57 protein-coding genes and 1 other RNA gene (2 of these 58 only partly in view) are annotated in these 57671 nt (G+C 41.8%); 17 read left to right on the forward strand and 41 right to left on the reverse strand.

What is annotated here, in order from left to right; translation table 11 throughout:
• The 3 genes in view from ACFOWS_RS05865 to ACFOWS_RS05875 are tightly spaced (each overlapping or abutting the next) and all read right to left on the reverse strand, a layout consistent with a single transcriptional unit that may run on beyond the window.
• On the reverse strand, positions 1–178 hold the 5' portion of the coding sequence (locus ACFOWS_RS05865) for a carboxymuconolactone decarboxylase family protein (protein ID WP_067033472.1). The gene continues 176 nt to the left of window position 1, outside the view; 178 of the gene's 354 nt are visible here — the first part of the coding sequence; it begins with the start codon at positions 176–178; its stop codon lies beyond the left edge, outside the window.
• A complete protein-coding gene (gene tatC / locus ACFOWS_RS05870; protein ID WP_379763019.1) occupies positions 165–1007 on the reverse strand; it encodes a twin-arginine translocase subunit TatC in 843 nt (280 codons plus the stop codon). Before tatC ends, ACFOWS_RS05865 begins: the two co-directional genes overlap by 14 nt.
• Positions 1007–1972: a KpsF/GutQ family sugar-phosphate isomerase gene (locus tag ACFOWS_RS05875; RefSeq protein WP_379763020.1), complete on the reverse strand. Its 966-nt coding sequence runs from the start codon at positions 1970–1972 to the stop codon at positions 1007–1009. The genes tatC and ACFOWS_RS05875 overlap by 1 nt, the downstream gene beginning before the upstream one ends.
• Before the next feature lie 186 nt (positions 1973–2158).
• Here ACFOWS_RS05875 and ACFOWS_RS05880 point away from each other — a divergent pair, with 186 nt between their 5' ends.
• Entirely contained in the window at positions 2159–4360 is a 2202-nt protein-coding gene (locus ACFOWS_RS05880; protein WP_379763021.1) for a RecQ family ATP-dependent DNA helicase, read from the forward strand.
• On the opposite strand, the gene ACFOWS_RS05885 is transcribed toward ACFOWS_RS05880, so the two are convergent.
• From ACFOWS_RS05885 to ACFOWS_RS05900, 4 genes are all read right to left on the reverse strand, one after another.
• Positions 4357–4752 (reverse strand): DUF2752 domain-containing protein, encoded by a 396-nt coding sequence (locus ACFOWS_RS05885; RefSeq protein WP_379763022.1) that lies wholly within the window; start codon positions 4750–4752, stop codon positions 4357–4359. The two genes, ACFOWS_RS05880 and ACFOWS_RS05885, sit on opposite strands and share 4 nt — an antisense overlap.
• Entirely contained in the window at positions 4739–5023 is a 285-nt protein-coding gene (locus tag ACFOWS_RS05890) for a CD225/dispanin family protein (protein ID WP_366587851.1), read from the reverse strand. The genes ACFOWS_RS05885 and ACFOWS_RS05890 overlap by 14 nt, the downstream gene beginning before the upstream one ends.
• A 66-nt stretch (positions 5024–5089) precedes the next feature.
• Positions 5090–5422 (reverse strand): CCC motif membrane protein, encoded by a 333-nt coding sequence (locus tag ACFOWS_RS05895; RefSeq protein WP_379763023.1) that lies wholly within the window; start codon positions 5420–5422, stop codon positions 5090–5092.
• Between the two features lie 15 nt (positions 5423–5437).
• The gene (locus ACFOWS_RS05900) at positions 5438–5755 is read right to left on the reverse strand and encodes a DUF2752 domain-containing protein (protein ID WP_379763024.1); all 318 of its coding nucleotides are present in this window, start codon (positions 5753–5755) and stop codon (positions 5438–5440) included.
• Positions 5756–5831: 76 nt separating this feature from the next.
• Here ACFOWS_RS05900 and ACFOWS_RS05905 point away from each other — a divergent pair, with 76 nt between their 5' ends.
• Positions 5832–6374, forward strand: coding sequence for a Smr/MutS family protein (locus ACFOWS_RS05905; protein ID WP_379763025.1), 543 nt, complete (start codon positions 5832–5834; stop codon positions 6372–6374).
• 2 nt (positions 6375–6376) lie between these two features.
• Here the strand turns inward: ACFOWS_RS05905 and ACFOWS_RS05910 are convergent, their stop codons facing one another.
• A complete protein-coding gene (locus ACFOWS_RS05910) occupies positions 6377–6904 on the reverse strand; it encodes a hypothetical protein (protein WP_379763026.1) in 528 nt (175 codons plus the stop codon).
• A gap of 110 nt (positions 6905–7014) precedes the next feature.
• Between ACFOWS_RS05910 and ACFOWS_RS05915 the strand changes: the two genes are divergently transcribed.
• Positions 7015–8163 carry a cysteine desulfurase family protein gene (locus ACFOWS_RS05915; protein WP_379763027.1) on the forward strand — a complete coding sequence of 383 codons (1149 nt, stop codon included), beginning with the start codon at positions 7015–7017 and terminating at the stop codon, positions 8161–8163.
• A gap of 1 nt (position 8164) precedes the next feature.
• Here the strand turns inward: ACFOWS_RS05915 and ACFOWS_RS05920 are convergent, their stop codons facing one another.
• From ACFOWS_RS05920 to ACFOWS_RS05930, 3 genes are read right to left on the reverse strand one after another with little or no spacing between them, the layout of a single operon-like run.
• Complete coding sequence (locus ACFOWS_RS05920) at positions 8165–8818, reverse strand: hypothetical protein (RefSeq protein ID WP_379763028.1); 654 nt, start codon at positions 8816–8818, stop codon at positions 8165–8167.
• Positions 8819–8827: 9 nt separating this feature from the next.
• Positions 8828–11293: a TonB-dependent receptor gene (locus tag ACFOWS_RS05925; protein ID WP_379764486.1), complete on the reverse strand. Its 2466-nt coding sequence runs from the start codon at positions 11291–11293 to the stop codon at positions 8828–8830.
• Between the two features lie 7 nt (positions 11294–11300).
• Positions 11301–12992 carry a M23 family metallopeptidase gene (locus ACFOWS_RS05930; RefSeq protein WP_379763029.1) on the reverse strand — a complete coding sequence of 564 codons (1692 nt, stop codon included), beginning with the start codon at positions 12990–12992 and terminating at the stop codon, positions 11301–11303.
• Positions 12993–13160: 168 nt separating this feature from the next.
• Here ACFOWS_RS05930 and ACFOWS_RS05935 point away from each other — a divergent pair, with 168 nt between their 5' ends.
• From ACFOWS_RS05935 to rny, 4 genes are all read left to right on the forward strand, one after another.
• The gene (locus ACFOWS_RS05935) at positions 13161–13451 is read left to right on the forward strand and encodes a hypothetical protein (RefSeq protein ID WP_366587873.1); all 291 of its coding nucleotides are present in this window, start codon (positions 13161–13163) and stop codon (positions 13449–13451) included.
• A 13-nt stretch (positions 13452–13464) separates the two neighbouring features.
• The gene (locus ACFOWS_RS05940) at positions 13465–13758 is read left to right on the forward strand and encodes a cell division protein ZapA (protein WP_366587875.1); all 294 of its coding nucleotides are present in this window, start codon (positions 13465–13467) and stop codon (positions 13756–13758) included.
• A gap of 55 nt (positions 13759–13813) precedes the next feature.
• Positions 13814–13923, forward strand: a non-coding RNA gene (gene ssrS, locus ACFOWS_RS05945) — 6S RNA.
• A 52-nt stretch (positions 13924–13975) separates the two neighbouring features.
• Positions 13976–15547 carry a ribonuclease Y gene (gene rny, locus ACFOWS_RS05950; RefSeq protein ID WP_379763030.1) on the forward strand — a complete coding sequence of 524 codons (1572 nt, stop codon included), beginning with the start codon at positions 13976–13978 and terminating at the stop codon, positions 15545–15547.
• A gap of 3 nt (positions 15548–15550) precedes the next feature.
• Here rny and ACFOWS_RS05955 read toward each other — a convergent pair whose 3' ends face one another.
• From ACFOWS_RS05955 to ACFOWS_RS06025, 15 genes are all read right to left on the reverse strand, one after another.
• On the reverse strand, positions 15551–16375 hold the full coding sequence (locus tag ACFOWS_RS05955; RefSeq protein WP_379763031.1) for a class I SAM-dependent methyltransferase: 825 nt from the start codon (positions 16373–16375) through the stop codon (positions 15551–15553).
• Between the two features lie 43 nt (positions 16376–16418).
• The gene (locus ACFOWS_RS05960; protein ID WP_379763032.1) at positions 16419–17048 is read right to left on the reverse strand and encodes a cation transporter; all 630 of its coding nucleotides are present in this window, start codon (positions 17046–17048) and stop codon (positions 16419–16421) included.
• Positions 17049–17121: 73 nt separating this feature from the next.
• A complete protein-coding gene (locus ACFOWS_RS05965; RefSeq protein ID WP_379763033.1) occupies positions 17122–19176 on the reverse strand; it encodes a DUF349 domain-containing protein in 2055 nt (684 codons plus the stop codon).
• A gap of 141 nt (positions 19177–19317) precedes the next feature.
• Positions 19318–20070, reverse strand: coding sequence for a shikimate dehydrogenase family protein (locus tag ACFOWS_RS05970; protein WP_379763034.1), 753 nt, complete (start codon positions 20068–20070; stop codon positions 19318–19320).
• Positions 20024–21061: a DUF368 domain-containing protein gene (locus ACFOWS_RS05975; RefSeq protein WP_379763035.1), complete on the reverse strand. Its 1038-nt coding sequence runs from the start codon at positions 21059–21061 to the stop codon at positions 20024–20026. Before ACFOWS_RS05975 ends, ACFOWS_RS05970 begins: the two co-directional genes overlap by 47 nt.
• A 17-nt stretch (positions 21062–21078) precedes the next feature.
• Complete coding sequence (locus ACFOWS_RS05980; protein WP_379763036.1) at positions 21079–21996, reverse strand: DUF368 domain-containing protein; 918 nt, start codon at positions 21994–21996, stop codon at positions 21079–21081.
• 28 nt (positions 21997–22024) lie between these two features.
• On the reverse strand, positions 22025–23425 hold the full coding sequence (locus tag ACFOWS_RS05985; protein WP_379763037.1) for a tetratricopeptide repeat protein: 1401 nt from the start codon (positions 23423–23425) through the stop codon (positions 22025–22027).
• Between the two features lie 86 nt (positions 23426–23511).
• Positions 23512–24708 (reverse strand): aspartate aminotransferase family protein, encoded by a 1197-nt coding sequence (locus ACFOWS_RS05990; RefSeq protein ID WP_379763038.1) that lies wholly within the window; start codon positions 24706–24708, stop codon positions 23512–23514.
• Entirely contained in the window at positions 24709–26403 is a 1695-nt protein-coding gene (locus ACFOWS_RS05995) for an OstA-like protein (protein WP_379763039.1), read from the reverse strand.
• Between the two features lie 150 nt (positions 26404–26553).
• Positions 26554–28668 carry a glycoside hydrolase family 97 protein gene (locus ACFOWS_RS06000; protein ID WP_379763040.1) on the reverse strand — a complete coding sequence of 705 codons (2115 nt, stop codon included), beginning with the start codon at positions 28666–28668 and terminating at the stop codon, positions 26554–26556.
• A 107-nt stretch (positions 28669–28775) separates the two neighbouring features.
• Positions 28776–30044, reverse strand: coding sequence for an adenylosuccinate synthase (locus ACFOWS_RS06005; RefSeq protein WP_379763041.1), 1269 nt, complete (start codon positions 30042–30044; stop codon positions 28776–28778).
• A gap of 12 nt (positions 30045–30056) precedes the next feature.
• On the reverse strand, positions 30057–30512 hold the full coding sequence (locus ACFOWS_RS06010; RefSeq protein ID WP_366587911.1) for a Fur family transcriptional regulator: 456 nt from the start codon (positions 30510–30512) through the stop codon (positions 30057–30059).
• A gap of 40 nt (positions 30513–30552) precedes the next feature.
• The gene (locus tag ACFOWS_RS06015) at positions 30553–32757 is read right to left on the reverse strand and encodes a RelA/SpoT family protein (RefSeq protein ID WP_366587913.1); all 2205 of its coding nucleotides are present in this window, start codon (positions 32755–32757) and stop codon (positions 30553–30555) included.
• 44 nt (positions 32758–32801) lie between these two features.
• A complete protein-coding gene (locus ACFOWS_RS06020; RefSeq protein WP_379763043.1) occupies positions 32802–34034 on the reverse strand; it encodes a M48 family metallopeptidase in 1233 nt (410 codons plus the stop codon).
• Between the two features lie 3 nt (positions 34035–34037).
• Positions 34038–34838, reverse strand: coding sequence for a TrmH family RNA methyltransferase (locus ACFOWS_RS06025; RefSeq protein WP_379763044.1), 801 nt, complete (start codon positions 34836–34838; stop codon positions 34038–34040).
• Between the two features lie 68 nt (positions 34839–34906).
• Here ACFOWS_RS06025 and ACFOWS_RS06030 point away from each other — a divergent pair, with 68 nt between their 5' ends.
• A complete protein-coding gene (locus tag ACFOWS_RS06030) occupies positions 34907–35710 on the forward strand; it encodes a DUF6503 family protein (protein WP_379763045.1) in 804 nt (267 codons plus the stop codon).
• Between the two features lie 53 nt (positions 35711–35763).
• On the opposite strand, the gene ACFOWS_RS06035 is transcribed toward ACFOWS_RS06030, so the two are convergent.
• The 6 genes from ACFOWS_RS06035 to ACFOWS_RS06060 form a co-directional block, all read right to left on the reverse strand.
• Entirely contained in the window at positions 35764–37062 is a 1299-nt protein-coding gene (locus tag ACFOWS_RS06035; protein ID WP_379763046.1) for an amidohydrolase family protein, read from the reverse strand.
• A gap of 10 nt (positions 37063–37072) precedes the next feature.
• Entirely contained in the window at positions 37073–40012 is a 2940-nt protein-coding gene (locus ACFOWS_RS06040; RefSeq protein ID WP_379763047.1) for an amidohydrolase family protein, read from the reverse strand.
• A gap of 63 nt (positions 40013–40075) precedes the next feature.
• A complete protein-coding gene (locus ACFOWS_RS06045; protein ID WP_379763048.1) occupies positions 40076–41140 on the reverse strand; it encodes a DUF3810 domain-containing protein in 1065 nt (354 codons plus the stop codon).
• A gap of 69 nt (positions 41141–41209) precedes the next feature.
• Positions 41210–42316, reverse strand: a complete 1107-nt coding sequence (locus tag ACFOWS_RS06050) for a peptidylprolyl isomerase (RefSeq protein WP_379763049.1) — start codon at positions 42314–42316, stop codon at positions 41210–41212.
• A gap of 11 nt (positions 42317–42327) precedes the next feature.
• On the reverse strand, positions 42328–42876 hold the full coding sequence (gldI, locus tag ACFOWS_RS06055; protein ID WP_379763051.1) for a gliding motility-associated peptidyl-prolyl isomerase GldI: 549 nt from the start codon (positions 42874–42876) through the stop codon (positions 42328–42330).
• Complete coding sequence (locus ACFOWS_RS06060; RefSeq protein WP_379763052.1) at positions 42873–43889, reverse strand: DHH family phosphoesterase; 1017 nt, start codon at positions 43887–43889, stop codon at positions 42873–42875. The genes gldI and ACFOWS_RS06060 overlap by 4 nt, the downstream gene beginning before the upstream one ends.
• A gap of 76 nt (positions 43890–43965) precedes the next feature.
• On the opposite strand from ACFOWS_RS06060, the gene ACFOWS_RS06065 reads away from it, so the two are divergent.
• Both ACFOWS_RS06065 and ACFOWS_RS06070 read left to right on the forward strand, forming a co-directional pair.
• Complete coding sequence (locus ACFOWS_RS06065; protein WP_379763053.1) at positions 43966–44979, forward strand: alkaline phosphatase D family protein; 1014 nt, start codon at positions 43966–43968, stop codon at positions 44977–44979.
• A 50-nt stretch (positions 44980–45029) separates the two neighbouring features.
• Positions 45030–45449 carry a nucleoside-diphosphate kinase gene (locus ACFOWS_RS06070; protein ID WP_207097112.1) on the forward strand — a complete coding sequence of 140 codons (420 nt, stop codon included), beginning with the start codon at positions 45030–45032 and terminating at the stop codon, positions 45447–45449.
• 29 nt (positions 45450–45478) lie between these two features.
• Here the strand turns inward: ACFOWS_RS06070 and ACFOWS_RS06075 are convergent, their stop codons facing one another.
• The 4 genes from ACFOWS_RS06075 to recF are packed head-to-tail and all read right to left on the reverse strand — an operon-like array spanning position 45479 to position 47823.
• Positions 45479–46003: a GNAT family N-acetyltransferase gene (locus ACFOWS_RS06075; RefSeq protein ID WP_379763054.1), complete on the reverse strand. Its 525-nt coding sequence runs from the start codon at positions 46001–46003 to the stop codon at positions 45479–45481.
• Between the two features lie 20 nt (positions 46004–46023).
• The gene (locus tag ACFOWS_RS06080; RefSeq protein ID WP_379763055.1) at positions 46024–46320 is read right to left on the reverse strand and encodes a DUF721 domain-containing protein; all 297 of its coding nucleotides are present in this window, start codon (positions 46318–46320) and stop codon (positions 46024–46026) included.
• Positions 46320–46742, reverse strand: a complete 423-nt coding sequence (locus ACFOWS_RS06085) for a hypothetical protein (RefSeq protein ID WP_379763056.1) — start codon at positions 46740–46742, stop codon at positions 46320–46322. Before ACFOWS_RS06085 ends, ACFOWS_RS06080 begins: the two co-directional genes overlap by 1 nt.
• Position 46743: 1 nt before the next feature.
• Positions 46744–47823: a DNA replication/repair protein RecF gene (gene recF, locus ACFOWS_RS06090; RefSeq protein WP_379763057.1), complete on the reverse strand. Its 1080-nt coding sequence runs from the start codon at positions 47821–47823 to the stop codon at positions 46744–46746.
• Positions 47824–47949: 126 nt separating this feature from the next.
• On the opposite strand from recF, the gene ACFOWS_RS06095 reads away from it, so the two are divergent.
• The 7 genes from ACFOWS_RS06095 (at position 47950) to ACFOWS_RS06125 (ending at position 54179) form a co-directional block, all read left to right on the forward strand.
• A complete protein-coding gene (locus ACFOWS_RS06095) occupies positions 47950–48711 on the forward strand; it encodes a tetratricopeptide repeat protein (protein WP_366587947.1) in 762 nt (253 codons plus the stop codon).
• Positions 48712–48714: 3 nt separating this feature from the next.
• Positions 48715–49197, forward strand: coding sequence for a 6,7-dimethyl-8-ribityllumazine synthase (gene ribH, locus ACFOWS_RS06100; protein ID WP_379763058.1), 483 nt, complete (start codon positions 48715–48717; stop codon positions 49195–49197).
• 195 nt (positions 49198–49392) lie between these two features.
• Positions 49393–49677, forward strand: a complete 285-nt coding sequence (locus ACFOWS_RS06105; protein ID WP_366587952.1) for a riboflavin synthase subunit beta — start codon at positions 49393–49395, stop codon at positions 49675–49677.
• On the forward strand, positions 49677–51527 hold the full coding sequence (gene mutL, locus ACFOWS_RS06110; RefSeq protein WP_379763059.1) for a DNA mismatch repair endonuclease MutL: 1851 nt from the start codon (positions 49677–49679) through the stop codon (positions 51525–51527). Before ACFOWS_RS06105 ends, mutL begins: the two co-directional genes overlap by 1 nt.
• Positions 51528–52262 (forward strand): rhomboid family intramembrane serine protease, encoded by a 735-nt coding sequence (locus ACFOWS_RS06115; protein WP_379763060.1) that lies wholly within the window; start codon positions 51528–51530, stop codon positions 52260–52262.
• 3 nt (positions 52263–52265) lie between these two features.
• The gene (locus ACFOWS_RS06120) at positions 52266–53129 is read left to right on the forward strand and encodes a rhomboid family intramembrane serine protease (protein WP_379763061.1); all 864 of its coding nucleotides are present in this window, start codon (positions 52266–52268) and stop codon (positions 53127–53129) included.
• Positions 53130–53354: 225 nt separating this feature from the next.
• Positions 53355–54179: an endonuclease/exonuclease/phosphatase family protein gene (locus tag ACFOWS_RS06125; protein WP_379763062.1), complete on the forward strand. Its 825-nt coding sequence runs from the start codon at positions 53355–53357 to the stop codon at positions 54177–54179.
• Here the strand turns inward: ACFOWS_RS06125 and ACFOWS_RS06130 are convergent.
• The 5 genes in view from ACFOWS_RS06130 to ACFOWS_RS06150 are tightly spaced (at most 48 nt apart) and all read right to left on the reverse strand, a layout consistent with a single transcriptional unit that may run on beyond the window.
• Positions 54168–54476: a DUF6122 family protein gene (locus ACFOWS_RS06130; protein WP_379763063.1), complete on the reverse strand. Its 309-nt coding sequence runs from the start codon at positions 54474–54476 to the stop codon at positions 54168–54170. The two genes, ACFOWS_RS06125 and ACFOWS_RS06130, sit on opposite strands and share 12 nt — an antisense overlap.
• On the reverse strand, positions 54469–55119 hold the full coding sequence (locus tag ACFOWS_RS06135) for a WbqC family protein (RefSeq protein WP_379764488.1): 651 nt from the start codon (positions 55117–55119) through the stop codon (positions 54469–54471). Before ACFOWS_RS06135 ends, ACFOWS_RS06130 begins: the two co-directional genes overlap by 8 nt.
• A gap of 8 nt (positions 55120–55127) precedes the next feature.
• The gene (gene lepB, locus ACFOWS_RS06140) at positions 55128–56873 is read right to left on the reverse strand and encodes a signal peptidase I (protein WP_379763064.1); all 1746 of its coding nucleotides are present in this window, start codon (positions 56871–56873) and stop codon (positions 55128–55130) included.
• Between the two features lie 48 nt (positions 56874–56921).
• The gene (gene dapB, locus ACFOWS_RS06145; RefSeq protein ID WP_379763065.1) at positions 56922–57623 is read right to left on the reverse strand and encodes a 4-hydroxy-tetrahydrodipicolinate reductase; all 702 of its coding nucleotides are present in this window, start codon (positions 57621–57623) and stop codon (positions 56922–56924) included.
• Between the two features lie 3 nt (positions 57624–57626).
• Positions 57627–57671 carry the 3' end of a DUF5683 domain-containing protein gene (locus ACFOWS_RS06150; RefSeq protein WP_379763066.1) on the reverse strand. Its footprint extends 612 nt past the window's final position, so the window shows 45 of its 657 coding nt (coding positions 613–657); its start codon lies beyond the right edge, outside the window; it ends in the stop codon at positions 57627–57629.

A 57671-nucleotide genomic window follows, 5' to 3' on the forward strand; every position in this document is an offset into this window, starting at 1 on the left:
GTACTGCTGAGGCTACCAATCCTAAAAGTTCCTTGGTTTTTACGTCCAAGGCTCCTGCCATATAGGCGTTGGTGTCCAAATTGAAAATGCGTTTAATGAGCTTATTGTTGTCAGCTAACAGCTTCTCGTTCATTTTAGAACGATACGCATTGAATTCGTCTACTTTATGGTTTGGCATTTTTTCTCTCTTTTTCTTTTTTAGCCTCTCGTTTTACCACTATTTTGGAAATGTAGATGCTTATTTGGTACAGAATCAGTACTGGAATGGCCACCACAATCTGACTGGTAATATCTGGTGGGGTAATGATTGCAGAGAGAATCAAAACAATTACCAATGCAATCTTCCGATACTTTCTAAGAATTTCTGGGGTGACCAATCCCACTTTGGTCAGGAAGAAAATGACAATGGGCAATTCAAACATAATTCCGCAGGCAATAACCGCCGCACGCACAGTGCCAATATAAGAAGCTAGGTCAATCTCATTGTTTACTACATCACTGACTTGGTAGGTGCCCAAAAAGTTGATGGATAGAGGGGCAACCACATAGTATCCGAAGAGCACTCCAAGGAAAAACAAAATCGAAGCAGTGAAAATAAATCCTCTGGAATATTTTCGTTCCTTTTCGTAAAGACCTGGACTTATAAATCGCCATATTTCCCACAAAATGTAAGGAAAACCAATGATTACACCTGCCCAGATTGAGGTCCAGATATGGGCCGAAAACTGACCGGCCATCAACCTACTCTGTATGGTAAACGGAAGCTCATCGCCGCAAAACTCGGAATCAATTCCAAAAGAAGTTGCAATGTTGCAAAAGAAGCGATAGGTGGGGAAATCCATGCTCTTTGGGCCAAAAATAATCCCAAAGACAAAGTCTTTCATTACAAATGCAACGCAGGCAATTATGACTATTGCCAAAGTAGACCGAATTAAATGCCACCGTAATTCTTCCAAATGGTCCAAAAAGGACATTTCATCTGGATTTTTCTTATTCTTTTTTGCCATTATAGGATTCCCTCATTTATAAGGTTATGGATGTGGACCACACCGGCATAGTTCCCATTCTCAAATGCCAACAGCTGTGAAATCCCACTTTCCTGAAGTTTTTTTAATGCTTTTACGGCCAAGGTATCCACGTCAACTGTTTTTGGATTGGAGGTCATAATATCCTGCGCGGTCAGTCCACTAATATTGTCATATTTACTGAGCATTCTACGGATATCCCCATCGGTGACCACACCTACCACTTTTCCTTCTTTCATCACGGCGGTTACCCCCAGCATTTTTTCAGAAATTTCTACAATAACCTCCTTAACACTTGTATTGACATCGACCTGCGGTTTTTGGTTGTTCACCACAATGTCCGCCACCCGTAAATATAGTTTTTTGCCCAATGCCCCGCCGGGGTGGTATTTGGCAAAATCAGCACTGCTGAAACCTCTCAATTCCAACAGGCATATGGCAAGGGCATCACCCATGGCCATCTGTGCCGAAGTACTGGTAGTTGGTGCAAGATCATTGGGGCATGCCTCCTTTTCCACAAAGGTGCTCAGGACAAAATCGGCCTGTTTGGCCAAAATGGAGTCCATGTTTCCGGTAATCCCGATTAATTTGTTTTTGGCAATTTTTATCAGCGGAAGCAATGCCTTTATCTCTGCGGTATTGCCACTTTTGGAAAGGCACACCACCACATCGTTTTCCTGAATGGTTCCCAAATCACCGTGAATTGCATCCGCAGCATGCATAAAAGAGGCGGGTGTTCCAGTGGAGTTTAGGGTAGCTACAATTTTTGAGGCCACAATGGCACTTTTCCCAACACCCGAAACCACAACTCTTCCCTTGCATTCCAATATATATTGTACAGCATGGGCAAATTGGTCGTCAAGCTGGTCAATCAAGTTGAAGATGGCCTTGCTTTCAATCTCAAGGGTTCTTTTGGCGATGGATAAAATAGACTTGGCGTCGTTCAAGGTAATAAACAGATTATCTAATTGTATTCCTAAAAGAATGTCTTATATTTAAGATTACAAAACTAATCAAACTATCTTTTATGTACTATTATGGAAGATAGAATACTTCCTACTTTTGATTGATGTAAAAAATATGAGCTTCAACTACCTTTGGAGGTGGCTTACAATAAATTGAAAAATGCGGAAATGAGTTTGACGGATACCGATTTACATGCTTCCCTGAAAAAATATTTTGGTTTCTCAAAGTTTAAAGGGCTACAGGAAAAAGTAATTCAGAATATACTTGACAATAAAGATACATTTGTAATAATGCCCACCGGAGGTGGAAAATCCCTTTGTTACCAGCTCCCGGCCATTATGAAAGATGGTACGGCCATTGTGGTCTCTCCTTTGATTGCCTTAATGAAGAATCAGGTGGATGCCATTCGGGGCATCTCCGAACAGACAGGTATAGCCCATGTGTTGAATTCTTCCCTCACCAAGACCGAGGTAAGGCAAGTGAAGGAAGACGTGGCCAACGGTGTTACTAAACTTTTGTATGTGGCCCCTGAATCCCTCACCAAAGAGGAGAATGTGGAGTTTTTACGAAATGTGACCCTTTCTTTTGTGGCGGTGGATGAAGCACACTGTATCTCGGAATGGGGACATGATTTTAGGCCGGAATACCGAAACCTTAAAGGCATCATTAACAGGTTGGGAGATGATATTCCCATTATTGGACTCACCGCAACGGCTACGCCAAAAGTTCAGGAGGACATCATTAAAAATTTGGGCATGACGGACGCCAAGGTGTTTAAGGCATCCTTTAATCGACCTAATTTGTTCTACGAGGTAAGACCCAAGACCCAGAATGTGGATGCCGATATTATTCGTTTTGTAAAACAGAATCAAGGGAAATCAGGCATTATTTATTGCTTAAGCCGAAAACGGGTGGAGGAATTGGCCCAAGTACTTCAAGTCAATGGGATTAGTGCCGTGCCTTACCACGCTGGTTTTGATGCGAAAACCCGATCAAAGTATCAGGATATGTTCTTGATGGAAGAAGTGGACGTTGTTGTGGCTACCATTGCTTTTGGTATGGGTATTGATAAACCAGATGTTCGTTTTGTTATCCATCATGATATTCCCAAGAGCATTGAAAGTTATTATCAAGAAACAGGTAGAGCCGGAAGAGATGGGGGCGAGGGACATTGTTTGGCCTTCTATGCCTATAAAGATGTGGAAAAACTGGAAAAGTTCATGTCCGGTAAACCTGTGGCCGAGCAAGAAATTGGTAACGCATTATTGCAGGAAATTGTGGCCTATGCCGAGACTTCCATTTCCCGTAGAAAGTTCATTCTCCATTATTTTGGAGAAGACTTTGACGCAGTCAATGGTGAAGGTGCCGATATGGATGATAATTCTCGAAATCCAAAGCCTAAAGAAGAGGCCAAGGATGAGGTAGTGAAACTATTGAGTGTTGTGCGTGATACCAATGAGAAATTCAAGACCAAGGAAATTGTCCGCATTTTGGTAGGTAAGACCAACGCCATGATATCTTCCCATAAAACCGATGAAAAGGAATTTTTTGGTAGTGGTGCCGGGAAGGATAAAATGTATTGGATGGCCTTGACCAGGCAGGTTTTGGTGGCTGGACTGCTGAAAAAAGAGATTGAGCGTTATGGCATCCTTCATCTGACCAAAGCGGGAGAGGACTTTCTCAAAAATCCAGAATCCTTCCAGATGACGAAGGACCACGAGTATACTCAAGAAGGCACAGATGCTGTGGTAACTGCTGGTAAGTCTGGTGGGGCTGTTGCAGACGAAAACCTGCTCAAATTACTCAAAGACCTTCGCAAAAGGGAAGCTAAAAAATTGGGGATGCCACCATTTGTAGTATTTCAGGACCCTTCTTTGGAGGATATGTCACTCAAGTATCCCATCACCATGGATGAACTCCTCAATATTCAAGGTGTTGGGGAAGGAAAGGCCAAAAAATATGGGAAACCCTTCATTGGTCTAATTGCGCAATATGTGGATGAGAATGACATCGTCCGCCCTGATGACCTTGTGGTAAAGAGCACGGGGGCCAATTCGGCTTTAAAACTCTATGTGATCCAAAGCGTGGACAGAAAACTGCCGTTGGACGATATTGCTTCGGCAAAGGGATTGGAGCTGCCCGAACTTATCAAAGAAATGGAGCAGATTGTATTCAGTGGCACAAAACTCAATATTGGGTATTGGATTGATGAGATTTTGGATGAGGATCAGCAAGAGGAAATCCACGACTATTTTTTGGAAGCAGACACCGATTCCATTTCAGATGCCGTTGAAGAGTTTGAGGGCGATTATGAAGATGAAGAACTAAGACTATACCGTCTAAAATTCATTAGCGAAGTGGCCAATTAAGGGGCCAAATATTCAAACGGATACATTTTTAAGTTCCGAAGGAACATAAAGAGCAGCACTATGATCAATACGATAATGGGTGCGTATCTATAATTCAAGAAACTTTTGGTTTTGAGTACCTTGGCCTTTACAAGCCCATGTTGTACAATCACAAAAAGCGCAGGTATCAAAAGTAAATTGTGACTAATGGCTTCCCCAAAACGAAAATGGAGCAAGTCATGGATGGCCCTTTGACTTCCACATCCAGAGCAATAAATCCCTAAATATTGATAGGAAGGACACTTCGGAAAGAACAGCCCTTTTTCGGGATTAAAGGAAAAATAAAGGAGTATTGCCAAAACTGACAATACTCCCAATCCTATGAGCAATACCGATTTTTTAATAGTTGGCATTTGCTAGACCGCCCAAGAGTGCAAAGCCAAAGATGGCAAAATAGACAATCCATATCAACGCGGCAGCACCTAACCCGATTAGGGCCCACATCTTCGCGTTTTTTGATGCGCTTTCTGCTTCTGCATATTCACCCCTTGCATAATGTTCATTTACTTTGGAAGCGTAAATGATACTGGCTATTCCCGTAGCGATACAGCAGAAAATGGTGCTTAAAATGGCCAACACCATATAGTTGTTTGGCTTTGGCGGCATGTTTTGGTTGTTTTCCATTGGTTGTATATGTTATTGATGTTATGTGATGAAAATATTCAATTTTCCAAAATTCAGTAAAGCAATTTATTGTCCAAATAAGTCTTCCAGTGCCTCACGCAGTGCTTCAGGATCTTGCATGGTATCCCATCCAAATGTGGTATAGATCCAAGCAATGTATGCAATAAACAGGAGATTAAGGACTATTCCAATAATGGCCAAAATTCTACCGGTCTTTACATTTTGTACACCGTCATACATTTCTGGGTTGGCGGCATGTAGTTTTAAAGCGCTATTGGCCAAAACCATTGCGATGATGCCAAAAATCAACCCAAGAATACCATAACAACAACAGGTTACAATGGAAACAATACCAAAGATTAGTATGAGCGTTGCATTAGGGAGTTTTTGTCGTTCCATAATTTATTTTTTTGGTTAAAAAAGTATGTTCATTTTTATTAAGTAGCTTACGATTATGGCTCCAGCCGTGGTAAGCATGAGAATCAATTTTATTTGGTCGGCAAATTTGAATTTGACAAAAATGTTCAAAATCAAAAAAAACAATAATGATACTATGGGGTATATGGCAGGGTACATTTTCAACGCCTCCAAAAATTCACCTTGCAATAACAGATGCGCTGAACGCTGTATTCCACAACCCGGACATTCTACCCCAAAAAATTTTTTGTTGAGACAGGGCAGCATATAGTCGTTTGCACTGAGAAAAAAAATGGTTGGTTGTAAGTACATCATCACTATAACAGTCAAGAAAAATACTATTATTTTTGTTTATGGGATTAACTTTTCAAGATTTTTTTAGTAGAGATGTATGAGCGGGATTGCAGTAGGGGATAAGGTTGAAGTACTGGACGAGGCCATTTCTGGCCGGGTGGAATCCATAGATGGCATCATAGTCACTTTGGTCACTCCTGAAGGTTTCCCCATGAAATATCCCATTAAAGAGTTGGTGAAGGTGGAAAAAGGGATCAAAGTCTCCAATTATGAAGTGATTCAGGTGAAAAAAGAAAAGGAACAACCCAAGAAAAGGAAAGCGCCGACCATAAAGCCAAAAGAACGTAATGCTCCCAAAATGGAGGTGGACCTGCACATTCACCAATTGGTGAAATCAAGCAAGGGCCTCAGTAATTTTGATATGCTCAATATTCAACTTGAAACGGCCAAGCGGCAATTGGACTTCGCCATTGAAAAACGCATCCAAAAAGTTGTTTTTATTCATGGTGTGGGAGAAGGAATCCTAAAAGAAGAGCTCTATTACCTTTTTAAAAAGTATGACAACCTGAAGTTTTATGATGCCGAGTACCAAAAATATGGATTGGGTGCTACGGAGGTCTATATTTTTCAGAATGGGTAGTTCTATTCCGCTGGTGCGGGTATGGCGGTGCTTACCTCGCCAAACTCACTGATGGTAAGGTCAGTAATCCGTTCATCCGTATCCGTCACAAAGGAAATCCCGCTCAACTGAATGGTATGCACAAACTCGGTATTGTCTTCGTTGGCAACAGTTTGAATGATTACAGTGCCATCCTCGGCTTCAATTTCATCCACCACCGTAGGTTCGGTAGTAGGGATGGCATCACAGAAGTAATTTTTGGTGACACCATCAGAAAAAATTCGGTACGTAACTTGCGATTGACTGGGAACTGAACTTTCAGTGATGATCGTCTCCCCAACGACACCCTTGTTCAATACACCACTTTGAAGCTCTAAAATTAAGGCCTCGTCATCATTTATTTTGAACATGATATTTTTCACGCTCGTTTGTGGTGCCGTGCAAAACTGAATGGCAACGCTATCAAAATCAATAGTCTCAATTTGTAGGTCGCCATCACTGCAAGAAAACAGTATCCCTGCCAAGAGGGACAAAAAGAAATATTTTCCCATGCGCCAAATTTAAAGCAATTCCAATTTAATAGCCCAATCCAGATGAATACTTTAAAAGAAATTAACTTTATTTCCCGTATTTTTGAACCCTCAAAAAACAACTGCAGCCCATGCAAAAAGTGTATCTGGACAATGCGGCAACCACACAGGTAAGGGATGAAGTCATTGCAAAAATGCAAGAGGCCCTGGCTTTGTACTACGGAAATCCATCCTCTACCCATAGTTTTGGAAGGTCAGCAAAGACCGCAGTGGAAAAAGCAAGAAAAACCATTGCCAAAACCTTGAATGCACAACCATCAGAAATTATTTTCACCTCCGGTGGAACCGAGGCGGACAACATGATTTTACGTTGTGCGGTTCGTGATTTGGGTGTGAAAACCTTGATTACTTCCAAAATTGAACACCATGCCGTGCTGCATACGGCAGAAGAATTGGAAAAGGAATATGGCATTTCGCTCAAGTTTGTGGGGCTGGATGCAGATGGAAACCCTGACTTGAATCATTTGCAAACCTTGTTGACCAAAGATGATTCTAAAAAACTGGTCAGTTTAATGCATGTGAACAATGAGATAGGGAATATCATCGATATTAAATCCATTGGAAAGCTATGTCATGAACATGGAGCACTTTTTCACTCAGATACAGTGCAATCCATTGGACATTACCCTTGGGATGTACAAACCGTACCGGTAGATTTTATGACGGCGGCTGCACACAAATTCCATGGTCCAAAAGGTATTGGGTTTGCTTTTATCCGTAAAAACTCTGGTTTGAAACCCTTGATTTTTGGAGGCTCTCAAGAGCGTGGTTTTAGGGCCGGTACGGAACCTTTCCATAATATTGTTGGATTGGAGGAAGCTTTTGTGCAAGCTTATGAACATCTAGATGAAGAGATTAAAACTATTAAGGAATTGAAGCACTATTTCATCGAAAAGGTAAAGCAAGAAATTCCAGGTGCGGTTTTCAATGGACTTTCTGCGGATTTAGAGAAAAGCACCTATACGTTGGTCAATGTGCGCTTACCTTTTGATAAGCAAAAAGGATTGATGCTCTTGTTTCATTTGGATATGAAGGGCATTGCCTGTTCCAAAGGAAGTGCATGTCAATCCGGAAGCAATTTGGGATCTCATGTGCTTACGGAAATACTGCCAGAAGAGGAGTTGGAAAAACCTTCTTTGCGCTTTTCATTCTCCATGTTCAATACCAAGGAAGAACTGGACTATACCGTTCAGGTGCTCAAGGAATTTGCCGAAAGCTAAATTATCCGTCCTTGTTCTTTCGTTTTTTCTCCTTGTCGTAGGGAAATTTACGGGAAGCCGTTTTCATCATTTTATCGATGAGTTCGTTGGTGTTTTTGCCGGTTTTTTTGGAGATTTCGTTTTCGTATTTCCACAGCAATTTTCCCGTTTCACCATCACTGATTTTCACACCAATTCGCCCGTAGTTGGCATCCCCACTAAAATAATCGAGCAGGTTGAAATCCGTGGGAACACCTTCAGAAAGTAGAATGTTCAGGTTGAGGTTCCCACTAATGATTCCGTCAACATCAAGAATCTTGCACAACTCTTGGGTGGTGTGGATATCGATATTATCGTAGGTGATATTGTTTTGGGCCAGAATGGCATTGGTGTTTACAATGTTCTGGAAGTCCACATTGAACTTTTTGCGCTTCTTCCGCTTTGAAAAATAAGTTTCCAATGCGTTCTGAACGGCGTATCCTTCGCGTTCGGCCAACACGCGCAACTCATCACGGTCAACCACCTCTTTCAGTTCCAAATGGGCAATAAAGGGCATAATGGCCAACACTTCATGCTCATCGGTAAGCTCATCAAACTTTCTGTTCTCATAAATGTTTTTCTGGGCCGATACCAAGGCAACGGTCAAAAACACAATCATGGAAACGACTTTCTTCATGGATTTTATTTAAAAACGCACTCCAAACTTTACATTGAGAATACGCCCTGTTAAAAAGTTGGGCACGGCAAACTGGGTTTGGGTATCTACATCCCGCACCCATGTATTGGTAATGGAATTCTGGTTGTTGAACATATTAAAAATTTCAAAACCAACACTGAATTCCTTGAACCTGTGGAGCCAATGTCCCTTGGGGTGTTTATTTTTTTCGTCTGCAAAAATATAGGAAATTCCCATATCGGCCCTTCTATAATCTCTTAATCTATTCTGAAAATTATAGGGGTCTGCGTAATTGGGACTTCCGCCTGGTACCCCTGTGTTGTATACTAGGTTTAGGTAAAGCCTAACGTTGGGTATGCTGGGCACATAATCCTGAAAAAGTACGGCAAACTTAAAGCGTTGGTCGGTTGGTCTTGAAATATTTCCGCGATTGTCCCAGTTTTCCTCTGTTTTAAGGTAGCCCAAGCTAACCCATGACTGTGTGCCGGGCACAAAAGCCCCGGTTAATCTAAAATCAAAGCCAAGCGCATAGGCCGTGGCGTTGTTTTGGGCGGCATACCGAATACGGACATCTTCAACGGTATAGGGATTCACGTTGGTCATATCTTTGTAATACGCTTCGCTGATAAGCGTAAACGGCCTGTCCCAAAGCGTAAAACTATATTCGCTTCCCAATACATAATGGGTTGATTTTTGCGCCTCTACATTCGGGTTGATGTTGCCATTGCTGTCACGAAGCTCCCTATAAAATGGAGGTTGTTGGTAACTTCCAATGGCCAAACGGAACAGCATATCATTTTTCCAGTTGGGTTTAATGGAAAATTGTCCCCTTGGACTAAATAGGGTTTGGGCATTTTTCTCAAACCCATCTCCTTTTAACACCCAATGGTGCGCCCTCATTCCCAAATTAAAATAGATATCGTGTTCGCCCCATTTGGTGTGCTTGGCATATTGCAAAAAACCGGATAATCTATTGGTTTGGGCATCGTTGATGGCTTGAACACTTTCATAGGGTAAAATATCCCCGGTAAAGGGTTCTTCCGGCTGATTGTTTACCAATTCTGAATTTGGTGGACGGATGATATAACCGGCCGAGTCGATGAATTCAGATTCGCGAAAGCGATCATTGATATCCTCATGGGTGAATTTTGCCCCCCATTCCAATACCTTTCCCTTTTTGGCAACTTTGCCCCTATGGGAAACATTGAAAATTAAAGCGTCCAATTGGTTTCTTGCGCGGTTGAATTGTGAACCGATACCCCGTGGGTTAACCACTTCGCCCAAGGTTTCACTGCCAAGATTGGTATCTACTTCTCCCAGCTCATAAGAGGCAATTACATCAGAATATTCTTGTTCTTGGGTATGGTAGGTTGATGCAATGAACTCAAGCTTTGTATGGTCGTTGGGAAATAAATCGGCCTTTAATGCACCCAATGTGTTGGTGTATTTGTTTCGTTCCCGTCCTTGATAGAAGACCAAAAGTGCCCTAGGATCATTCAAGGTGCCAAAATTAGTTTGACGCGTCAAGGGCTCATTGGTGTAATCGTTAATTGAGAATGTCCGAAGAAAGTTAAGATGGAACTTTTCTGAAAACCGGTAGGTGAGATGACTTTGAATGTCCAAAAATCTGGGGTTGAAATTGCCCTGGGTCTGCAAACTGTTTAAGAAAAGGCCATTATTTCGGTATCGTGCGCCGGAAATACTGGTGAATTTTTTGTTCTTGGAAATGGTTTCCAGGCTTCCACTGGCACCTAACAAACTTCCATCTGCCCGCAACTCAAATGAGGTAGGGGTCTTGTAGGTAATGTCCAAAACCGAGGATAGTTTGTCACCATATTTGGCTTGAAACCCTCCTGCTGAGAATTGTAAGTCAGAAATCAAGTCGCTGTTCACAAAACTCAACCCTTCCTGCTGGGCAGACCGAATCAGAAACGAGCGATAGACTTCAATACCATTGACATACACCAAGTTTTCATCAAAATTGCCACCACGGACATTGTATTGGGTACTCAACTCATTGTTGAAGGAAACCCCCGGCAACAACTTTAAAATGTTTTCCACTCCTGCATTGGCCCCTGGGATTTTTCGGGCTATTTCTGGAGGGATCGTAGTAATCCCGTCAACGCTTTTTCTTCCAGTTGCCGAAACATCCACCCCCGCAATTTGAATGGCATCCGTTTTCATCACCGGGTTGAACTCAAAGGTTTCGTTTGAGGTCAATATCAAGTTTTGTAAGACCACATCGGCATGGCCAATATGGGAAAAGCTGATGGTGTTGGGAACATCGGCCACAAGTTCCAGGACATAATTGCCATTTTCATCCGAAACCGTTCCCAAATTCTCTGAAGAAATATTGACGTTGGCGATGGGTTCGTTGTTTTCATCTAGAATGGTCCCCAGAACAGTCGCGGTCTGACCCTGAAGAACGGTAGCCCATAGCAGTAAAATGAAAAGGTTTATGGGCTTTGACTGGATCAATAGGTTATTTTCTAAAAAAGGTACTGGTAAAAGTACTACTGTTGCCTACATTGTCTGTAACGATGACTTCAAGCTCGCATTGTGCTTCATCTACGATATTATCATCAAAATTATAAGTGATGGTATTGGTCTTGGGCTCGTACTCCATTAGAATCCATTTTCCGTTCAATGTGGCTCTATAGGTGTCAATTCCACTTAAATCGTCTGATATCTCCAAGCTCAAATAGCTGTAATTGCTCAGCCATTGCTTCTCTTTGAAGTTTTTAGGGGTTATGGTAGGGGCAACACTGTCCCTTGCCAAGGTATAGACCCCAAGGTTCCGGGTTCGGGTGGTAAAGGCCCCATCCCTTTTATAGGTGGTGGCATAGGAGGGCCTAAGGCGGTCGTCCAGCCTAGCGATGAACAATTGTTTTCTTTCTTCCAAGGGATATTGCGAGGGGTCAAAACTGATTGTAAAGTTTCGGTGCGCTGGCACGCTATTGTCATGGATGGTAACCGTGTCCTTGCCTTTCTTTAGGTTGATATAAAAATCTTCATAAAACGTATTGGCAGGAAAATACACTTTGGCAGCCCCTAAATCAAAATTATTGGGTTTGCTGGCGATGATAAAATTTTCTGTTGTTGCTTCTTCTTTTTTGATTTTTGGAATTTCCCGCTTACCCTCCACGGGAATGACCAATTTGGTTTCGTTTCCTGCGATGTCCGAGATAAGAATCTCAACGGAGTAGGACATACCCTCTTCCACATCTATTTTACCATTATTATAGAGTTCTTTATAGATGCCCAAGAAATTGTAAGGCTCCTTAAAACATTTTTGGATACGCTCCCTATATTTTCCAAAATAACCATAATCAATCAGGGTATTGATGTAGCGGGTCTCCCCAAATGAGAATGTTTCAAAATCAAATTCGGTGTATACCCTGCCATTCACCGTTTGCTTCACCGAATACACCCCATTTTTATTGGCGGCCATGTCCAAACGGTCAAAACTATTGATTCCGAATCCGATGGTCCCTACCGCATTGACCTTATCAGCCAAAAACGAACCATCGGGTTGACGGGTGAAGTTGAGCTGTATCATTTTAGCGCTTTGGTTCACCACTGCATCTTCGGACAACGGATATCCATATAACCCGAGTAGGGTTGGATTGGTGGCATCCCTAACATCATAGCCATAGAGCAGGGGGTTGGTAGGTTTTTCGGTCACACTGCTTCTGATTTCAAAATGGAGATGGGGGCCTGCTGAGCTGCCAGAATTTCCAGTGTATGCAATGATACTGCCCTTTGCCACTTTTAATTCTCCATAATCGGGAAAAGCCTCCACTTCATAAGACTGTTTGGTGTATTGTATTTTTTTGATGTACTCCTCTATTTCGGGACCAAACTTTCTAAGGTGGGCATACACCGAAGTGTAGCCATTGGGGTGCGCTACGTACAACGCCTTACCATAGCCCCAGTGAGAAATTTTTATCCGGGTAACGGTCCCGTCTGCAATGGCGTAAACGGGCAACCCTTCCCTTTGCTGGGTTTTTATGTCCATTCCAGCATGAAAATGATTAGAACGCAGTTCACCAAAAGTACCGGCCAGTACCAGTGGAATATCCAATGGGGGTTGAAACACGCCTTGGGGATATTTTTCTTGGGCAGAAAGCTTAAAAACCATTAAAAAAATAACTCCAAAAATAGTACGGCGCATAGTCAATTCTGTTATGGTTTACGAAAATAACCAATGTTTTTATTTGTAAAAAGAGATTTAAGATACGTTACAGAACTTAAACCAAGACTTTAAGAATATATACGAAAACTATTGCGAGGTTACCCAAGGATGGTTAACTTTGTATCATACGCATTGATGTTTGCAATTATGGGCGAACTAGTTGAGATTGTTGATTCTCTGGAGAACAAGGTTAGCAAACTGCTGCACAAAATGGAATTGATGCATCAGGCCAATGCCAAGTTAAAGGAAGAATTGAACCTCGCCAAAGAGGAGAACAAAGTTCAGCAGAACGCCGTGTTGGAATGGGAAGAAAAGTACAATTCCTTAAAAATGGCAAGCTCAATGCTGGGTGGTAATACTAGCAAAACAGAAGCTAAGCTCAAAATAAATACACTAATTCGTGAATTGGATATTTGTATAGCCAAATTAGCGGATTAGACTGACCGAAATTATGGATGAGAAGCTCAAAATAAAGCTTTCCATTGCTGACAGGGTGTATCCGTTGACGATAGACCCAAAGCAGGAAGAAGGATTGCGTAAAGCGGCCAAGAACATTGAAAATCTGGCCAAAAAATTTGAGCAAAACTATGCGGTTAGGGACAAACAGGATGTTCTGGCCATGTGTGCCCTTCAGTTTGCCTCTAAAATTGAGCAAGGCGGTATAGACCGCACGGAAGGTGCCAAAGCTGCTTTCGATCGCCTAAAGGCGTTGGACGATTTGGTACATTCCAAACTCGGGGAATAAGTTCTTTTAAATAAAATTATTGTTACTGCCCACATTGGTAATTATTTTTTGACAAACTCAACACTATAACAATTAGAAAGGGTGAGTTTAAGTTGTAAAAGCAGGCCCTACATGTATAGGGATCCTTGAGCAGCTTGTTAGCCCTAAACCTGTAATTAGGAGTTTGTACAAAACTTCAATCAATGTGGGCTTTTTTTATAACCAAATATAATTCAACATGGATACTATCATAGTAATTGTCGTAGCAGCTGTTGTAGGATTAGCGATAGGATTTGCAATAGCCAAGATGATGGAGAAGGGAAAGGCTACAAAGACCATTGCAAATGCCAAAAAAGAAGCAGCGAGCATTATAAATGAAGCAAAGAAGGAAGGGGAGAGCATTAAGAAAGACAAGATATTTCAAGCCAAGGAAAAATTCTTGGAGCTGAAGGCGGAACATGAAAAGGTTATCATCAATAAGGATAAAAAGATAGGCGAGGCCGAAAAACGCACTAGAGATAAAGAGTCCCAAGTGAGCAGCGAACTGGCCAAAAACAAAAAGCTTAACGATCAGTTGGAGCAGCAAATCAAGGAGGTCAATTACAAAAGTGAAATCCTTGACAAGAAACAATCCGAAGTTGAAAAACTACATAAAAGTCAAGTACAACAATTGGAGGTTATATCTGGACTGTCCGCCGAAGATGCCAAGAGTCAGTTGCTTGAATCTTTGAAAGAAACGGCAAAAACAGATGCAATGGCCTACATGCAGAGCACGCTGGAGGAAGCAAAGCTTACCGCTCAACAGGAGGCACGCAAGATTGTGATCAATACCATTCAGCGCATCGGAACCGAAGAAGCCGTTGAAAATTGCGTTTCTGTGTTCAATTTGGAATCTGACGACGTAAAAGGACGTATCATTGGTCGCGAAGGACGAAACATTCGCGCCCTTGAATCTGCCACTGGTGTTGAGATTATTGTAGATGATACCCCAGAAGCCATTATTCTTTCTTGTTTTGATTCAGTTCGAAGAGAAGTGGCCCGACTTTCCTTGCACCGCTTGGTGACCGATGGGCGAATCCATCCTGCGCGAATTGAAGAAATTGTAAAAAAGACCGAAAAACAAATCAATGAGGAGATTGCCGAAATCGGAAAACGTACCGTCATCGATTTGGGCATCCATGGATTGCATCCAGAATTGATCAAAGCTGTGGGACGAATGAAATATCGCTCCTCTTATGGACAAAACTTATTGCAACACTCTCGCGAAGTGGCCAAACTCTGTGGTGTGATGGCCGCCGAATTAGGGCTGAATCCAAAATTGGCCAAGCGCGCCGGATTGCTGCACGACATTGGAAAAGTACCCATGGCCGAGGTTGAGGTTGAAACCCCCCACGCCATTTTAGGAATGCAATGGGCACAAAAATATGGTGAAAAGGCCGAGGTCTGCAATGCCATTGGAGCCCACCATGATGAAATAGAAATGACCACCTTGATTTCACCCATTGTTCAAGTATGTGATGCTATCAGTGGTGCACGTCCCGGAGCAAGAAGACAAGTCTTGGATTCCTACATTCAAAGACTGAAGGATTTGGAAGATATTGCCTTTGGGTTCAACGGGGTTCAAAAAGCGTATGCTATTCAGGCAGGTAGAGAGCTTCGTGTGATTGTGGAAAGTGAAAAGGTGAGTGACGACAAAGCTGCGGAGCTTTCTTTTGAGATTTCACAAAAAATACAAACTGATATGACCTACCCCGGTCAAGTAAAAGTTACTGTAATTCGTGAGACCCGTTCCGTGAACGTGGCCAAGTAGGATTTACTTTTGGTAAACTCCACTCTCCAGCATCAATAGTCCTTTTTCTAAATGGGCCAATAAATTGGTGAGTTTTGGAATCGTGGAGTCGCCCATCAGCACATTCAACCCTAATTTGGGTGGTCCGGATGCTTTGACTTTGGCCAATAATAATTTAAAAAAATCAATCCCTGCTGTAGTCTGATCTTGTTTAGAGATGGATTTCAACCCTAAGCCTTCAACAATTTGGGCCATCTCATTATTTTTTATGAGAAAACTCATGGGTTCTTGTGAGGCCCATGGCATGGGGTACAAAACATTTCCATCATTTTTTCGAAAGATGTCATAATACAAAAAATGACCTCCGGGTTTTAAAACCCTGTGAGCTTCACTATAAAAGGCATTCTTGTCAGGAATGTTCATTTGAACATGTTGTGTCCAGACTACATCAAAGGAATTGCCCTCAAAAGGAAGGTCCATGGCACTTCCCTGCACAAAAAAGGTTTTGTCTTCTAATCCCACCAGTTTGGAAAGTGCATTGGCCGTACGAACAAATTCTGGGCTTAAATCAATTCCAGTGGCCGTACAGTTGTATTCGTCAGCGAGCATTCGGCATGGCCCTCCAATACCACTGCCCATGTCAAGTATCGTTTTACCTTCAATGGGAATGGTTTTCGCCAGTTCTTTGGAAACTGTAGCGCCTCGCACATGAAATTCATCAACACCTGCTATATCTTCGCGCTTTATTTGGGTTATATCCAGATTTTGTTTTTCAAGACGGGTCAAAATTTCTTCAAACAAGCCGTCTTTGTGATAATGTTCTGCTATTTTTTGGTCAACATGGTTCATTGTACTCTACTATTTGGTATTGGTAGTGAAATTCTTCTTGCTCTTACTCACAGCCGCAATATTTCTCGCTATTGGCTTTTTCAAAACACTCTTTTCCCTCATGAAAGGCAAAATAGGAAAGGGCTAGGGTGCCAATACTATCAATATAGCCAATGCCCCAAAGTTCATAGATGCCGCTGCTTACCAATAGAATTATGGACATATATACACAGACCAGTGTACAATTGGCATCGGCAAGAATAGGGGCGGAGTCCAGTTCTTTACCTATCTTTCTTTTTCCCATGACTAAAGCCCACATCACCAAAATGGAAATTATGGAAATGACCACGCCCCAAAATGTGGCCAGTGGCTTGTGTCCTGTCCATATATTGTAAAGGCTTGTAGCTACCAAGGCAACTACCAAAGCGTAAAATGCAAAGCCGGTGATTCTTAAAGCGGTTTGCTCAAAGTTATCTCGATTGCTATCGGGTCGTCTTTGGATGCGTACAATCATATGGGCAATCCCGAGGCCAGAAATGACCTCAATAAAACTATCCGCACCGAACCCGAACAGGGCCAAACTTTCGTCTTCAAATCCAAGGTAGGTGGAAATCAATCCTTCCAGAATGTTGTATATAATGGTGAAAACAGCTAGTCCGAAGGCGATTCGATAATATTTTCCGGTAGCTGTCATTTTGGAATCCATTTACATTTGAATGCTCAAGAGAAACAGAAAACGGAAATCCGCAAGTGGTAAGGAAGTTGGTTTATTCTTCTTCAGAGCTGCCATCCTCCTCAGCTTCTCTATTTAGTTTGTTTTCGAGGATATTCAGTTTCTTGAGTTTTTCCTTCCATGTTTGAAGGGCCTCTTTCTGTTTATTGATGTTATTGATCACCTCCTTGACCAATGGATTGTCCTCAGAGTCATCCGAGAAGAACTGCAAATTGTTTTCCAATTGACGTATCTCCGACTTACTGTCGTTGATTTTCCTTCGAATAAAGACCCTTTCGTTCCCAATGGCGCGGTTGTCTTCTGTTTTGGCAAGTTCTTGAACCTTGTTGCCGTATTTGAGCAATTCGGATTCTTGCTTGCTTACACCAACTTTTTTGAACAGGGCATCAATGATTTTGTTGAACTTGCCATTAATGTGTTTTTTGTTGTACGGAATCCGTCCGTATTGCTTCCACTCATCCAAAAATTCTTTGATGGCTGCTAAATCTTTCTTTTTATCGCCGCTTAATTGAAAGGCTTTTAAGCGTTCCAGACAACTGTTCTTTTTTTCAAAATTCTCGTACTCTTCTTTATGGGCGTCGTTCTTTTCAGCGTGCAAACGGTCAAAATAGTGGTTACATGCATTCTTGAACTCATGCCAAATTTTATCAGAGTACTTTCGGGGCACATGGCCTATTTTCTTCCAATCGCTTTGGATACGTTTCATCTGCGGCGTAACGGTAGCCCAATCATCACTATCTTTCAAGGACACGGCCAACTCCAGTAATTCTCTTTTCTTTTCAAGATTGTTGTGCTGTTCCTTTTTTTGGTTTTTATAGAAGGCATTCTTATTCCGATTAAATTTTCGGACAACTTCTTTAAAGGAACCCCATGTTTCTTCATTTACTTTTTGAGGAACCTTGCCTGCCTTAAAAAAGGAATCGCGTAGAGCCTCTACCTCCTTGATTTGCTGTTGAATTCCTCTATGGTTATCGGCAACACTCCCTGCAATTTTGGCAATATCGGCAATGATTTCCTGTTTTTTCTCCAGATTCTTTTCGTAGACTTTTTCCAGTTCTTGAAAATGTTCTTGTCTACGTTGGTGCATGGCCTTGGTAGCATTGCTGAAACGCTCCCAAATTTCTTCCCGCTGTTCTTTGGCCACGGGGCCTATATCTTCCTTCCAGATTTTATGAAGGGTCTGGAGTTCTCGGAATGCTTTGCCTAAATCGGGCTCATCGGCCAAGGCTTCGGCACGCTCCACCAATTTTTGTTTCTCTTCAAGATTATGTTTAAAGTCCAGATCGCGCAGCTCGCGGTTCAAGTGCAAAAAATCATAAAAGATTTCCATGTGGTGGTGGTAGGTCCGCCAAACATCATTATAGCTGCTCCTCGGAACGGGACCCGCATTTTTCCAGTTTTCTTGAAGCTCCTTAAAATTCTTGTATGTAGTATTGATATCCTCTTCAACATCGATGAGCCCTTTCAATTGCTCAATGATATGAAGTCGATTCTGAAGGTTACTTTTTAGGTTTTGTTCCAGTTGCTTGTAGTAATGATCCCGTTTTTCACGATAATCACTGTACACTTCATTGAACTGTCTTTTGGCAACCGAATTATACCTGAAATCTATTTCGTTTCCGCCTTTGGATACAAACTCTTCTTTTTTGTGCTCCAAAAACTCCTGAAACTTTTGGTCGAACTCGTATTTAATGGAGCTTACATGCTTATGGATGGCCTGTACTTTTTCATTTTTGACCAACCGTTGTAGTTCGCCCACAAGATTCTCTATGGACATAGCATGGTAGTCCAGCATGGGGATGTAATGCCGCTTTTCATTATCGGCATCCTCTGCATCCTCTGCGTTGGATTCATCTATTTCATCAATGGCTTCGTTGGACTCGTCTTTGGTGGAAGCTTTATCCGCTTCATCCTTGGATTCGGGCGGGGCGCTGTTTTCTGTTTTGGTTTCTTCCGTATTTTCGGCTACAGCGGCATCGGACTCGTTTGGTTCAGAAATGGGGCTTTCTTCCAATGGAGTCTTGGTGTTGTCCGATATTTGCTCAGTACCACCTTCAGCTTGCTGAAGTTTATGATCATTTTCCTGCATTAGTAGTCTCCTTTCCTTTGGATTGATGATAATTATAGCCAATTTAACAACTAAATTACCTAATAACAAAAGTATTGAATCTTCTTTTGTGCTGGATTTTTAATGTACAGACAGGTGAAAATGATATATTGGTCGCCGTTTTTAAGGGGTGTTCCAAATTTCCCAAGCCTTTTCAGCTTGCCCCAACAGCATTTCCAATCCATTTGAAATGGTGGCGCCATTGGCTTCGCCAAGAGCCAGAAATGTAGTTTTTTCAGGATTATAGATCAAATCGAAGAGAAGGTGCTTACTTCCAATATGTTGATAAGGTACATCTGGTTTATTGTCAGTATTAGGGTGGGTGCCAAGCGGCGTACAATTGATGATTACGGTGTATTCTTCCATAATCTCTTTAGTGAGATCTCCGTAGGTAAATTGATTCTTCTGTGGAGTTCGGGAGACGTAGGCACGGTCAATGCCCAATTCGTCCAGCACAAAACAAATGGCTTTTGAGGCTCCCCCAGTCCCCAAAACCAATGCTTTTTTATGATGGGGTTTCAGAAATTTCTGGAGAGCTTCCTTAAATCCATAGGCATCTGTATTGAAGCCTTTGAGACCATTGTCAACGAATTTTATGGTATTCACTGCACCAATTTTGGACGCCTTTGCATCCAGTTCATCCAAGAAGGGGATGACATCCTGCTTATAGGGAATGGTAACGTTGAGACCTTTGAGATTGGCCTCTGCCAACACCGATTTAAATTCAGAAATATCCGGTATATCAAAGTTTTCATAACTGTGGTCGTTCAATCCCAGTTGTTCAAATTTTTTGGTAAAATATCCTTGAGAGAAGGAATATGAAATGTTTTTACCGAGCAGCCCGTATCTGTTTTCTTTCTTTTCTGTTTTTCCCATACCAATCCAGTAGCAATAATACCAAAATTCCCAAAATCACAAAAAGAACAGCCCACCAAGTTTCGGCATGTCCAAAATCGGGAAAGTAACGCTCATAGTTGCGAACAATTTTATCTCCATTTGAATCCAAAATAGGGTTGCCCATTTCGTCCATTTTGTACATGGTCCGTTTCCAAGGCCATAATACGCCCAATGAGCCTGTAATAAACCCTAAAATGACCGCTGTGGCCGTGGCCTTATAGTGTTTGAGGACATAGCTCAGTAGATGTGAGAAAGTTACAAGTCCCGTGGCGGAGCCCAACGTGAAAATACCCAGGATTTTTAGAGTTTGTACGCGTTCAGTATTTTCAACAAAGCTAAAATCACCCGAAAAGATTTCGGAAAAGGTGTCATACAGAGCGTTGACGGAATCAACCAAAAGCAGCACATAATTCCCTAACAAAATCAGAATAAACGAACCTGAAAGCCCCGGAAGTGTCATTCCAGAAACACTGATGATACCACAGAAAAAAATAAAGAACAAATTGTCATTTTCTCTGGCAGGACTCAAAAAACTGATGGATACACCAATAATCAATCCCAAAATCCCAAAGGGAATGGTCCGCTTGTTCCACGAATCATAATCTTTGCCAATGTAGTAGATTGAGCCCAAAATCATTCCAAAGAAAGTGGCCCAAACAAATAGCTCATTGCGGTCCAAAAAATAATCGAGGATTCGGGAAACGCTGAAATAACTCACCAACATGCCAAAGATGAGCAATATTAAAAATTGAGCATTGGTATATTGGTAAAAACTCTTGAATCGTCCATTGAAGAGCAGTTTTATTGCTTTGGAATTGAGTTTTTGTAGGGAGTAGATGAATTCTTCATAAAAACCACCCACAAAGGCAACAATACCACCCGAAACACCGGGAACTTTATTGGCCGCACCCATACAAAGGCCCTTTATCACCAAAAAGAAATTATCCAGAAATGATCTTGGTTGATGCATGTGGCCAATAGAGTTTCTTATTTTTTGGAAGCAATTTTTTCCAGGATAAAAATAAGCGAAAAACCTATCATGGCTAGGATTATGGCAAGGATTAACTGATTGTCCCCCTCAAAGGCAGTTGGCCATACATTCATATCATCCACTACTATGGTTTTTTCCCCAAATGTTTTGGTTTCCAAGACTTTTTTCCAAGGCCATATTTTGTTCAAGGAACCGAGGATGAATCCGGTAAGCAAGGCCAACGTTATGTTTTTGTAGTGATTGAACATCCATTTGAGCAATCGGGCGAAGCTCAAAAGGCCAAAAATAGCTCCGGCCGCTACGATGAGCACAATCTTGATGTCTCGCTCGTGGACAGCATCCAAAATGGTTTTATAAGACCCTAAAAGTACTAAGATAAAAGCACCGGATATGCCGGGAAGTATCATGGCGCAAACAGCTAAAGCTCCTGACAGAAAAAGATAGGGAAGACTGCCTACATTTTCGTTGGGTGGTAACTCCGTGATGAAAAATGCCACTGCGGCACCTAGAATAAAGACAACTACGGTGCCAATGGTCCACTTGGTAATCTCCTTTCCAACGAAAAAAATACTGGCCAAGACCAGTCCAAAGAAAAAGGACCAGAGGAGTACGGGTTTATTTTCGAGCAGCCAGCTCAGGAATTTAGCCAAGGATAACACACTTATGAATATTCCGAGGAATAGTGCCACTAAGAAATTGCCATTGACCTTTTCCCAAGCAACTTTGAGTCCTTCTTTTTTTAGGATTTTAAAAAGTGACAGGTTAATGTTGTTGATGGAAGTGATAAGTTCTTCGTAGATACCCGAAATAAAAGCAATGGTGCCTCCTGATACACCGGGAACCACATCAGCAGCTCCCATGGCCATTCCTTTTAGGGTAATAAAAATATAGTCAATTAATCGACGTGCTTTCATGGATTCGGGTACGTATGGAAATGCAAAGTTACGTAGAAGTCCGTTTAATATGGGAAACCAATGTCTGTAACCATTTTACTTCGCTGAACTCAGGGAATTCCTCATCGAACAGTTGTAATTTTTCAATATCCAATTTCATGGCCTCCGTTAATTTTTCCTTGGCCCGCTTGGTGTCCCTGTTTTTAAGGTAAACTCCAGCCAACTTATAGGTGAGTGCCGCATTGTCTGGGTAGAACTCCAATCCTTGGATCAAGACTTGGATGGTGGATTCAAAATCTCCTATTCTCTTCAAGACCTCGGCCCAATTTCGCCAAGTGTCCAGCTCATAGTTTCCCAAATCTACCGCTTGTTTAAAGGCAAAATCCGCTTCATCCAAATTATCCATGGCCAAATAGATTTTGGCCGCCTTTTTCCAATACAGGGGATTTTCCCCATCAATATTTATGGCTTTGTTGATGTAGTAAAGTGCTTTTACGTAGTCCTTTAATTTGTAATGGAAATTGGTAATGGCCAACCAGCCTTTGTCCAAAAGTGGATCTTCATGAACGGTGTTGTAATAATAATATTTGGCCAAGTCATAGTTACCTAATTTCTCATGACATTTTCCTATGCGAAGGAAGGCATGCGACGTGGGATCTTCTATGGAAATAGTGGTTTCATAATTTTCGATGGCCTCGTTGTATCGGCCTAACTTCTCCAGCACCTTTCCTTTTTCAAAGTAGGCGCCAATAAAGGAATCATCTGAGATTATGGCAAAATCAAAAGCAGTAAGCGCTTCCGGAAATAAATCCATGGCGTAGTACATTTTCCCCAATTGATGCCATGCTACCTCACAGTATGGATTCCGTTCCAAGTAATTATTTAAGTAAAGAATGGCGCCATCAAAATCCTCCAAAAACTCGAAGCAGTACACCACATTGTAAAGGGACGAATAGTCGCTGTCATCAAACTCAACACAGCGCATAAAGCTACGCTTTGCCCTTTCGTAATCATCCATAAAAAGGTACTCCATACCCAAAAGAGAATGGATGTCAAAGCTATCCTCGCTGATGTGCAAGGCCTCCAAAAGAAGATTTACGGCCTCTTGGTGATTGTCTTTTTTGGACTGGATATTGGCCCTTTGGATATAGATTTCCTCATTGTGGGCGTCTATGTTCTGAATTTCATCCAATAATCGCTCTGCAGCTTCATATTTGTCCTCAAAAGTCAATACCTCTACCTGTAAAAGCTTTAATTCCAGAGAATTGGGGTGTTGTTCCAAACCAATCTGAATGGCCTTTTTGCCCAAGGATATTTTGCCGTTGTTCAGGTAATGGTGTATGATTTCCTCAAAGTCCTCTGCATCAAAGAAGTAGACGTCATCCGTCTTCAGCATGGACTCAAATTTACTTATGGATTTGTCAGGATACTCGTTAGAATCTAACGCCATAGGAACGTGTTTGGTTTAACTATGGACTTAAAATTAACCCTTTGCTTAGGTGTTTAAGTCCCGTTTTGGGGTATGTTATCAACAAATTAGTTAACAGTAGCAGGTTTATACCGATTTAAAATAGCAATGATTTGGTCGCAACCTTGTTCAATTTCTTTCACGGAAAGCGTTAATGGTGGTGATATTCGTACGGCCTTTGGCTCAAAAAGCAACCAGAAAAGTATGAGGCCTTCCTTGGCCGCTGTAAGTATGAGATGGTCCGCAATTTCTTTGTTTTTCATTAATAAGGCCAACATTAATCCTTTTCCTCGTACTTCATCAATCAAAGGATGTACCAAAAGCTTACGGAACAGTTTTTCCTTTTCCAAAGTCTCTGTAATTAGCTGTGATTCAGTGATTTCCTGTAAAGTTGCCAGACTGGCAGCCGCTATCACTGGATTTCCGCCAAATGTGGTGATATGGCCCAGTTTTGGACTGTTTTGAAGCGTGGCCATCATTTCTTTGGAAGCTACAAATGCTCCAACGGGCAATCCGGAAGCCATGCCTTTTCCAATCACCAAAATATCAGGCACACAATTGAAATGTTCAAAAGCAAAAAGTTTCCCAGTACGGCCAAATCCGGGTTGAATTTCATCCAAAATAAGTAGTGCTCCAACCTCATCACAACGTTTTCGGACTTTTTCCAGATATCCATTCTCTGGAAGGATAAAACCGGCACCACCTTGAATGGTTTCCAGGACAACCGCAGCAGTTTTTGTCGTAATCCTTTGCAAATCCGCTTCCCTATTGAAGGATATAAACCGAATATCGGGAATCAAAGGTCTGAAAATACTTTTCCGCTCTTCAAATCCCATTAGGCTAAGGCTGCCCATAGTATTTCCATGATAGGCCTTTTTGGCGGAAATAATTTCAGAACGACCTGTATAACGCCTCGCTAATTTTAGGGCCCCTTCCATAGCTTCTGTACCCGAATTGACCAGATAGGTGGTCTCCAAATTTATGGGAAGGTGTGCAGCCAAAAGCTTGGTGAATTTCACCGCAGGCTGCTGCACGTATTCACCATAGACCATAACGTGCATGTACTTGTCCACCTGCTCTTTAATGGCATTGACCACTCGTGGATGACTATGCCCCAGTCCGCATGCAGAAACACCAGCCACAAAATCTAAATGGGCCTTCCCCTCGGTATCGTATATATAACTTCCATTGGCATGGGATATCTCCAAGCCTAAGGGATGTGGGGTGGTCTGGGCTTGATATGTGAAAAAGTCGTCTCTGTTCATTTAGGGACTCTGTGCTTTCTTTACTTGGGTCTTTTTGGGCTGTACAGCCTTGGTGTTTGGTGTGTTAACGGGGTCATTTTCATTATTTTGACGCTCATTCTCTTCTGCATCAATGTCGATGGGGTTGTCAATTCCCCGAATCGTTACTAGTTCAACATTGTTATCGTCCTCGTCAAAAATTTCGTCTTTGCTCATGATACGCTCCTCTCCGCGCCAAACAAAACCCTTCAATTTTCTGCTATCCACTGGCAGCTCGGTTTCCGGGAAAATATCCCCATCGGGATTTACAAAAAAGGTGATGTCCTCAATGTCATTATTGGCCATGAGCAGCCTAATCTTGCTACAAATGGTCTTATCTATACCCACCAATTCATTATCATCGTTGTATACGTAGTATATGACCTCCGTATTTTGAATCAGGTCTATGATTTTCAGTTCATTTTCAATGAATTTTCCGAGCAGGTTCTTCCCTTTGGCCTGATTGTATCCTTCGTTACTTATGGTGTCCAACGAAATGATGAAGGCATTCTCTATCACTTTAAGGGAATCCAATTTTTCAGTCTCCATGTCCGAAATTAGGTGGATGCTATCCCCGGTAATTTGGTTGTCGACATTCCAGAGAATGGGGTCCGATATCAATTGGGTAATCCCTGTTTTTTCACTAAAGTGGATGGAATCGCACTTTCCGCTCAAATCGGTCTTGTAAAATTTGGCATTTCGGAACGCCCTTAAAATTCTACTCTCTTCTTTACCAGTGACCATAAGGGTGTCGCCATGCATGTAGAGAGAATCCTGCTCCACCAAACTGATGGAAACTGCTCGTTTTGTGGCAAAAACGGAATCTTTGGCCTTAAAAACCTCGGCATAATGCGCCTTGATGACACCATTGTTGATGGTATCGGTAATTTTTATATTGTTGGTTGCCGATGCAAATTCCGTAAGCTTGTCAAAATAAAGGCTGTCACCCTTTATGATTTTGTTGTCGTAGTCAATGCGGGTATTCTTGATGCCGTACCCCTGTTCAATTTTTGTGTCGTAAAAGCCACGCTCACAATAAATCTTGTACTCTTCCCCAATTATGGTGGAAGGACCGTACATATACGCATTTTTGGATGTTGTGTAATAATCTAGCTGTTCAGAATCTATTGTGTACTCAGGATTATCGATATGGACATTACGCTGAAACTGATACTTTTTTGGGGTCATAAAGTAGGTGCCTACCTTGCTGGTGAGTACATTGGCCGAATCCACCACTTTTCCGCCTGAATTGTAATAGGATTCCTGTTTTTCACGATCAAAATAGAGAGTGTCCGTTGTTAAACTCATCTGACCGTTAGTCAAGTATACCTTTTCCCAAGCCTTTGCCAGTTTTGTGTTTCCATCGTAATCCATCTTGCCACTGTTCATCTCAATGGAGTCTCCTTGTTGCAAGCGTATATTGCCTATGGCCTTGAGTCGATTCTCTTTGGTATAAAAAATAGCGATATCGCACCAAAGGTCAGCTCCTTGATGTTCAAATTGCACCTGCCGCTCATCATCTTTCTGAAAAATGGATGCCCCGGGAAATTGCGCCTCATCTTTGGTGAAGTTGGCCCCATAGACAATATTGATTTGTCTGCCTTGGGTTTCTTCTTGGGCAGTGGCCATAAAAAAAGTGATGAACAGAAGGAAAAAAGAAATCCTTTTCAAATCCATGGAATTTTGCCCAAAAGTAGGGTTTTTAACCAAAGTGACATACTCCCTTTAGAAAGGTTTGGGAATTGGGTGGTTGCCCGTATTCTTTTACGCACTTTTCCCAAAGGGAGCCAAATTCTGTTGCAAGTTCTCAGTGGTAGATGATATACCTTACTTTTTCTGAATTAAACTGATGGCAAATCCGCCGCCCTCCGCCAAGGATAGAGAAAGCGATGTTTCCCTGTTTATTTCCATGTTTTCAATGGAAATTGCTGTTGGATTTGTACTGTAATGGGCATCTTCAGCATCTTTATAGACAACGGCTTCATAGGTAACACCTTCATCCAAGAAGTTAAAATCAATACTGATTTCTCTTTTATTTTCATCGGTGATGCCTCCAACAAACCAATCCCCTGTTTCCCGTTCTTTTCGAGCGATTGTGACAAAGTCACCAACTTCACCATTCAAGACCACCGTTTGGTCCCAATCCACGCCCACATCCCGGATAAATTGAAACGCGGGTTGACCTTCATAATTTTCGGGGAGGTCACAGGCCATTTGAACAGGACTGTAAACAACTACGTACAGGGCCAATTGCTGTGCGAGGGTTGTACTGATATGGTTGTCTTCCATAGTGGGAAGACCAATCTCGAAAACCCCAGGGGTAAAGTCTATGGGGCCGGCCAACATACGGGTGAATGCAACAATGGGTAAATGTTCTGGAGGATTTCCGCCATCAGCGGACCAAGCATTGAATTCCTGTCCCCGAAGACCTTCCCGAGCTATGGCATTAGGGTAGGTTCGTCGTATTCCAGTGTCCTTAATGGGCTCATGGGCATTGATCGCCACTTGATACTTGGCCCCAGTCTCCAAAACTTTCCGATAATGGTTCACCATCCATTGACCATGGTGGTATTCGCCCTTGGGGATGATTTTGCCTACATAACCGGTTTTCACAGAGTGGATACCCAATTTGTGCATCAGTTGATATGCCGTGTCCAATTGTTGCTCATAAGTGCGAGGCGCCGCAGAGGTTTCGTGGTGCATTATGATTTCTACCCCGCGGTCCTTTGCATATTGATTAATTTCTTCCAAATTGTAATCGGGATAAGGGGTTACAAAATCGAAAACGCCCTCGCGGTCCTCAAAGCCAATCCAATGTTCCCAACCAGTATTCCAGCCTTCCACCAAAACTCCGGTTATGCCATTCTTGGCCGCAAAATCGATGTACTTTTTGGTGTTCTCCGTTGTGGCACCATGTTTTCCTGTAGGCTTTAAATCTTTGCTGAAGGTATTCATGTCTTGGGAACCGGCATAATCCCAAGTGGATTTGCCGATGTGCATTTCCCACCAAATACCTACATATTTCTTAGGTTTGAACCAGCTGACATCCCCAATTTTGTTGGGTTCGTTTAGGTTTACAATCAGTTTTGAATCAATGAGTTCTGTAGCCTTGTCGGCTATTTGTATTGTGCGCCAGGGTGTTTTAAAAGGCAGTGCCCTCTTCACTTTATATCCTAATCTATCGGAACCGACCAATTCGCTGGTCAGTTTTAAGTTTTTGTTGTCAACTTTAAGGGTCATACCCGCATAGTCAGTAAGATTGGCCTCGTGAAAGCTGAGGTGGATACCATCATTACCCCGCATGGTCACGGGTGTGTTCACAGCATTTTCTGGGATATAGGTCTGTGCTAAATTTGGATTGTTCCGTTTTGTGGTGGCATCGATTTCAGAAATTTTTGTGGTGTTGTACAAATGCTCATAAATATCCCAATCCCCGGGAATCCACCATGTCATATAATCCTCTGTAAGTTGAAATTCAGTGTTTTCATCTGTGATTACCAAACTGTCTACACCTTGTTGGGGCAAAAACTCATATCGAAAACCAATACCGTCATCATATGCCCTAAAATATAGGTTGATCTTACGATGGGGTGCTTTATCCTCTTCTAACTCAACTAGCATTTCGTTGTAAGCATTCACAACTTCCCGTTGCTCGCCCCATGGCATTTCCCAGGTTTTATGGACTGCTTTTTTTTCTGAACCTAAGATTTTGAGATTATCCTTTAGAGGTTCTTGATTTTTAATATCAAAGCTCATGGAAGAAGCATCAATAATCTGCTTATCATTATGGCTGATGAGATAAAAAAGCTCTCCATTGGCGGAGAGTTGAAAGTCGATGGTATTGATTTTGCCAGGCGATGTTACGGAAAGCGTTACGGTTTCTTGTTGGTTACAGGAAACGAGAAGCCCTGCAACACCAAAGAGTGCTAGTAGTTTGTTCATGATAGCATTGTTAGTTAGTTAGTCTGTGCAGAAAGAAGCATAACCAACAGTGTTGAGAGAGGCTTCTATCCTCTTAAAAATACTAAAAAAGAAACAATGCCGAGGAATTATCGGTGTATGGTCTGCAATCGGTCTGGCCCTACGGAAACAATTTTCACCGGAACATCCAATTGTTGCTCCAAGAAAGCTATATAATCATTGAGTTCGGGAGGCAGTTCCTGAGCCTTGGTCATTTGGGTAAGGTCTTTGTCCCACCCTTTCATTTCGGTGTAGACGGGAGTTACGTTTTTGCTCTCTATGTTATACGGAAGATGTTGTATTTCCTCACCCTTGTATTTATAAGCTGTGCAAACTTTGATGGTTTTAAATCCGCTCAAGACGTCGGCTTTCATCATCATCAGTTCGGTAACGCCATTGATTTGTACGGCATATTTTAGTGCGACCAAGTCCAGCCAGCCGCAGCGTCTGGGTCTACCCGTAGTTGCACCAAATTCATTCCCTACACGACCCATGGTCTCGCCATCTTTGTCAAAAAGTTCAGTAGGGAAGGGACCGCTTCCTACACGAGTGGTGTACGCCTTGAAGATTCCCAATACCTTTTCAATTTTATTGGGAGCAACTCCTAATCCGGTGCACGCACCAGCGGCGGTAGTATTTGAGGAAGTCACAAAGGGATACGTTCCAAAGTCAATATCCAACAAGGAACCTTGGGCACCTTCTGCAAGAATTTTTTTCCCCTCGGCCTGTGCCTTAAAAATGTATTCCTCGCTGTCAATAAAAGTGAGTTTTTTAAGCGTTTCCACACCTTCACAAAATTCAGCCTCCAATTCAGCCAAATTGTACTCAAGTTCTACATTGTAGAAATCAATCATGGCCTCGTGTTTATCGGCCAATGCTCTATATTTTTTCTTCCAATCGTCAAACTCCAGATCACCTACTCGCATTCCATTTCTACCTGTTTTGTCCATATAGGTTGGGCCTATACCCTTTAGGGTAGAACCAATTTTGGCTTTTCCTTTTGATGCTTCGGAAGCAGCATCTAACAATCGGTGGGTAGGAAGAATTAGGTGCGCCTTTCTGGAAATGAGCAGCTTGGAAACAAAATCAATGTTGAATTTGTTCAGATTGTCCAACTCCTTTTTAAAAATCACAGGGTCAATGACCACGCCATTTCCCACAATGTTCATGGCGTTTTTGTGGAAAATTCCAGATGGGATGGTGTGCAGAACATGTTTTATACCATCAAACTCCAAGGTATGCCCTGCATTGGGACCTCCTTGAAATCGGGCTATGATATCGTATTCCTTGGTTAATACATCAACAATTTTTCCTTTTCCTTCGTCCCCCCATTGGAGTCCAAGCAATAAATCTACCATGAAATGTATTGGTTATTCAGTTAGGTTTTCTTCTTTGTTTCTGGTCCCGTAAAAATACAATGAATGGTTATTGATCTTAATGTCAAAAACCTCTTCAATGGTCTTTTTGATGGATTGGATACGGGGATCGCAAAATTCAACAACTTCACCGGTATCTGTTAAAATAACATGGTCGTGCTGGCGATCAAAATAAGATTTTTCGTACTGGGCCTGGTTTTTCCCGAATTGGTGCTTGCGAACCAGCTTGCATTCCAGTAAAAGTTCAATGGTATTGTACAACGTGGCCCGACTTACACGGTAATTCTTGGTTTTCATTTTAATGTAGAGGGATTCCACATCAAAATGATCGTCACTATCATAAATTTCCTGTAAAATGGCGTAGCGTTCAGGGGTCTTGCGGTGTCCTTTTTCCTCTAGAAAAGTAGTGAACACGTTTTTTACAATTTCCTGATTTTTGTTGTTTCCCATGGCTTTTACCTATGCTAATGCACAAAGGTACAGCTAAAAATTAAATTCTGGTTACTTTGTCGATTCCCTCTACCTGCTTTAAGTTGTCCATTAATTTTTTTATGATCATATTGTTTTTAACCATAAGGGTAATTTTACCTTTGAAGGTCCCTCCGTCCGCAGTGAAATTTAGGTTTCTCATGTTCACGTGCATGTTATCTGAAATGATATTGGTTATATCATTGACCAATCCTAGGTTGTCGATTCCTGTAAGTTGAATATCCACCGAAAACTCTTCCTGGGTGGAATCTATCCATTTGGCACTGATGATTCGGTAGGCATAGTTGGATTGAAGGGAAATGGCGTTGGGGCAATTTTTTTTGTGCACCTTAATACCGTCGGTCACACTCACAAAACCAAAAACATCGTCACCGGGAATGGGATTGCAGCACTGCGAAAGTTTGTAATTCAGCTTTTCTTCCTCTTTACCAAACACGAGCATGTCATATTTGGTGGTGATTTCATCCTTATCCACATCCTTGGGCGCAGGTGTTCTTCGGATGCGATTTTTAAAGAAATTTAGGAAGGCATTATGGTACGAGGATGCAAAATCCTTGAGTTTTTCATTGTCGATAACCCCTATTCCCACTCGATAGAACAGGTCCAAACTGGTCTTTAGTTTAAAATAGGTGACCAATTTGTTGACGGTATCCTCGTTGAGGTTGATTTTTTGTGATTTGAGTTTTCTTCGAAGGATTTCCTTGCCCTCCTCGGCAACACTCTTTTTCTCTTCTTTTAGGGAAGATTTAATTTTTGATCGAGCTCTGGCGGTCTGTGCGTAATCCAACCAACTTTGTGTGGGTTTTGCCGTTTCTGAAGTGATGATTTCCACTTGATCGCCACTTTGAAGTTCTGAACCTAGAGGCACCAGCTTTCCGTTGACCTTGGCGCCACGGGTCTTCATACCAATTTCGGTGTGGATGTGGAATGCAAAATCCAATGCTGTTGCCCCTTTGGGCATGGATTTGAGTTCACCCTTAGGGGTGAAGACGAAGATTTCCTTGGAATACAGGTTAAGTTTGAACTCTTCCACAAAATCAACCGCATTACCGTTGGCACCTTCCAGAGCTTCTTGCAATCGATTCAACCATTCCTCAATACCCTGTTCTTTTTGGTCGCCATGTTTGTATTTAAAGTGGGCCGCATAGCCTTTTTCGGCGATTTCATGCATTCGCTCACTTCGTATTTGAACTTCTACCCATTTTCCCTTGGGCCCCATTACGGTAATATGCAGGGCTTCATATCCTGTGGACTTTGGAGAAGTGATCCAATCCCGAAGTCGAATAGGGTTAGGGGTAAAGTGATCCGTTACAATGGAGTAGATTTTCCAAGCAAGGAACTTTTCATTCTTTCTATCCGATTTGTAGATAATTCTGATCGCAAATTTGTCATACACCTCATCGAAAGGAATATTTTGGGCCTTCATTTTCCTTCGGATAGAGAAAATGGACTTCATCCGCCCCTTAATTTGGTAATTGAGGCCTTCCTTATCCAAAGAATTTCGGATGACATCGGAAAAGGCTTCAATGTAGGCGATGTTTTCCTCTTCGTTATCCTCAATTTTACCTTGAATGTCGTAATAGACATCGGGCTCGGTATATTTTAAAGCTAAATCCTCTAAATGTGTTTTTATGTTGTAGAGGCCAATTCTGTGAGCTAGAGGCGCATAGATGTATAGTGTTTCCGAAGCAATTTTCACCTGCTTATGCTCTGGCATGGAATCCATAGTGAGCATATTGTGATAGCGGTCGGCAATTTTGATGATGATTACCCGAACATCATCGTGCAACGTCAGCAGCATCTTGCGGAAATTCTCCGCCTGTTGACTGATATCCTTATCTTTTTTTAAATGGGCTATCTTGGTAAGACCATCCACAATTCGCGCTACGGTTTCCCCAAACATGCGTTCAATATCATCCAGTGTGTAGGGCGTATCCTCAACAACATCATGGAGTAGGGCAGAGGCAATGGAAACTGCGTCCAAACCAATTTTGGAAGCTACAATCTTGGCCACGGCAATGGGATGGAAAATATAAGCCTCTCCAGATTTTCGCCTTTGGTCTTTGTGCGCATCTACGGCCACATCAAAGGCAGAGCGTATCAACTTCTTGTCCTCATCGGTCAAGGTTTGATAGCTGATGCGAAGCAATTCCTTGTACTGCTTAGCAATCTCCTTGTTCTCTTTTTCAATGGCAGCCTCTGTCATAGCATATTAAAATTACCACAATCTTTATTGGTAAACAACAAAAATTATGCCTTTAAGTTTTTGATGCGTTCCACAAGCGGAGGGTGTGAGTAATGCACAAAAACATAAGCAGGGTGAGGGGTAAGGTTGCTTAAATTGTTTTTGGAAAGCTTTTTGAGCGAAGTGACCAATGGCTTGGCCGCAAAGGTGTTTTTGGCAAAATCGTCTGCTTGAAACTCAAATTTTCGGGACAGATAGTTCATGGCAAGCCCAGTTATTTCTGAAATGGGGCTGTACAAGAGCGCAAAACCCACCAGTCCTGCATGAAAACTGGGTGTGGAAACACCAATGGCCAGTGAAATCTCTGGATTATTGATGAACAATGAGAGGATGTAGAGCGTAAAACCGGTCAACGCGAGGGAAACCGTCAAATTAAAAATGATGTGCTTCCGTTTGTAATGCCCAACCTCGTGGGCTAAAACGGCCACAATTTCCTCTTCGCTCAAATCTTGGATCAAAGTATCATACAAAGTAATCCGTTTTTCCTTTCCAAAACCTGAAAAATAAGCATTGGCCTTTGTGGAACGTTTGGAACCGTCGATAACGAAAATATTTTTAAGCTCAAACCCCACTTTTTGGGCATAATTCTCAATAGCATTTTTTAGACTTCCGTCATCCAAAGGAGTTTGTTTATTGAACAAGGGAACAATCAATCGACTATAAAACAAATTGGTAAAGAGAATGACCACCGCCACTAAAATCCATGTGTATATCCAAAAATGAGCCCCTGTCCATTGGTAAAAAATAATGAAAAGGGACAGAATGCCTCCGGCAAGAACCGCAGTCAAAATTCCCGATTTGATTTTATCCAAAAAGAATAGCTTCTTAGTGGTTTTGTTGAAACCGTAATGCTCTTCGATAACAAATGTCTTGTAGTAGGAGAATGGAAGTCCCAACACCCCACTGCCCATTGTAATTATTCCAAAAAATAACAAAGCCATGGGAATGGTATCTGTAGTGATGGAACGGACAATTTTATCAACCCACTCAAATCCTCCAAACCATAAAAAGCAGACTGTAAGCACTAAGGAAAAACCATCTGAAAGTAGACCAAAGCGATAGTTGGTTTGCTTGTATTCCTGTGATTTCTGATACTCGGTATCATCAAAAACATCGGAGAGCTCAGCGGGAACAGTAGATTTGAATTTTTGGGCATTAAGGTATTCCAATACTTGATGAACCAGATATTGTACCACCAAAATAATTAAAATGATATAGAACAAGTAGTTTCTTTCCATAGCTTATAGTCCGCGTTGCCGCTTCGCCTCAAATATAAGTATTGCGGCTGATACCGAAACGTTCATTGAGTCGATTTCCCCTTGCATGGGTATAATGATGTTCTGGTCCGAATTTTGGAGCCAATCCTCGCTTAATCCAGTAGCTTCTGTACCTACGACAAGTGCGGTGGCACCGGTAAAATCACATTCCACATAATTTTTGGAAGCCGTTAGCGCTGCACAATTGATTCTTAGGTGATATTTTTTCAGAAAATCGATAATCTCTGTAGTACTTCCTATTCCAATCTGATTGGTAAACACGCAGCCCACACTGGACCGGATGATATTAGGGTTGTAGGGGTCCGATTTTGGATTGGCAATAAAAACAGCATCTACTCCGGCAGCATCGGCGGTTCTCAGTAAAGCGCCAACATTACCAGGTTTTTCTGGGGCTTCAGCCACCAACACCAACGGGGTTTTCGTTGTGAAACGGATGTCTTCCAAGCTATGCTTTTTTGCTTTACCAATGGCCAAAATACCTTCAGTGGTTTCCCGGTAAGCTACTTTTTCGTAAACCTGTTTAGAAATCTGGACTATTTCAGCATTGGCATTTTTGGAAATCAGATGTGAATCCAACTGGGGTAAAATCTCAGGACAATAAAGTAGCGTTTCAAAATTGTATCCGCCTTTCGAGGCCAATTCCAACTCGCGTTGCCCTTCCGCAACAAAAAGTCCTGTCTTCCGCCGTTCTCTGGATTTGTCCTTGAGTAACAGGATTTTCTTGACCAAGGAATTCTGGACACTGCTAATGATTTTGGCTTCCATACAAATCAAAAATAGAGATTCCTGTAATTTAACAAAGGGCTTTTCGACCAAGTGACAAACTATAAACCATGAAAAGAACAACCACCCTATTACTCTTATTGGCCATTGCTGCCTGTAAACCTACCCCTAAAAAAGAAGAAACCCAACAGACGGTCCAAGAAAAGACAGTGGAAACTCAACCACAGTATCCTGAGGCTTTGTCTAAAGTTTTTGATGCCCATGGAGGAATTAAAAAATGGAAACAACAGCACACTTTGACGTACATTTTACCCAAACCGGAGAATCCTGAAACCCATACGGTGGACCTTTGGTCTAGAAAGGACCGAATAGATTTCGAACATTTTTCAATGGGATTTGACGGCAATGATATTTGGCTTTTGGACCCCAATCAAAAATACGAGGGTGACCCCGCTTTTTACCATAACCTAATGTTCTATTTCTACGGAATGCCATTTTTGCTAGCAGATGATGGCATTGTGTACAGTGAAACGGAAGACTTGGTGTTTGAAGGGAAAAGTTATCCTGGCATCCATATAGGATATAATTCTGGAGTTGGGATTTCCTCAAAGGATGAATACGTGATTCATTTTGATCCAGAAACCTACCAAATGGCATGGTTGGGCTATACAGTCACCTATAGAACTGGAGAGAAATCGGATAATGTGAAATGGATTCGCTATAACGACTGGCAAGACCTAAATGGAGTTTTGTTGCCTAAATCCATTACATGGTACAACTATGAGGGGCGAGATATCTTAGACCCAAGCAGTACGGTTTCTTTTGAAGAAGCTACCATTAGTACCACATCAAAACCGGATAATTTTTATGCTAAGCCAGAGGGTGCAACCGTGATTGAACCAAAAGTGAATTAATTGAAAAAGGAAGTTATTATAAGAGCGGCGTTCTTTAAAACGCCGCTTTCTTTTTATTCACTTTTTACTTCTCTTTCATATTTACCCATATATCGTTTCCATAGTTTGGTTTGATGGGTTTCCAGCGAAACATCCCTCCCATCAATAAAAGCCTTAGAGAGCTGGTTGGTACGCATATCCAGTGCATCACCCTCCGAAATAAAAAGGGTGGCACTTTTACCGACTTCCAGAGTGCCGTAATCAGCATCAATGCCCAATATCTTAGCGGTATTGCCTGTTATTAGCTGTAAGGCAGTCTCTTTATCCATCCCTTGACCAACCACCTGACCGGCATAAAAAGCCAGATTTCGGGTTTGGAAATTGGCCATGGATTCGTTCTGCAAACCTACCAACAGCCCTGCTTCCACCAACAACTTGGGTAATTTATATGGAAAGTCGTAATCGTCGTCATCGAATTTTGTTAGTGCATGGGTTTCGCTGACCAAAACGGGAATTCTGCGCTCTTTAAGGAATGCGGCAATTTTATGTGCACGATATCCACCCACAATCACTGTATGTTGTATTCCTGATTTTTTAGCTAGGGAAACAGCATCGATCATTTCCTTTTCACCATCGGCATGAATATACAGCCGTTGCGAACCATCAAATAGGCCTTGCATGGCCAGATATGGGAGATTGGTCTCTTTTGAGTCCGCCATTCCATAAGCTTTGGCATTCTCCATAAAGGTTTTGACCTCAACTACTTGCTCCTCATATTTCTTATTGGGAATAAAAGCATTGGGCTCACCCTGCCACGTATTTCCTTTCCTATAAAGTGAAGGCCAGTTTAAATGTATACCATCATCGGTTTTAACAGCGGCATCTTCCCAGTTCCAAGCATCAAATTGAACAATGGATGAAGTTCCAGAGATTCTACCACCCTGTGGTGTTGCCTGTCCCAATAAAACACCGTTTGGACGCATGCTTTCAACCACTTTTGATTCTGCATTATATGCAATAATACTACGTACATGGGGAATAAAATCACCGATTTCATCCTCATCCTTACTGGCCCGTACCGCATCAACCTCTACCAATCCCAATGATTTGGCTGGGGCAATGAATCCAGGATAGACGTGCTTTCCTTCGGCATTTATCATGGTGCCTATGGTTGGCGCCATAAGGTCAGCCCCAATAGCCGTGATTTTTCCATCCACAAAAATGATGGTACAGTTTTCAATGACCTCTCCATTTCCAATGTGCGCGGTTGCTCCAAAAATGGCAACTTGTTCCGATTGAGGTGGAGCAGGGGTTTGTTGTGCGTTTACTGAAACCCCTAAGAAGACTAGTATGACTAAAAGTATTTTTTTCATGACTTGTTTTTTAAAGGGTTTCACATTCAAATCGTTCTTTTTTATTCTGGACCGGAGTTTGGGTATTTGCCCCATTTTCCTTTTCGCTCAACATCATGTTAATGAGTTGGTTTCGTTCTTTTTGAACTGTTTCACGAAGCATTTTGTCTTTTTCTAAATCGAAATAAACTGCACCTTCAATAAGCGTTTTCTCGGCTTTGGCATAGACCGAAAGGGGATGGTCGCTCCAAAGGACTAAATCGGCATCTTTGCCTTCTTCCACCGTTCCTACGCGGTCATCGATATGCAATAGTTTCGCAGGATTCAGCGTAACGGTCTTCCAAGCTTCCAATTCGGACATGCCTCCGTATTTTACGGTTTTTCCCGCCTCCTGATTCAATCTACGGGACATTTCGGCATCATCACTGTTGATGGCCACGGTAACTCCTTGGCTGGCCATGATGGCTGCATTGTAGGGAATGGCATCGTTTACCTCGAACTTATAGGCCCACCAATCACTGAAAGTGGAGCCGCCCACTCCGTGCTCGGCCATTTTATCGGCCACTTTGTAGCCTTCCAAAATATGGGTGAAGGTGTTAACGGTAAAATCGAATTTTTCCGCCACTTTCATCATCATGTTTATTTCACTCTGTACATACGAATGACAACTTATGAAGCGTTCACCGTTTAAGATTTCAGCGAGAACCTCCATCTCTTCATCATACCTTAAGGGTTGACCACTTTTCTTTTTGGCATCATACTCCTTGGCGCGCTGGAAATAATCCACATAGACCTGCTCCACACCCATTCGCGTTTGCGGGAAACGGGAAACACTGCCCCAATTGGACTGTTTTACATTTTCACCCAGCGCAAATTTTATAAACTTGGGCGCATTTGGAAAGATTAAACCATCCGAATTTTCACCCCACTTCAATCGTAGAATGGCAGAACGGCCACCAATGGGATTGGCCGAACCGTGTAAAAGCTGAATAGTGGTAACCCCACCGGCCAAGTTTCTATAGATGTCCATATCCTCTGGGTCAATGGCATCTTTCATCCGAACTTCAGCAGATGAGTTATGTCCCGCTTCATTTATGGTTATCGCAGCGATATGTGAGTGTTCATCTATGATTCCAGCGGTAAGGTGCTTGCCCGTGGCATCCACAGTAGTGGCACCACCAGCACTGAGTCCTTGTCCAACCTTGGAAATTTTTCCGTTTTTCACCAAAACATCCGTGTTCTCCAAAACGCTTGTGCCTGTCCAAACAGTGGCATTTTTGAAGAGGATATTTTCTGGCTTGGGCTTGGTTTTGTAGCCATACCCCACATTTGGATAGGAAAGCGACATCAAATTTGGTTTTCCGGAAGTTGCTTCTTTGGGTTCTACTTTATACCCAGCAGTTTTGGTCAGGTTTACGTTGGTTTCACTTCCGTTGGAAAGTGCTACTGTAGCTGCAATATTGTCTGAAGCTGAAATAACTTGGGCAATAAGACGATAGGAAGTGGTCTCATTTTCTGAAAAGGCCACATTCAACCAATCTCCACTGTAGTCGATTTTAGATTCCAGTTTTTCCGTTCCTTTTTTGACCTCAACTTTTGGTTTGCTTATTTCGCCAGTTATGGAAACTGAAAAGGTTTGACCATTAACGGATAGGCTATAATCTCCACGGATATCTTTTTGATCTTTGGATTGAATCACATTTTTAGATCCTTGCACCCAGTTCTCATAAAGAGTGGTCCCTTTATCGAAAATGTCTCCAGATGCAACTAAAAAATTGGCCTGACTACCCGGCTTTAGGGAACCAATTTCATTTGACTTGCCCAAGATCAAAGCTGGAGTTGTTGTGAGTGCTTCCAAAGCCTTGGTTTTAGAAAGTCCATACAAAATAGCTTTTTGTAATTTGGAATTAAGGTCGGAAGGCGATTTTAAATTGTGCAATGTAAACGAAAACTCAACCCCATTGTCTTCAAGTGCTTTTGGGTTGGAAGGTGCCAAGTTCCAATGCCTCATATCTTTTAGGGAAACATATTGGGCTTCGTAAGGATTGGAAACATCATATGCATCTGGAAAGTTTAAAGGTACAATCAACTTGGCGTTTGTTGCTTTAATATCCTGAATACGCTCGTATTCATCGCCTCCCGCCAAAATAGCGTACTGTATTCCAAATTGATCCCCGATTTTGTCGGCGCGAAGTACATTTCCATTATCGCCTGCTGCAAAAATCTGGGTAAGTCCCTTGTTTTCCATCAAGGCTTCCAAAGAAAGGTCTTTGGTGTCCACATTGCCCTTGCTGTACCAATCCAAATCGTAATATAATTGACGCATCAAGGCGATGGCCCCCATAATTGAAGTGGGATAGGATTGCGTTTTTGCAATGCTCTTATCAAAAGAAAAATACTGGGCTGATTCATCCTCCAGGATACGTTGCGCTTCGCTGCCTTCATCATTTAGAGCGACCAAAACTCCAGTTCCCCGGACAATACCATCTTGAATGTGGGCATTCATTACCCCAAAACCAGCTTTTCTCAGCTCTTCGGCTTTCTTGGCATCATAGGAAAATCGGGCAATAGCATCATTTTCTGGCATAATATGGTCGTTCCAATAATAGCCTTCCCTGGTGGGTTCATATTGGGAAGATCTGCCTTTAGCATCTGCTTTTTCGGGCTTCTTCACTCCAAAATCAGAAAAAATATCTATAAATGAAGGGTAGATAAATTTTCCTTGTAGATCTTCAACAATGGCATTTTTGGGAATATTGACTGATTTTCCAACTTGGACCACTTTTCCATTTTGAATGAGAAGAGTGCCGTTTTGGATGACCTCTGAAGGGGTCACGTAAATTTTGGCATTGGTAAATGCCCGGTAATTGTTGTTTTTGGCTTTGACTCCATCATTCTTTGGAAAGTACTCCTGTGCGAACACGGAGACACTTCCTAAAAATAGGAGCAGAGCTGTTAGTTTGATTTTCATATATCCGGTATTGAATTAGTCGGACTAAAGGTAACGGAAGCGTGTGTTTTGCACAAGTTGAACTCAACCCGTTTTTTTATGGTGGTTGATCATGAGCCCAACCACGGAGTGATAGCTAAGAATTCCTTCTTTTTGATTGTTCACCTTTAAAAAAGTATTGAAAATGGATTTGAACATCGGTTCCAAGGGATTTTGGTAGCTTTCCCAAAAACTCCGCAACTCTTGATAGTTTTTTTTGACTCCAGGATTCAACTGTGCTATGATTTCCTTGGATTTAGTTTTGTCCTTTCGGGCTAAATCAGAAAGGCAATATCCCAAAGCATGATTGTAAGCGGAATATTTAAAATAAATGTCATCACTGTTGGAAGTCACCAAAAACCCGATAAAATTCGTGGCATCCTCGGCCGAGTAGCCTAATTGATGTCCCACCTCATGGCCACTTACTGCGGGCAACCTAAAAAATGGCATAATTCCATTCACTTGGGCCTCGTTGGTAAAGGGATTCAAGTACCCTCCGTAGCCCATATACGTGAGTGGAATACTGTAAATGGATGATTTTAAACTGTGATTACGGTACTCAAAATCGGGATAATCCTTTTGTAATTTAATATACCCTTCTTCGGTTTTCTGGAAAATTTCCCTTCGGGAATAGGGAATTTCCACAGCGTTTAGACTATCACCAGTAATTTGCATTTGGTAGGAATTGGTCTTTTCCACCATATATTCGGTGAAGGTTACCAACTCTTCCAAAGTGTATTCTTTTTCAATGCCCAGCTTCCATGTAATGGGTTGTCTGTAATAATTCATCCCCCACAACAGATGAAACGCAAGATAAGTAATGGACAATGCGACCACAATGTCCTTCAGAAAAAATAATGGCTTTGTTCTGATGGATTTCCAGTGTTTGTATACGTATCGAAATGCCAAAATAACCAAGAGGGTGTAGAGCAAATCCCCAAATGAAAAGGGAATCCAACCTAAAAGCAGTCGTAACACTTTTGAAATAATTGGGTACAGGCCATTGCTATAATACTCTTCCACAAAATTGGGGTAGCTCCCCATCCATTTTACCAAAAGGATTTGTAGGGGTAGAGCGAGGGCTATAATTGTCTTGGTTTTCCGTCCCATTGCTAAGCGTACGAGAATAAAAAAGCCGCACGGAAAAGTACGGCTTTTTCTATGGTTTTTCAATTTGGGTTACTCTTGAATCTCAGTGATTTCCAAATCAAATACTAAGTCAGAATTTGGTGGAATTGGTCCACTGCCCTGGGCACCGTAGCCCAAATGTGGAGGAATGAACAAACGCACTTTATCTCCTACTTTCATGGATTGAAGACCTTCCTTGAAACCAGGGATTAGGCGGGCTTGAGGGCCGTATTCCATAGGAAACGGTGCATAACCACCTTGATCCCTTCGAGCTGGATTCAATTGATTGAATTTTTCGGCAACTTCTTGCATGTTACTGTCAAATAGGTCTCCATTAGACAAATATCCTGCATAATTGACCATTACCTGTTGTCCCTCTTTGGGTTGCTCACCTTCGCCTTTGACCAAGGAATAGATTCTTAATCCTGTTGGGGTTTCTTCGGCTTCCTCTTTTTGTTGGGCAAATTCTGCAACCAAATCTTCCTTCATTTTTTTGAACGCAGCTTCTTGGGCTTTGGCCTCTTCAAAGTAGTTGCTCATGATCTGTATGGCGTCAAACTTTTTGGCCTCTTTGCCATTGCGTACAATTTCTACTTTGTTCATGACAACGGGTACTTTGGGCTTATCGCCTGGTGCAGTTTCAACATTGGCAATGGAATCAACCACATCCATACCTTTCACCACTTCTCCGAAAACCGTATGCTTGCCATTTAACCATGGGGTAGCCTTGTGGGTTATAAAGAATTGACTGGTGTTGGTCTTTGGACCGCGATTAGCCATGGAAAGCATTCCTTTTTTTGAATGCAACAAAGAATCGTTGAATTCATCTTTAAAAGTGTACCCAATATTTCCACTTCCGGTTCCAGATGGGTCACCACCTTGAATCATAAAGTCTTTAATGACTCGGTGAAACATGACGCCGTCATAGAACTTCTTTTCTTTATACTCATCGTTTACAAAAGGACTATTGCCTTCGGCAAGGGATACAAAATTTGCTACTGTAACCGGGGTTTTTTCATATTCCAATTTCACAATAATGTCTCCTTTGGTGGTTTGGATATCGGCAAAGATACCATCCCCCAATTCGGCATACTTACTGGATTTACATCCAATAAGAACCATGGAAAACAATGCGATCAGCAATAAGGATTGTTTCATTTTTATACGTTTTAATTTATACTGTCTTTATTTATGATAATTGTGTGGAGTTCCACTGATGATTTTATCGGGGTCTGAGGCGCTACGGCATTATTGTCACCTTGATAGCCATATGCTTGTAAAGATGGGAACACAAAGGTTGCCTTTTCACTGATCTTGAGCAGTTTTACGGCGTTCTGAAGTCCCGGAAAAAGTTGTTGTTTATCCACCACATGCGATGTAGGACCTACCTCCTCCGCACTGTAAATGGTGTCGTTGTTCAAAGACATTACATTGTAGGAGAACAATATTTGGTCATTGGTTTGTGGAGCGTAAGTGGCGGTATCGTTTTTGGTTTCAAAATAGTACCAAAATCCGTTGGGACTTGTTAAATATTTGTGGATGGTGTCCTTGGCAATCAATTCCTGAATCAGCTTTTCCTCTTTGGCCAATAACGCTTTGTTCCGTTCCACAGATTCCTTGAAAAAACTTCCAGATTTTACTTCTATGGGTCGGCGAGGTTCTGGGCCTCCACAGCTCAAACACAGCAGTGCGAATAAAAGAATCAAGATGGGTCTCATGGATTCAACTCACTTTTATAGTTTTTCAGGATTTCATTGAAACGGTCAATGGTTTCCTGCATGGAAAGATCACTTTTTCCGCCCGCGGCGTTGTCATGTCCACCACCATCAAAATGTTCGCGTGCAAATTGATTAACAGAGAAATCTCCAACAGAACGCAATGAAATTTTGATAATGCCCTCTTCCTTGTTTTCAATAAAAATTAGGGCAAAAATAATGTCTTCCAGCGTTAAACCATAGTTTACGAACCCTTCTGTGTCACCTTTTTTAAAATCGTATTGGTCCAATTCCTCTTGTGTCAACGTAATGTAGGCCGTTCTGTATTCTGGTAGAATGACCATATTGCTAAGGGCCACTCCTAACAAATGGAGGCGAGAGGGTGAATTTGTGTCAAAAACTTGACGATGGATTTCCATGTTGTCAGCACCTTTGTCAATAAGATTGGCAACAATGCGATGGGTGTTACTTGAAGTGGAACGATATTTAAACGAACCCGTATCTGTCATAATACCCGTGTAGAGATTGGTGGCAATATCAGCAGTGATGCTGTTGGTTTGACCCAAAAATTCAATAAAATTATAGATCATCTCACAGGTAGAACTCATGGTGACATCAGAATACGCCACTTTCGCGTAGTCACTGGGCTGTTGGTGATGGTCGATCATGATAAATTCCGCATCTCTGCCTTTTAAAGCAGCTTCCATGGACCCAATTCGGGATAGGTCATTAAAGTCCAACGTAAAAATAACGGTAGCCTCATCCAAAAGTGCGTAAGCTTCTTGAGGCTGCCATTCAAAATTCACAACCTCATCATTTCCGGGCATCCATTTCAAGAATTTGGGATAATCGTTGGGCGAGACCACATGAGCGGTTTGCCCCATTCCCTTCAGAAAACCACAAAGACCCAAGCAAGCGCCCATGGCATCACCATCGGGGTTTTTATGGGGTACAATAACGATTTTTTGAGGCTGGGAAAGAATCGACTTAACTGTCGTGATATCCGCTAAATTCATGTGGCCAAATATACAATAATATAATATAGAGGTAACTCCTGATGCCCTATTTTTGTTTTTTGTGAAGTTTAAAGTAATGAGGATTTTTTATGTTCCATTATGTGCCCTTGTGCTTCTTTCTGGATGCAAAAAGAAGGAAAATCCAAAGGATTCCACTTTTGTCGTGGCTTTTGGTTCGTGCAACATGTCCCAGGAACCCAATCCGTTTTGGGATGACATTCTAGCTGAAAACCCAGATGTTTGGATTTGGGGCGGCGATATTGTCTATGCCGATACAGATGATGTGGAAAGGTTAAGAACCATATACGCTATGCAGGATACCGTGGCAGGATATGCTGCTTTGAAGGCAGAAGTTCCCATTATAGGAACATGGGATGATCATGACTTTGGTGTCAACGATGGTGGGTCCGATTTTGCCATTAAGGCAGAAAGCCAACAGGTCTTCCTTGACTTTATGAACGTTCCAAGTGACAGCCCGCGACGAAACCAAGAAGGCGTTTATACCTCCCATAATTATGAAACCCCAGCGGGTAAAGTGAAAGTTTTGATTTTAGATACCCGCTATTTTAGAAGCCAATTAGTGAAGGATGATGACCCGGACCGACGCTATAAACCTAATACGGCCAATGATGCCACCGTTCTTGGTGAGACGCAATGGAAGTGGTTGCAAACCGAATTAAAAAATTCCGATGCCGATTTCCACCTGATTATGTCCAGCATTCAGTTTTTATCAAGAGAACATGGGTTTGAAACTTGGGGAAACTTCCCCAACGAGGTGGAAAAACTCGAAAACATGATTGTGGATTCCAAGGCAAAAGCGGTGATTATTTTGTCTGGAGACCGACATATTTCCGAATTCTCTAAAAAGACACTTTCCGGAATGGCATATCCATTAATTGACTTTACCAGTAGTGGGCTTACCCATTCGTATTTCAGCTTTAGTGGGGAGCCTAATCGGTATCGGGTTGGAGAGGTGATATCCTGTAAGAGTTACGGAACAATAACCTTAGATTTAAGAAATAGAGAAGTTGATTTTAGGATAATGGGTGACAATGGCGTGGTTTTGCAAGAATTAAAACAGACCTATTAAGCCTTGCCCGTTATTTGAAAAAGCGTACTTTTGCGCAAAATTTAAAGTAAATGACTGGAAATAGAACGTTTACCATGATTAAGCCCGATGCTGTTGAGAACGGGTACATTGGTGCGATTTTGGAAAAAATAACAGCTGCTGGCTTTAAGATTGTGGCCATGAAGTACACGCAGTTGAGCAAAAGAGATGCAGAGGAATTTTATGGCATCCACAAAGAGCGTCCATTTTTTGGAGAGTTGGTTGAATTTATGACCCGTGGCCCCATTGTAGCTGCCATTTTGGAAAAAGACAATGCCGTTGATGATTTTCGCGCATTGATCGGTGCTACCAATCCAGCTGAGGCAGCCGAAGGTACCATCCGTAAACTATACGCAAATGACATCGCAGAGAATGCCGTTCACGGTTCTGATAGCGATGACAATGCAGCCATAGAAGGTGCTTTCCATTTTTCAGGAAGGGAAGTATTTTAATTGAAAATGAAAATTAAAGGGAAAGCCGCTCAATTTGAGCGGCTTTTTTTATTGGAGAACAATAGCAATTTCTCACCTCCTGTTTTTGACGTAATGGTTCCTACGTTACGCAATCCAATTTTTTCCAATAATCGGCAAGATTTGTCATTTATTGGCAGTACAATGGCCATAACACATTCGAATTTAAGAGTGGACTCAGCATGGTTCATTAGGACATGACATGCTTCCAACATCAATCCTTGTCCTTCAAATTCGGGAAGCAAGGCAAAACCAATATCCGGATGATTTAAATAATCGCGTTGCAAAAATCCACAGAGCCCAACAGGAATCAAAGACGATTTCAAACAAAGTTTATAAAGTCCAAAGCCATTCTTTTTATAGGAATCGATTAAACTCTCATCAATATAGGTCAGGGCCTGTTTCTTGGTTGTTACCCCCTTGTCACCGATGAATTTAAGCCAGCTTGGACTGTTTAGCAATTGTAGAATGAAATCGGCATCGTTATGGCTGGCTTCCAGTATAAGCAGTCGTTCGGTTTCTAGAATGGTTTTCACGACTTTTAGTAATGGTTCATTTACCGCAGTACCAATTTCTTCACCAATTCCCTGCCCAATTCCTCATTGATCATGGCAATGATTTTGGTTTTGCCCAGACTCAATTCTTCACGAAGAACGGAAGAGGATAACGACACAAAAAGTGTCTCATTTTTAAGCTCCACACCTGTGGTGTAGTTGTTAACCCCATTTCCCATCAAATTGGCCCAAGCTTCCCGCGCATCCACCTTGTCCATGCCCTTTTGGAGCTTATTTTCTTTGATAAACTCGTTCAACGCTTCACTCAAGGGTAAATTTGAATTCTGTCGCTTTGCCATTATCGGGGGATTTTAATGGGTTCAAATCGTTTGTAGAAATAGGTGACCCCCTCTTGGTTGATCACAGCGAACGAAGTGGAATCCAGTTCCACCAGAGTTTCCTTCCAATCGCTAAGATTGTTTTGGTAGTGCATGGCAAAACCGTTGCTCACTTCAGCAATCGAGAAATTCTCGGTATCGTTTGAAGTCGCGTAGCTGCCATCAAATTTCGGCTGCATCTTTTTTCTGTAGCCTTCGTTTTCCTTTAATTGTATAAAATCGATGCTGGGGTTCATTCCATATTCTTTTACGCTACCGTCCGGAAAAACGACCTTATCAATTTCCCAATAGCCGTTTAGGTAATGCAAGTCTGATTCGGAAACAGTAGTTTCTTTGCAGCTTAAAAGCATCAAAATCAGGAAAAAAGAAAGAATTCGAGACATACTACAAGGTAAAAATTTTATAGCTCTGGTGAATGGTTTTAACAACATTTTCCGTGCGCTCGGCATGGGTATCGCTTATAAAAATCTGTCCGAAATTCTCATTTTTAACCAGTCCAACAATGTGTGATACCCGACTCTCATCCAGCTTGTCAAAAATGTCATCCAACAGTAAAATTGGTGTGGTGCTGGCCAGCTTCTTTATAAAATGGAACTGGGCCAGTTTCAATGCAATTAAAAACGATTTTTGCTGCCCCTGGCTACCGAATTTTTTAATGGGATGTCCCGCTATGGTAAAGTTCAAATCGTCTTTATGGATGCCCACCGAAGTATATTGCAGAGCCCTGTCCTTATCGATGTTGCTTTCCAAAAGTTTTAACAGGTTTCCTTCCGAAAGTTGACTGTCATACGCAAGCATGATTTCTTCGTTTTTATCCGAAATATGGGCGTACTGTTCTTGAAAAATCGGAATAAAAGAGGAAATAAAAGCTGTTCTTTTTTTATGGATTTCTGTTCCCAGAAGGTGCAATTGCTCATTATAGATGGCCAATGTATTCGGGTCGAAGGTGTGGTTGGCCACAAAATACTTCAATAGCGAATTGCGCTGTACTAGTACCTTATTGTATTTGATAAGGGTTTGCAAATACGCTTTGTCCGATTGCGAAATGACGCCATCCATGAATTTTCGTCGGGTATCACTTCCCTCAAGAATAAGGTCACGGTCCGAAGGCGAGATGATGACCAAAGGTAAAAACCCGATGTGCTCTGAAAACTTTTCATAGGCCTTACCATTACGCTTGATTATTTTTTTGGTCCCTTTTTTAAAGGAGCAGAGTATTTTTTCGGTGCGTTGTTCCTTCTCAAATTCACCTTCAATCACAAAAAAATCGGTATCATGTTTTATGTTTTGAGTGGACACCGGATTAAAATAACTCTTGCCAAAACAGAGGTGGTAAATAGCATCCAAAATGTTGGTCTTCCCCACACCATTATCGCCCACAAGACAGTTGATGACTGGGTCAAAATCCAGCGATTTGGAATCAAAATTTTTGTAATTGACTAAAGATAAATGTCTTAAAAACATAAAAAGTTAGTGGAACAAATGGATTTTTAGGGTTTGGGAACCAATTAAAGATTCCAAAAATAACGAATAAATTGCCTTTTGGTTTTGGATAAAAACTTTATTTTTGCGCGACCAATTAAATGACGCATGGCAACATACAAGAAGAGAGGCTTTAAGCCAAAAAATAAGGCTGAAGAGGCTCAAGTTGAAGAACATGACAGCACAACGGCTGAAGTATTCAATACCCTTGATGAAAGTGCTTCCAAGACCGAAGCATGGGTTCAGAAGAACCAAAACTATATTTTAGGGGTAATTGGGGCTGTAGCTGTTGGGGTTTTGGCTTTTTTGGCCTACCACCAATTCATACAAAAGCCTAAAGAGGCCCAAGCAGCCAATGAGTTGTACTATCCACAACAATATTTTGATCAGGCTTTGGCGAGTGAAACTGCCAAGGACTCCTTGTTTACTTTGGCCTTGAACGGTGCAGAGGGAAAATACGGATTTTTGGATATCATCGAAGAATACAGTGGCACTAAAGCCGCTAATTTAGCTGAATATTCTGCTGGAATGACTTATTTAAACCTTCAGCAATATGGAGAGGCTGTTTCCCATTTAGAGAATTTCTCATCCGATGATGCTATCATGGGTGCCATGGCAAAAGGAGGCATCGGTGATGCATTTGCACAATTGAACCAGCCTGAAGATGCTTTGGATTACTATGAAAAGGCAATTGCACATAGTGATAATGAGTTCACTACACCAAGATTCTTATATAAAGCAGGCGTTATTGCCATGGAAATGAATCAGAAGGAGAAGGCTTTGGGATATTTTGAACGTATCAAGGAGGAATATCCAAAATCCCCTGAGGGTATTGGTATTGACGGTCTTATTGGAATGGCCCAAAATTAAATTATGGCCACCGAGAACAAGAATTTATCAACGTACGATAAGACTAAAATCCCAAATGCGAAGGACCTTCGGTTTGGGATTGTTGTTTCTGAATGGAACACTGAAATTACTTCGGCTCTCGCCAAAGGTGCTTTTGATGCCTTAATTGATTGTGGTGCCAAGGCAGAAAATATCCTAAAATGGGATGTGCCCGGTAGTTTTGAACTCACCTTCGGAAGCAAAAAGATGATTACGACCCAAAAAGTGGATGCAGTAATTGCCATTGGCAGTGTAATCCGTGGGGAGACCAGTCATTTTGATTTTGTTTGCAGTGCTACGGCCCAAGGCATCAAAGACTTGAATGTAGCCTATGATGTTCCCGTAATTTTCTGTGTCCTGACGGATGACACTATGCAACAGGCCAAGGACCGGAGTGGAGGTAAGCATGGCAATAAAGGAACAGAAGCTGCTATCGTAGCAATTCAAATGGCCGTGTTGGGCAAGTAAGTTCAAACACAAGCACAAGAATCAAGAGCCAAAAAACAAGGATTTATATTTCGATGTCTTTTGTGCAGCTGGATTTTCTGAACTTGCACTTGAAACTTGCACTTGAACTTGTCCGCTGTTAACATTTTTTGGCAGTAGGCCTTTACCCCTTTTTTCTATTTTGAGTACCTTTGAAGTTACACGGAAAAGGATATCATGCGAAACCCGCTGAAGCTCAGGAAAAATAAGTCGTTCAATTATTCACCACGCTATTACAAGGGTGAGGGCAATCCTTTTAAAATAGAACACAAACTAGATAAATTCAGAAGTACCGCAAATACAAAACGGGGACTCAAAAACAAGGTTACCTCTGCCATGGATGACCTAAAAGTGGAGGGAGACAAAAACCTGAAACTTCGTTTTCTCATCATCGTGGCCATTTTGGTCTTGTTGTTCCTTTTTGTGATCGACTTTGATTTATCGATATTCCTGAATCCATAATGGCCGACATCATTAAACTTTTACCGGACCATGTTGCCAATCAGATTGCAGCAGGGGAGGTGGTACAGCGGCCAGCCTCTGTGGTTAAGGAATTATTGGAGAATGCCATCGATGCTGGGTCTACAAGCATAAAATTGATAGTTAAAGATGGTGGTAAGGCATTGATTCAGGTTGTGGATGATGGTATCGGTATGAGTGAAACGGATGCCCGTTTGTCTTTTGAACGACATGCCACCTCCAAAATATCCTCTGCCCAAGATTTGTTCAATTTGCAGACCAAAGGATTTCGGGGCGAGGCCTTGGCTTCCATTGCAGCCATTGCCCATGTGGATATACAGACCCGAACCGAATCCAAGGAAGTCGGCACCCAATTAAAGATTGAGGGAAGCAAGATTGTTTCCCAAGATGTGGTGGCCGCGCCTGTTGGGACATCCATATCAGTCAAGAACCTCTTTTTTAATATTCCAGCACGACGTAATTTTTTGAAGTCCAACCAAGTGGAGCTTCGTCATATCACGGATGAGTTCCATAGAGTGGCATTGGTCCATCCCAATATTGAGTTTCATTTTTACAATAATGGTTCTGAGATTTTCAACTTGCCCAAGGGCAAGCACCGACAACGAATTGCCCATATTTTTGGAAGCAAGATGGAAAGTCGTTTGGTTCCTGTAAATGAGGAAACCGAGGTGGTGCGGATTTCGGGATTCATCTGTAAGCCCGAGTTTGCCAAAAAGAGCAGGGGAGAGCAGTTTTTCTTTGCCAACAATCGTTTTATCAAGAGCCCATATTTGCATCACGCTGTAGTGGCAGCTTTTGAAGGACTCATCAAACAGGATATGTACCCTGGGTACTTTCTGTATTTGGAAGTGGACCCGTCTTCCATCGATATCAACATTCACCCCACAAAGACCGAAGTGAAGTTTGATGATGAAAATACACTGTATGCCATTCTTCGGTCAACCATAAAGCATAGTTTGGGTCAGTTTAACGTGGCTCCGGTCTTGGATTTTGACCATGACCCCAATCTAGATACGCCTTATGCGTACAAAGAAAAGGGTGCAACGCTGCCCAAGGTTACGGTGGACCCAACCTTTAATCCATTTCAGGATTCTTCAATGGGACGGAGTAGTGGAGGTGGATTCCAAAAAAAGAGCAGTAAAGGCTGGGAAGGATTATACGAAGGCCTTGAAAAAGATGTGGATATTGAGGAATTCAGTAGTGTGGCCATCGAATCCGAAGGAGAAATCCAGGGGACTATCTATGAAGAGGACCATTTGGCAGAAGAGCATTTGGCCGCCACTTTTCAATTGCGACGTAAGTATGTGGTGAGCACCGTGAAATCTGGAATGTTGGTGATTCATCAAAAACGGGCCCACGAACGAATTCTTTTTGAAAAGTTTTTGGGAGAAATCACCGTAAAAGAAGGTGTGAGCCAGCAACTTTTGTTTCCTTTGGAATTGACCTTTACCAAACAAGAGTTGGTCATACTGAAAGAAATTAAGGATAGCCTGACAAACATTGGCTTTGCCTTTGAAAGTTTGGAGGAAGAAACTGTAAAAGTGACAGGCGTTCCGATGGTGGTTCCCGAAAGTGGAATTGGCACGGTATTGGATCGCTTGATAGCGGATTACAAAGAGGGGTTTATGGAGGGTTCCCTATCCCAGGCCGAAGTGCTGGCAAAGGTCTTGTCCAAAAACTTGGCCGTGCGGACTGGGGAATTTCTGGATCAAGAATCGCAACAGGCGTTGGTGAACAATTTGTTCGCTTGCAAGGAACCCACATTGAGTCCGTTTCAAAAATTGACATATACCATTATCTCTGAAGGAGATATCGATAAAAAATTTAGCTAGATGGGTAGAATGACCGAGGCGGTAAAACACCTGCTGATCATCAATGTGATCTTGTTTTTTGCCACACAATTATATGGGGATCAATTGTTTCAATGGTTGGCACTTTGGTTCCCCAAGAATGCCAATTTTGAATGGTGGCAAGTAGTTAGCCACATGTTCATGCATGGTGGATTGATGCACATTTTGTTCAACATGTATGCATTATGGGCTTTTGGAACCCCATTGGAACGAATGTGGGGAAGGAATAAGTTCCTTTTCTTTTACTTTTCGGCGGGATTGGGTTCAGCTATGCTTCATACTGGGGTGAACTATTATTTTTTTAGCGAAGGTTTAACTGCTTTGGAAAGTGCAGGTGTGGCAAAGGCCCAAGTGATGGATATTATTTCCAGTGGCCAATATAGCCCTGATTGGTACAATGTTGTTCCCAGAAATACTATTGACAGTATGCTCACCGCCTTCAATACACCGGCAGTTGGCGCTTCTGGAGCTATTTATGGGGTTTTGGTAGCCTTTGCCTTTGTCTATTCTGAAGCCAAACTCATGCTGATATTTTTGCCTGTGCCCATCAAGGCCAAATATTTTGTACCCTTATTGATTGCCGGGGATTTAATCTTCGGTATCAGCAATGTAAATACCGGTGTGGCCCACTTTGCACATATTGGAGGTGCCTTAATTGGGTTCATAATGATGTGGTATTGGAAGAAAAACCAGTTTAACGATAATCGTTGGAATTGATTTATGGCGAGCGGAGGAATACAATATTATATCGCAAGGATGAACATCGCTGAAAAGCTGATAGCCATCAACGTGCTTGTTTTTATTTTGGATGGTCTTTCCTTGGCTCTTCTGGGCTATTCCGTGTCACAATGGTTCCATTTGCCCAAGGGTTTCATGGATTTTTTTGGCCAGCCTTGGTCCTTGGTCACCTATTCTTTTTTTCACGGAGGGCTAGGGCATGTTTTTTGGAATATGCTCATGCTCTATTTTACAGGGCGGATTTTCCTCAATCTTTTTGATGCGCAGCGATTCATAAATGTCTACTTTTTAGGGGTCATCATTGGGGGGTTGGTATTCCTTCTTAGCTATAATGTATTCCCAACCCTATTGAATACAAATACAGCTTTGATTGGTGCTTCTGCTGGGGTTACCGCTGTACTCATTTTCATTTGTGCCTATATTCCCAATCAAGAGGTTAGAATCATATTTTTTAATGTGAAGTTATGGTATGTAGGGGCATTTTTTGTTTTGGTCGACTTGATTCAGATTCCGTATGGTGGAAATATAGGAGGAAGGTTGGCACACTTGGGCGGCGCTTTTTTGGGGTACATTTATGCCAGACAATTACTGAATGGAAGAGATATTGGTTCAGGATTCAGCAAACTCTGGGACAGCATAGTTCAACTCTTTAAGCCCAAAGAGAAAAAAGCACCCTTAAAAACCGTATACAAAAAAAATGCAGCAAAGAAGGGTACACCCGATTACGATAAGGAGGCCCATCAGCGAAAAATAGATGCCATTTTGGACAAGATTAGCAAGTCGGGTTATGAGAGTCTGTCCAAAGAAGAAAAAGATTATTTGTTCAAAGCAGGTAAGGAAGATTGATTTGTGAAAAAGCTATCATTTGTCGATAAAATTATTTTTTTTCTGAACGGTGTCTTTGCTCTGTTACTTTTACTTGCACTGTTGGTACCTTTCATTCCAACAAATTGGGTTCCCTCATTGTCAGTAATCAGCTTAGTTGCTCAGTTTTTGGTTGTTTTGAATCTGGTTTTTGTGGTCTACTGGTCTCTAAGAAAAAAAAGACATTTTTTACTATCAGGTGTTTTATTGGTTTTATGGTATGTGGTATTGGGATCTTTTTATAGATTTTCAGGAAAAGAGGAGAAAACCAATGATGATGACTCTTTTACAATTATGAGCTTCAATGCAAGGAGCTTTAATGAACTCAAGCAATTGGATGTCGAAAATATAGATAGTCTTATCTACGACTTTGTTACCGAAAAGAACCCTGACATTGTGTGTTTTCAGGAAACATATTATGTAATGAAGCGTAACAATGCCCTGTCTCAGTATAAATACAAGTACGTGGATTTTATTTATGGAAAACACAATGGAAAAGTAATCCAGTCTGTTTATTCCAAGTTCCCAATCATTAAAATAGATTCCCTAAGTTTTCCCAAAAGCTTTAATAATGCCATTTATTCAGATATTTTGATAGGTATGGATACTGTTAGGGTTTATAATGTCCATCTCCAATCATTTAGGATTGTTCCTGGGTTAAATACCATCAAAAATGAGGAATCTTCAAGATTATTTTCCAAGTCAAGGAGTGTAATGCTCAAACAATATGAACAAGCCAACTTAATAAGGAAAAGTATGGCGCAAACTTCTCATAAGAAAATCGTGGTGGGAGACTTCAATAACACACAATACTCCAATATTTACCATATAATTAAAGGAGACATGAACGACACTTACATGGAAAAAGGTTCTGGTTTTGGAAGAACATATGATCTTTTGGGATTTCCATTGCGAATTGATTATATTTTTGCTGATTCCGATTTTGAAATAGTCGCCCATAAAAACTTCAACGAAAAATTATCCGATCATTATCCCGTCATGGCCACTTTACGACTGTCTTCAAAGCAGTAGGCAATCCGTCATATCCGCAATGATATGTATAATCAGTGCCAGCCCAACAATTCGAGTTGGTTTAAAAAAGGGTAGAACGCAATACACCAAAATAGCCCAGTACGAATGCAATGGGTGAAAACCGATACTACACCGATTTGGGTCAAACAAAGGATTGGCCCAAAGGTGATCTACATCGATTACAATTCCCATCAAGAGAATAAGAACAACTTTTATTCTGTTTTCTTTAAAAAAGAAAAAAGCAATGAGGATGGGAACCAAAAAATGAATTCCGTAATGTAGGAGGTGTCTATACATCCAAAAAATCTAAAGACTGACTTTTCAAGTAGGAAAGCGTGTTGGGACCTTCATTGAACAAAAGGTCCAAAACACTTAGATTAGGGATAAAACCATGGCGTTCCCCAAAAACCTGGGTATAGGGCTCCATTTTTAAGGGAGTCTCTTTTTTGGCCTCGACCAAAAATCGCGCGTCAAAATAGTTCCCTGGTTCAGGCTCATATCTGGAGGTCTTTTCCGTTGGAAATTCAATTCCCAGACAATCGGCTATGGTTTGTATGGTTTTCAGGTTATACTCAAATAGTGAATCGTCGTTTCCCTCATATAAAGGTCTTATATCATCTTCGTAAAACTCAAAGAAAGGTGAGGTCCTATAGGCTGTTTCCAAGGTACGCCAATGTATCTTCTTCCAATTATAGGTATTGTCCAGTTCAACATCTGTGTATTTTTGGCGACCTTCAGCGCCTCCCACATGTTTTATGGGAATGTTGAGCATGTGCTTGCCCTTATCTGTGCAGATATAACATCGATTGCGGTAGGTTTGCTTCTGAAAATTGTCATTCGCTTCCCATATCACATCTTCTTGCACCAATGCGGCGAAGGTGGCAATACTTGGAAAATAGCAGGGATGGACTAGTATTTGTTGATTTGTTGATTCGATAATCGTATGGGTTAACCATTTTCTTTATTCTTTCTTCGCTTTCTGAAAAAATCGAACACAAACCAACCCGCAATCAATGCAACAAAATACCAACGATAAGACACTGGTTCTCCACTTCCACCAACGGTAGTAAAGACCCGTTCCCAACGTGGCCTCCAATTGGCAATACCTTCAGTAAAATTATCGAAACTCATCCAAAGAAAGACTGGTTTTCCAACGATGTGGTCGGCAGGTACGTAGCCCCAAGTTCTACTGTCTTCCGAGTGGTCTCTATTATCGCCCATCATCCAATAATAATCCTGTTTAAAGGTATAGGAATTGGCTTCTTCGCCATTGATGAACACCTTCTGACCGCTCACTTTTACATCGTTATGCTCGTAATCGCGAATAATTTTTTTGTAAAGCGGAATTGTTTTGGAGTTGATTTCAACCGTAGCGCCAGCTTCCGGAATATAAATTGGCCCAAAATTGTCATTATTCCAAGGGTAAAGATTCGGTTTTTGCGGGAACGCACCACCATACCTGCCTTTGGGCTCTTCGGTCTTAACAACAGAATCAATCGCTGGGTTTTCCCGGAGCCGCGACACCATTTCATCAGTCATATTGGCCATTCTTGAACGTGGCTTTTCCTCGGTTAGGGAAAGTCTCAATTGACGGATAACATCAATAGGGATACCATCCTCATTTGCGATAAGTTCAATTTTTCCATCTTGGGTTCGGTTGGCCCCCAGAACATAAGGGGTTAGAGCATTGTATTGATTTTGGTTCAGCGGACCGGAAATATAAGTCCTTAAATAATCCGAAGCTTCCACCTCTTCCAAAAACCGGCTTGAAACTCCGTTTTTAGCGTAAATTTCATAATCATACATGGGTTTGGCACGGTCAGACAATTTCAATCGGGTGCCATTAATATGCACATAGCCATCAATCACCGCCAAAGAATCCCCGGGTGTGCCTACACAGCGTTTAACGTAGTTCGATTTTTTATCAATCGGTTTTTTAACTGCTTTTTCTGCTTTGAAGAACTGGTACAGTGTATCGGAGGGAAGACTGAACACTACAATATCATTCTTCTTCACACGCTCAAAGCCGGGCAAACGCATATAGGGCAACTGCAACTTGTTGATCCAGGAAGTTTTATGGGTCTCTGGGTTTACATCGGCCAAATATGATCTTGTTTTTAAAACAGGAAGCGTATCGTGTACCATTGGCGCGGCCAAAGTGGTGATTGGAACACGGGCCCCATAATGAAACTTGCTCACAAAGAGGAAATCCCCAACTCTAAGCGTGCGTTCCAAGGAACCTGTGGGAATCACATACGGTTGAATGAAATAGGTGTGAACAAGGGTCGCCGCCACTATGGCAAAGACAATGGAACTGACCCACTCTCCCAATCCTGTGCGTGGTTTTAGACTTCGGTCTTCAATATAGGTTACATCTTCCGCATAGTTGATGTAAAAAATATAAAGTCCTAGGGTAAGAATCACCAACCATGTATCCAATAGAGTGTTTTTTCCAAAACTTCGGATGGTCTCCACCCATACCACGGGAATCATCAATAAATTGATGATGGGGATGAATAACAAAATGACCCACCACCAAGGGCGATTGATGATTTTCATTAAAACAACACCATTATAAATTGGAATTGCCGCTTCCCATGCTTTTCGTCCTGCTTTGATATAAAGCTTCCAAGTCCCTAGAAAATGGATGACTTGAATGATCAAGATAAAAATGATCCATTGTGTGCCGCTCATGTATAAGTTTCTTAGTTAGACTGTCCGCCTAAATTGTTGTTACGTTTTTTAGCTTAGGTTTAACACATCCTTCATGGAGAAAACCCCTGTTTTTCCCTGAATCCATTCGGCGGCTATGACCGCCCCCAAAGCAAAGCCTTCCCGGTTGTGTGCCGTGTGCTTTATTTCAATACTGTCCACATTGCTTTCATAGCAAATACTGTGTGTTCCAGGAACCATTCCTTCTCGTTTTGAGGTGATAGGTATGATTTTATCACCGGATTTTTCAAGTTGCCATTCAGTATAAGCTGTGTTATTTATGATTCCTTCTGCCAGAGTGATGGCCGTTCCGCTGGGGGCATCCAGTTTTTGGGTGTGATGGATTTCTTCCATAGAAACTTTATACTGTTCCAATTTGGACATCATTTTGGCCAGATGCGCATTCAATTCAAAAAAAATATTTACCCCCAAACTAAAGTTTGAAGCGTAAATAAATGCACTCTTGTTTTTATTACAGCGTTCCACGGCTTCATTGTATTGATTTAACCATCCTGTGGTACCGCAAATTACGGGGACTCCGTTTTCAAAACACCCCGTAATGTTGTCGAAAGCTGAGTCTGGAGTACTGAAATCAATGGCCACATCCATGGAGGCGTAGTCAATATCAGCCGCGTCAACATCTACTTTTGCAACAATTTTATGTCCTCTGCTTTGCGCAATTTCGGCAATCATTCTACCCATTTTGCCATAACCGAACAGACCTATCCTCATATTCTAAAATTTTACGACCAGAGCCATTCCATAGTTAGGCTGGTTAGT

This window comes from Flagellimonas marina (assembly GCF_042651185.1).
Classification (GTDB): Bacteria; Bacteroidota; Bacteroidia; order Flavobacteriales; family Flavobacteriaceae; genus Flagellimonas; species Flagellimonas marina.

Coding starts and splice junctions, on each gene's coding strand:
- ACFOWS_RS06045 (WP_379763048.1), bottom strand. CDS start 41,140: ATGGGACGGAAAACCAAGACAATTATAGCCCTCGCTCTACCCCTACAA.
- ACFOWS_RS05970 (WP_379763034.1), bottom strand. CDS start 20,070: ATGGGAAAAACAGAAAAGAAAGAAAACAGATACGGGCTGCTCGGTAAA.
- ACFOWS_RS05895 (WP_379763023.1), bottom strand. CDS start 5,422: ATGGAACGACAAAAACTCCCTAATGCAACGCTCATACTAATCTTTGGT.
- ACFOWS_RS06030 (WP_379763045.1), top strand. CDS start 34,907: ATGAAAAGAACAACCACCCTATTACTCTTATTGGCCATTGCTGCCTGT.
- tatC (WP_379763019.1), bottom strand. CDS start 1,007: ATGGCAAAAAAGAATAAGAAAAATCCAGATGAAATGTCCTTTTTGGAC.
- ACFOWS_RS05975 (WP_379763035.1), bottom strand. CDS start 21,061: ATGCATCAACCAAGATCATTTCTGGATAATTTCTTTTTGGTGATAAAG.
- ACFOWS_RS06000 (WP_379763040.1), bottom strand. CDS start 28,668: ATGAACAAACTACTAGCACTCTTTGGTGTTGCAGGGCTTCTCGTTTCC.
- ACFOWS_RS05920 (WP_379763028.1), bottom strand. CDS start 8,818: ATGAAGAAAGTCGTTTCCATGATTGTGTTTTTGACCGTTGCCTTGGTA.
- ACFOWS_RS05995 (WP_379763039.1), bottom strand. CDS start 26,403: ATGGATTTGAAAAGGATTTCTTTTTTCCTTCTGTTCATCACTTTTTTT.
- ACFOWS_RS06035 (WP_379763046.1), bottom strand. CDS start 37,062: ATGAAAAAAATACTTTTAGTCATACTAGTCTTCTTAGGGGTTTCAGTA.
- ACFOWS_RS06025 (WP_379763044.1), bottom strand. CDS start 34,838: ATGGAAGCCAAAATCATTAGCAGTGTCCAGAATTCCTTGGTCAAGAAA.
- ACFOWS_RS05965 (WP_379763033.1), bottom strand. CDS start 19,176: ATGCAGGAAAATGATCATAAACTTCAGCAAGCTGAAGGTGGTACTGAG.
- ACFOWS_RS06040 (WP_379763047.1), bottom strand. CDS start 40,012: ATGAAAATCAAACTAACAGCTCTGCTCCTATTTTTAGGAAGTGTCTCC.
- ACFOWS_RS05885 (WP_379763022.1), bottom strand. CDS start 4,752: ATGCCAACTATTAAAAAATCGGTATTGCTCATAGGATTGGGAGTATTG.
- ACFOWS_RS05930 (WP_379763029.1), bottom strand. CDS start 12,992: ATGCGCCGTACTATTTTTGGAGTTATTTTTTTAATGGTTTTTAAGCTT.
- ACFOWS_RS06070 (WP_207097112.1), top strand. CDS start 45,030: ATGACTGGAAATAGAACGTTTACCATGATTAAGCCCGATGCTGTTGAG.
- ACFOWS_RS06015 (WP_366587913.1), bottom strand. CDS start 32,757: ATGACAGAGGCTGCCATTGAAAAAGAGAACAAGGAGATTGCTAAGCAG.
- ACFOWS_RS06105 (WP_366587952.1), top strand. CDS start 49,393: ATGCGAAACCCGCTGAAGCTCAGGAAAAATAAGTCGTTCAATTATTCA.
- rny (WP_379763030.1), top strand. CDS start 13,976: ATGGATACTATCATAGTAATTGTCGTAGCAGCTGTTGTAGGATTAGCG.
- ACFOWS_RS05905 (WP_379763025.1), top strand. CDS start 5,832: ATGAGCGGGATTGCAGTAGGGGATAAGGTTGAAGTACTGGACGAGGCC.
- ACFOWS_RS05980 (WP_379763036.1), bottom strand. CDS start 21,996: ATGAAAGCACGTCGATTAATTGACTATATTTTTATTACCCTAAAAGGA.
- dapB (WP_379763065.1), bottom strand. CDS start 57,623: ATGAGGATAGGTCTGTTCGGTTATGGCAAAATGGGTAGAATGATTGCC.
- ACFOWS_RS05900 (WP_379763024.1), bottom strand. CDS start 5,755: ATGATGTACTTACAACCAACCATTTTTTTTCTCAGTGCAAACGACTAT.
- ACFOWS_RS06060 (WP_379763052.1), bottom strand. CDS start 43,889: ATGAATTTAGCGGATATCACGACAGTTAAGTCGATTCTTTCCCAGCCT.
- ACFOWS_RS05990 (WP_379763038.1), bottom strand. CDS start 24,708: ATGAACAGAGACGACTTTTTCACATATCAAGCCCAGACCACCCCACAT.
- ACFOWS_RS06115 (WP_379763060.1), top strand. CDS start 51,528: ATGGGTAGAATGACCGAGGCGGTAAAACACCTGCTGATCATCAATGTG.
- ACFOWS_RS05955 (WP_379763031.1), bottom strand. CDS start 16,375: ATGAACCATGTTGACCAAAAAATAGCAGAACATTATCACAAAGACGGC.
- ACFOWS_RS05985 (WP_379763037.1), bottom strand. CDS start 23,425: ATGGCGTTAGATTCTAACGAGTATCCTGACAAATCCATAAGTAAATTT.
- ACFOWS_RS06005 (WP_379763041.1), bottom strand. CDS start 30,044: ATGGTAGATTTATTGCTTGGACTCCAATGGGGGGACGAAGGAAAAGGA.
- mutL (WP_379763059.1), top strand. CDS start 49,677: ATGGCCGACATCATTAAACTTTTACCGGACCATGTTGCCAATCAGATT.
- ACFOWS_RS05960 (WP_379763032.1), bottom strand. CDS start 17,048: ATGACAGCTACCGGAAAATATTATCGAATCGCCTTCGGACTAGCTGTT.
- gldI (WP_379763051.1), bottom strand. CDS start 42,876: ATGAGACCCATCTTGATTCTTTTATTCGCACTGCTGTGTTTGAGCTGT.
- ACFOWS_RS06095 (WP_366587947.1), top strand. CDS start 47,950: ATGGCAACATACAAGAAGAGAGGCTTTAAGCCAAAAAATAAGGCTGAA.
- ACFOWS_RS06120 (WP_379763061.1), top strand. CDS start 52,266: ATGGCGAGCGGAGGAATACAATATTATATCGCAAGGATGAACATCGCT.
- ACFOWS_RS06130 (WP_379763063.1), bottom strand. CDS start 54,476: ATGTATAGACACCTCCTACATTACGGAATTCATTTTTTGGTTCCCATC.
- ACFOWS_RS05935 (WP_366587873.1), top strand. CDS start 13,161: ATGGGCGAACTAGTTGAGATTGTTGATTCTCTGGAGAACAAGGTTAGC.
- ACFOWS_RS05915 (WP_379763027.1), top strand. CDS start 7,015: ATGCAAAAAGTGTATCTGGACAATGCGGCAACCACACAGGTAAGGGAT.
- ACFOWS_RS06065 (WP_379763053.1), top strand. CDS start 43,966: ATGAGGATTTTTTATGTTCCATTATGTGCCCTTGTGCTTCTTTCTGGA.
- ACFOWS_RS06020 (WP_379763043.1), bottom strand. CDS start 34,034: ATGGAAAGAAACTACTTGTTCTATATCATTTTAATTATTTTGGTGGTA.
- ACFOWS_RS06010 (WP_366587911.1), bottom strand. CDS start 30,512: ATGGGAAACAACAAAAATCAGGAAATTGTAAAAAACGTGTTCACTACT.
- ACFOWS_RS06050 (WP_379763049.1), bottom strand. CDS start 42,316: ATGAAACAATCCTTATTGCTGATCGCATTGTTTTCCATGGTTCTTATT.
- lepB (WP_379763064.1), bottom strand. CDS start 56,873: ATGAGCGGCACACAATGGATCATTTTTATCTTGATCATTCAAGTCATC.
- ACFOWS_RS05940 (WP_366587875.1), top strand. CDS start 13,465: ATGGATGAGAAGCTCAAAATAAAGCTTTCCATTGCTGACAGGGTGTAT.
- ACFOWS_RS05880 (WP_379763021.1), top strand. CDS start 2,159: ATGAGTTTGACGGATACCGATTTACATGCTTCCCTGAAAAAATATTTT.
- ACFOWS_RS06085 (WP_379763056.1), bottom strand. CDS start 46,742: ATGTCTCGAATTCTTTCTTTTTTCCTGATTTTGATGCTTTTAAGCTGC.
- recF (WP_379763057.1), bottom strand. CDS start 47,823: ATGTTTTTAAGACATTTATCTTTAGTCAATTACAAAAATTTTGATTCC.
- ACFOWS_RS05890 (WP_366587851.1), bottom strand. CDS start 5,023: ATGGAAAACAACCAAAACATGCCGCCAAAGCCAAACAACTATATGGTG.
- ribH (WP_379763058.1), top strand. CDS start 48,715: ATGGCCACCGAGAACAAGAATTTATCAACGTACGATAAGACTAAAATC.
- ACFOWS_RS05910 (WP_379763026.1), bottom strand. CDS start 6,904: ATGGGAAAATATTTCTTTTTGTCCCTCTTGGCAGGGATACTGTTTTCT.
- ACFOWS_RS06080 (WP_379763055.1), bottom strand. CDS start 46,320: ATGGCAAAGCGACAGAATTCAAATTTACCCTTGAGTGAAGCGTTGAAC.